Annotated in this window: 56 protein-coding genes, 1 tRNA gene and 2 pseudogenes (2 of these 59 only partly in view); 31 read left to right on the plus strand and 28 right to left on the minus strand. The window is 71.7% G+C overall.

Annotation, left to right across the window (positions count from 1 at the left end; all coding sequences use genetic code 11):
* Positions 1-396: the 5' portion of a histidine phosphatase family protein gene (locus tag ACZ7LE_RS24490; RefSeq protein WP_470405825.1), read on the minus strand. The gene continues 135 nt to the left of window position 1, outside the view; 396 of the gene's 531 nt are visible here — the first part of the coding sequence; the start codon lies at positions 394-396; the stop codon falls past the left edge of the window.
* A 52-nt stretch (positions 397-448) separates the two neighbouring features.
* A complete protein-coding gene (locus ACZ7LE_RS24495; protein ID WP_470405826.1) occupies positions 449-874 on the minus strand; it encodes a DUF4259 domain-containing protein in 426 nt (141 codons plus the stop codon).
* Positions 875-1,006: 132 nt separating this feature from the next.
* On the opposite strand from ACZ7LE_RS24495, the gene ACZ7LE_RS24500 reads away from it, so the two are divergent.
* Positions 1,007-1,639 (plus strand): hypothetical protein, encoded by a 633-nt coding sequence (locus ACZ7LE_RS24500; RefSeq protein ID WP_470405827.1) that lies wholly within the window; start codon positions 1,007-1,009, stop codon positions 1,637-1,639.
* A gap of 149 nt (positions 1,640-1,788) precedes the next feature.
* Positions 1,789-2,895 (plus strand): DUF998 domain-containing protein, encoded by a 1,107-nt coding sequence (locus ACZ7LE_RS24505; RefSeq protein WP_470405828.1) that lies wholly within the window; start codon positions 1,789-1,791, stop codon positions 2,893-2,895.
* On the opposite strand, the gene ACZ7LE_RS24510 is transcribed toward ACZ7LE_RS24505, so the two are convergent.
* The gene (locus ACZ7LE_RS24510; protein ID WP_470405829.1) at positions 2,868-3,443 is read right to left on the minus strand and encodes a TetR/AcrR family transcriptional regulator; all 576 of its coding nucleotides are present in this window, start codon (positions 3,441-3,443) and stop codon (positions 2,868-2,870) included. The two genes, ACZ7LE_RS24505 and ACZ7LE_RS24510, sit on opposite strands and share 28 nt — an antisense overlap.
* 82 nt (positions 3,444-3,525) lie before the next feature.
* Between ACZ7LE_RS24510 and ACZ7LE_RS24515 the strand changes: the two genes are divergently transcribed.
* From ACZ7LE_RS24515 to ACZ7LE_RS24525, 3 genes are all read left to right on the plus strand, one after another.
* A complete protein-coding gene (locus ACZ7LE_RS24515) occupies positions 3,526-4,299 on the plus strand; it encodes an oxidoreductase (RefSeq protein WP_470405830.1) in 774 nt (257 codons plus the stop codon).
* Positions 4,300-4,347: 48 nt separating this feature from the next.
* Complete coding sequence (locus tag ACZ7LE_RS24520) at positions 4,348-4,713, plus strand: VOC family protein (protein WP_470405831.1); 366 nt, start codon at positions 4,348-4,350, stop codon at positions 4,711-4,713.
* A gap of 111 nt (positions 4,714-4,824) precedes the next feature.
* The gene (locus ACZ7LE_RS24525; RefSeq protein WP_470405832.1) at positions 4,825-5,274 is read left to right on the plus strand and encodes an SRPBCC family protein; all 450 of its coding nucleotides are present in this window, start codon (positions 4,825-4,827) and stop codon (positions 5,272-5,274) included.
* Positions 5,275-5,296: 22 nt separating this feature from the next.
* Here ACZ7LE_RS24525 and ACZ7LE_RS24530 read toward each other — a convergent pair whose 3' ends face one another.
* From ACZ7LE_RS24530 to ACZ7LE_RS24550, 5 genes are read right to left on the minus strand one after another with little or no spacing between them, the layout of a single operon-like run.
* Positions 5,297-6,367 (minus strand): protein kinase family protein, encoded by a 1,071-nt coding sequence (locus ACZ7LE_RS24530; protein ID WP_470405833.1) that lies wholly within the window; start codon positions 6,365-6,367, stop codon positions 5,297-5,299.
* Entirely contained in the window at positions 6,354-6,866 is a 513-nt protein-coding gene (locus ACZ7LE_RS24535; RefSeq protein WP_470405834.1) for an SRPBCC family protein, read from the minus strand. Before ACZ7LE_RS24535 ends, ACZ7LE_RS24530 begins: the two co-directional genes overlap by 14 nt.
* Positions 6,863-7,246: an ArsR/SmtB family transcription factor gene (locus ACZ7LE_RS24540; protein WP_470405835.1), complete on the minus strand. Its 384-nt coding sequence runs from the start codon at positions 7,244-7,246 to the stop codon at positions 6,863-6,865. Before ACZ7LE_RS24540 ends, ACZ7LE_RS24535 begins: the two co-directional genes overlap by 4 nt.
* A 41-nt stretch (positions 7,247-7,287) precedes the next feature.
* Positions 7,288-8,826: a glycoside hydrolase family 32 protein gene (locus ACZ7LE_RS24545; protein ID WP_470405836.1), complete on the minus strand. Its 1,539-nt coding sequence runs from the start codon at positions 8,824-8,826 to the stop codon at positions 7,288-7,290.
* Positions 8,827-8,874: 48 nt separating this feature from the next.
* Positions 8,875-9,954 (minus strand): LacI family DNA-binding transcriptional regulator, encoded by a 1,080-nt coding sequence (locus tag ACZ7LE_RS24550; RefSeq protein WP_470405837.1) that lies wholly within the window; start codon positions 9,952-9,954, stop codon positions 8,875-8,877.
* 122 nt (positions 9,955-10,076) lie between these two features.
* On the opposite strand from ACZ7LE_RS24550, the gene ACZ7LE_RS24555 reads away from it, so the two are divergent.
* Genes ACZ7LE_RS24555 through ACZ7LE_RS24565 form a run of 3 tightly spaced genes read left to right on the plus strand, consistent with a single transcriptional unit; the run spans position 10,077 to position 13,281 of the window.
* Complete coding sequence (locus ACZ7LE_RS24555) at positions 10,077-11,462, plus strand: ABC transporter substrate-binding protein (protein ID WP_470405838.1); 1,386 nt, start codon at positions 10,077-10,079, stop codon at positions 11,460-11,462.
* Positions 11,459-12,415, plus strand: a complete 957-nt coding sequence (locus tag ACZ7LE_RS24560) for a carbohydrate ABC transporter permease (RefSeq protein WP_470405839.1) — start codon at positions 11,459-11,461, stop codon at positions 12,413-12,415. Before ACZ7LE_RS24555 ends, ACZ7LE_RS24560 begins: the two co-directional genes overlap by 4 nt.
* On the plus strand, positions 12,412-13,281 hold the full coding sequence (locus tag ACZ7LE_RS24565; protein WP_470405840.1) for a carbohydrate ABC transporter permease: 870 nt from the start codon (positions 12,412-12,414) through the stop codon (positions 13,279-13,281). The genes ACZ7LE_RS24560 and ACZ7LE_RS24565 overlap by 4 nt, the downstream gene beginning before the upstream one ends.
* Before the next feature lie 85 nt (positions 13,282-13,366).
* Here ACZ7LE_RS24565 and ACZ7LE_RS24570 read toward each other — a convergent pair whose 3' ends face one another.
* The gene (locus ACZ7LE_RS24570) at positions 13,367-14,392 is read right to left on the minus strand and encodes a LacI family DNA-binding transcriptional regulator (RefSeq protein WP_470405841.1); all 1,026 of its coding nucleotides are present in this window, start codon (positions 14,390-14,392) and stop codon (positions 13,367-13,369) included.
* Positions 14,393-14,532: 140 nt separating this feature from the next.
* Here ACZ7LE_RS24570 and ACZ7LE_RS24575 point away from each other — a divergent pair, with 140 nt between their 5' ends.
* Entirely contained in the window at positions 14,533-17,454 is a 2,922-nt protein-coding gene (locus tag ACZ7LE_RS24575; RefSeq protein WP_470405842.1) for a CBM35 domain-containing protein, read from the plus strand.
* A 27-nt stretch (positions 17,455-17,481) separates the two neighbouring features.
* On the opposite strand, the gene ACZ7LE_RS24580 is transcribed toward ACZ7LE_RS24575, so the two are convergent.
* Positions 17,482-19,110 carry a sulfatase-like hydrolase/transferase gene (locus tag ACZ7LE_RS24580; protein WP_470405843.1) on the minus strand — a complete coding sequence of 543 codons (1,629 nt, stop codon included), beginning with the start codon at positions 19,108-19,110 and terminating at the stop codon, positions 17,482-17,484.
* A gap of 225 nt (positions 19,111-19,335) precedes the next feature.
* Between ACZ7LE_RS24580 and ACZ7LE_RS24585 the strand changes: the two genes are divergently transcribed.
* Positions 19,336-20,340: a LacI family DNA-binding transcriptional regulator gene (locus ACZ7LE_RS24585; protein ID WP_470405844.1), complete on the plus strand. Its 1,005-nt coding sequence runs from the start codon at positions 19,336-19,338 to the stop codon at positions 20,338-20,340.
* Here ACZ7LE_RS24585 and ACZ7LE_RS24590 read toward each other — a convergent pair whose 3' ends face one another.
* On the minus strand, positions 20,341-22,263 hold the full coding sequence (locus ACZ7LE_RS24590) for an ABC transporter ATP-binding protein (RefSeq protein ID WP_470405845.1): 1,923 nt from the start codon (positions 22,261-22,263) through the stop codon (positions 20,341-20,343).
* Between the two features lie 129 nt (positions 22,264-22,392).
* Between ACZ7LE_RS24590 and ACZ7LE_RS24595 the strand changes: the two genes are divergently transcribed.
* On the plus strand, positions 22,393-22,956 hold the full coding sequence (locus tag ACZ7LE_RS24595; protein WP_470405846.1) for a TetR/AcrR family transcriptional regulator: 564 nt from the start codon (positions 22,393-22,395) through the stop codon (positions 22,954-22,956).
* A 75-nt stretch (positions 22,957-23,031) separates the two neighbouring features.
* On the opposite strand, the gene ACZ7LE_RS24600 is transcribed toward ACZ7LE_RS24595, so the two are convergent.
* On the minus strand, positions 23,032-24,117 hold the full coding sequence (locus tag ACZ7LE_RS24600; RefSeq protein ID WP_470405847.1) for a Gfo/Idh/MocA family protein: 1,086 nt from the start codon (positions 24,115-24,117) through the stop codon (positions 23,032-23,034).
* On the minus strand, positions 24,102-24,812 hold the full coding sequence (locus ACZ7LE_RS24605) for a ThuA domain-containing protein (RefSeq protein WP_470405848.1): 711 nt from the start codon (positions 24,810-24,812) through the stop codon (positions 24,102-24,104). The genes ACZ7LE_RS24600 and ACZ7LE_RS24605 overlap by 16 nt, the downstream gene beginning before the upstream one ends.
* A gap of 133 nt (positions 24,813-24,945) precedes the next feature.
* Here ACZ7LE_RS24605 and ACZ7LE_RS24610 point away from each other — a divergent pair, with 133 nt between their 5' ends.
* Complete coding sequence (locus ACZ7LE_RS24610; protein WP_470405849.1) at positions 24,946-25,968, plus strand: LacI family DNA-binding transcriptional regulator; 1,023 nt, start codon at positions 24,946-24,948, stop codon at positions 25,966-25,968.
* Between the two features lie 21 nt (positions 25,969-25,989).
* On the plus strand, positions 25,990-26,895 hold the full coding sequence (locus ACZ7LE_RS24615) for an alpha/beta fold hydrolase (protein ID WP_470405850.1): 906 nt from the start codon (positions 25,990-25,992) through the stop codon (positions 26,893-26,895).
* A gap of 38 nt (positions 26,896-26,933) precedes the next feature.
* On the opposite strand, the gene ACZ7LE_RS24620 is transcribed toward ACZ7LE_RS24615, so the two are convergent.
* The gene (locus ACZ7LE_RS24620) at positions 26,934-27,353 is read right to left on the minus strand and encodes a hypothetical protein (protein ID WP_470405851.1); all 420 of its coding nucleotides are present in this window, start codon (positions 27,351-27,353) and stop codon (positions 26,934-26,936) included.
* A 129-nt stretch (positions 27,354-27,482) separates the two neighbouring features.
* On the opposite strand from ACZ7LE_RS24620, the gene ACZ7LE_RS24625 reads away from it, so the two are divergent.
* Positions 27,483-28,355, plus strand: a complete 873-nt coding sequence (locus ACZ7LE_RS24625) for a hypothetical protein (protein WP_470405852.1) — start codon at positions 27,483-27,485, stop codon at positions 28,353-28,355.
* A gap of 103 nt (positions 28,356-28,458) precedes the next feature.
* Positions 28,459-28,532 (plus strand) — tRNA-Pro (locus ACZ7LE_RS24630).
* Positions 28,533-28,593: 61 nt separating this feature from the next.
* Here the strand turns inward: ACZ7LE_RS24630 and ACZ7LE_RS24635 are convergent.
* Positions 28,594-29,052 (minus strand): annotated as a pseudogene (locus tag ACZ7LE_RS24635) (integrase core domain-containing protein); the annotation flags it as partial.
* A gap of 69 nt (positions 29,053-29,121) precedes the next feature.
* Here ACZ7LE_RS24635 and ACZ7LE_RS24640 point away from each other — a divergent pair.
* The 6 genes from ACZ7LE_RS24640 to ACZ7LE_RS24665 all read left to right on the plus strand — a co-directional run bounded on the left by ACZ7LE_RS24640 (position 29,122) and on the right by ACZ7LE_RS24665 (position 32,544).
* Positions 29,122-29,391, plus strand: coding sequence for a DUF7218 family protein (locus ACZ7LE_RS24640; RefSeq protein ID WP_470405853.1), 270 nt, complete (start codon positions 29,122-29,124; stop codon positions 29,389-29,391).
* Positions 29,392-29,419: 28 nt separating this feature from the next.
* Entirely contained in the window at positions 29,420-30,025 is a 606-nt protein-coding gene (locus ACZ7LE_RS24645) for a flavodoxin family protein (protein ID WP_470405854.1), read from the plus strand.
* A gap of 124 nt (positions 30,026-30,149) precedes the next feature.
* Entirely contained in the window at positions 30,150-30,311 is a 162-nt protein-coding gene (locus ACZ7LE_RS24650) for a hypothetical protein (protein WP_470405855.1), read from the plus strand.
* A gap of 608 nt (positions 30,312-30,919) precedes the next feature.
* Entirely contained in the window at positions 30,920-31,618 is a 699-nt protein-coding gene (locus ACZ7LE_RS24655; RefSeq protein ID WP_470405856.1) for an iron transporter, read from the plus strand.
* Positions 31,619-31,654: 36 nt separating this feature from the next.
* Positions 31,655-32,029, plus strand: a complete 375-nt coding sequence (locus tag ACZ7LE_RS24660) for a hypothetical protein (RefSeq protein ID WP_470405857.1) — start codon at positions 31,655-31,657, stop codon at positions 32,027-32,029.
* Between the two features lie 269 nt (positions 32,030-32,298).
* Entirely contained in the window at positions 32,299-32,544 is a 246-nt protein-coding gene (locus ACZ7LE_RS24665; protein WP_470405858.1) for an HAD family hydrolase, read from the plus strand.
* 223 nt (positions 32,545-32,767) lie between these two features.
* Here the strand turns inward: ACZ7LE_RS24665 and ACZ7LE_RS24670 are convergent, their stop codons facing one another.
* Together ACZ7LE_RS24670 and ACZ7LE_RS24675 are read right to left on the minus strand one after the other, a co-directional pair.
* The gene (locus tag ACZ7LE_RS24670) at positions 32,768-32,977 is read right to left on the minus strand and encodes a DUF3140 domain-containing protein (protein ID WP_470405859.1); all 210 of its coding nucleotides are present in this window, start codon (positions 32,975-32,977) and stop codon (positions 32,768-32,770) included.
* A complete protein-coding gene (locus ACZ7LE_RS24675; RefSeq protein ID WP_470405860.1) occupies positions 32,974-33,189 on the minus strand; it encodes a hypervirulence associated TUDOR domain-containing protein in 216 nt (71 codons plus the stop codon). Before ACZ7LE_RS24675 ends, ACZ7LE_RS24670 begins: the two co-directional genes overlap by 4 nt.
* A 230-nt stretch (positions 33,190-33,419) precedes the next feature.
* Between ACZ7LE_RS24675 and ACZ7LE_RS24680 the strand changes: the two genes are divergently transcribed.
* From ACZ7LE_RS24680 to ACZ7LE_RS24690, 3 genes are all read left to right on the plus strand, one after another.
* Positions 33,420-35,204, plus strand: coding sequence for a thiamine pyrophosphate-requiring protein (locus ACZ7LE_RS24680; protein WP_470405861.1), 1,785 nt, complete (start codon positions 33,420-33,422; stop codon positions 35,202-35,204).
* Positions 35,201-36,061: an SDR family oxidoreductase gene (locus ACZ7LE_RS24685; protein ID WP_470405862.1), complete on the plus strand. Its 861-nt coding sequence runs from the start codon at positions 35,201-35,203 to the stop codon at positions 36,059-36,061. Before ACZ7LE_RS24680 ends, ACZ7LE_RS24685 begins: the two co-directional genes overlap by 4 nt.
* Positions 36,062-36,208: 147 nt before the next feature.
* Positions 36,209-36,919 carry an ANTAR domain-containing protein gene (locus ACZ7LE_RS24690; RefSeq protein ID WP_470405863.1) on the plus strand — a complete coding sequence of 237 codons (711 nt, stop codon included), beginning with the start codon at positions 36,209-36,211 and terminating at the stop codon, positions 36,917-36,919.
* 91 nt (positions 36,920-37,010) lie between these two features.
* On the opposite strand, the gene ACZ7LE_RS24695 is transcribed toward ACZ7LE_RS24690, so the two are convergent.
* Positions 37,011-37,484: an Imm21 family immunity protein gene (locus ACZ7LE_RS24695; protein WP_470405864.1), complete on the minus strand. Its 474-nt coding sequence runs from the start codon at positions 37,482-37,484 to the stop codon at positions 37,011-37,013.
* A 319-nt stretch (positions 37,485-37,803) separates the two neighbouring features.
* Positions 37,804-38,460 (minus strand): TetR/AcrR family transcriptional regulator, encoded by a 657-nt coding sequence (locus tag ACZ7LE_RS24700; RefSeq protein WP_470405865.1) that lies wholly within the window; start codon positions 38,458-38,460, stop codon positions 37,804-37,806.
* A 53-nt stretch (positions 38,461-38,513) separates the two neighbouring features.
* Here ACZ7LE_RS24700 and ACZ7LE_RS24705 point away from each other — a divergent pair, with 53 nt between their 5' ends.
* On the plus strand, positions 38,514-39,971 hold the full coding sequence (locus ACZ7LE_RS24705; protein ID WP_470405866.1) for a DHA2 family efflux MFS transporter permease subunit: 1,458 nt from the start codon (positions 38,514-38,516) through the stop codon (positions 39,969-39,971).
* Positions 39,972-40,766: 795 nt separating this feature from the next.
* Here the strand turns inward: ACZ7LE_RS24705 and ACZ7LE_RS24710 are convergent.
* From ACZ7LE_RS24710 to ACZ7LE_RS24730, 5 genes are all read right to left on the minus strand, one after another.
* Positions 40,767-41,429, minus strand: coding sequence for a response regulator (locus ACZ7LE_RS24710; protein ID WP_470405867.1), 663 nt, complete (start codon positions 41,427-41,429; stop codon positions 40,767-40,769).
* Positions 41,426-42,700 (minus strand): sensor histidine kinase, encoded by a 1,275-nt coding sequence (locus ACZ7LE_RS24715; RefSeq protein WP_470405868.1) that lies wholly within the window; start codon positions 42,698-42,700, stop codon positions 41,426-41,428. Before ACZ7LE_RS24715 ends, ACZ7LE_RS24710 begins: the two co-directional genes overlap by 4 nt.
* Positions 42,701-42,710: 10 nt before the next feature.
* Positions 42,711-43,454 carry a hypothetical protein gene (locus tag ACZ7LE_RS24720; RefSeq protein ID WP_470405869.1) on the minus strand — a complete coding sequence of 248 codons (744 nt, stop codon included), beginning with the start codon at positions 43,452-43,454 and terminating at the stop codon, positions 42,711-42,713.
* The gene (locus ACZ7LE_RS24725; RefSeq protein ID WP_470405870.1) at positions 43,444-44,253 is read right to left on the minus strand and encodes an ATP-binding cassette domain-containing protein; all 810 of its coding nucleotides are present in this window, start codon (positions 44,251-44,253) and stop codon (positions 43,444-43,446) included. The genes ACZ7LE_RS24720 and ACZ7LE_RS24725 overlap by 11 nt, the downstream gene beginning before the upstream one ends.
* 236 nt (positions 44,254-44,489) lie before the next feature.
* Entirely contained in the window at positions 44,490-44,942 is a 453-nt protein-coding gene (locus ACZ7LE_RS24730; RefSeq protein ID WP_470405871.1) for a MarR family winged helix-turn-helix transcriptional regulator, read from the minus strand.
* Between the two features lie 45 nt (positions 44,943-44,987).
* Between ACZ7LE_RS24730 and ACZ7LE_RS24735 the strand changes: the two genes are divergently transcribed.
* Entirely contained in the window at positions 44,988-45,533 is a 546-nt protein-coding gene (locus ACZ7LE_RS24735) for a hypothetical protein (RefSeq protein WP_470405872.1), read from the plus strand.
* 61 nt (positions 45,534-45,594) lie between these two features.
* Here ACZ7LE_RS24735 and ACZ7LE_RS24740 read toward each other — a convergent pair whose 3' ends face one another.
* A complete protein-coding gene (locus tag ACZ7LE_RS24740; protein WP_470405873.1) occupies positions 45,595-46,545 on the minus strand; it encodes a GlxA family transcriptional regulator in 951 nt (316 codons plus the stop codon).
* 47 nt (positions 46,546-46,592) lie between these two features.
* Here ACZ7LE_RS24740 and ACZ7LE_RS24745 point away from each other — a divergent pair, with 47 nt between their 5' ends.
* From ACZ7LE_RS24745 to ACZ7LE_RS24755, 3 genes are all read left to right on the plus strand, one after another.
* Complete coding sequence (locus ACZ7LE_RS24745) at positions 46,593-47,456, plus strand: alpha/beta fold hydrolase (protein WP_470405874.1); 864 nt, start codon at positions 46,593-46,595, stop codon at positions 47,454-47,456.
* An 82-nt stretch (positions 47,457-47,538) separates the two neighbouring features.
* Positions 47,539-48,033 (plus strand): GNAT family N-acetyltransferase, encoded by a 495-nt coding sequence (locus ACZ7LE_RS24750; protein WP_470405875.1) that lies wholly within the window; start codon positions 47,539-47,541, stop codon positions 48,031-48,033.
* A 175-nt stretch (positions 48,034-48,208) separates the two neighbouring features.
* Entirely contained in the window at positions 48,209-48,943 is a 735-nt protein-coding gene (locus tag ACZ7LE_RS24755) for a hypothetical protein (RefSeq protein WP_470405876.1), read from the plus strand.
* Positions 48,944-49,081: 138 nt separating this feature from the next.
* Here the strand turns inward: ACZ7LE_RS24755 and ppgK are convergent, their stop codons facing one another.
* The 3 genes and pseudogenes from ppgK to ACZ7LE_RS24770 form a co-directional block, all read right to left on the minus strand.
* Entirely contained in the window at positions 49,082-49,840 is a 759-nt protein-coding gene (gene ppgK / locus ACZ7LE_RS24760; protein WP_470405877.1) for a polyphosphate--glucose phosphotransferase, read from the minus strand.
* Positions 49,841-49,966: 126 nt separating this feature from the next.
* Positions 49,967-51,627 (minus strand): annotated as a pseudogene (gene ctaD, locus ACZ7LE_RS24765) (aa3-type cytochrome oxidase subunit I); the annotation flags it as partial.
* 53 nt (positions 51,628-51,680) lie between these two features.
* The gene (locus tag ACZ7LE_RS24770; protein ID WP_470405878.1) at positions 51,681-52,130 is read right to left on the minus strand and encodes a DUF5709 domain-containing protein; all 450 of its coding nucleotides are present in this window, start codon (positions 52,128-52,130) and stop codon (positions 51,681-51,683) included.
* A gap of 222 nt (positions 52,131-52,352) precedes the next feature.
* Between ACZ7LE_RS24770 and ACZ7LE_RS24775 the strand changes: the two genes are divergently transcribed.
* Positions 52,353-52,949 (plus strand): molybdopterin-dependent oxidoreductase, encoded by a 597-nt coding sequence (locus tag ACZ7LE_RS24775; RefSeq protein WP_470405879.1) that lies wholly within the window; start codon positions 52,353-52,355, stop codon positions 52,947-52,949.
* A protein-coding gene (locus tag ACZ7LE_RS24780; RefSeq protein WP_470405880.1) for an FAD-binding oxidoreductase crosses the window boundary here: on the plus strand, positions 52,942-53,007 show its start. Its footprint extends 690 nt past the window's final position; the window shows 66 of its 756 coding nt (coding positions 1-66); the start codon lies at positions 52,942-52,944; the stop codon falls past the right edge of the window. Before ACZ7LE_RS24775 ends, ACZ7LE_RS24780 begins: the two co-directional genes overlap by 8 nt.

Below are 53,007 nucleotides of genomic sequence, written 5' to 3' on the forward strand. Positions count from 1 at the left end.
GACGTCGCGCCCAGGGTACTCCTCGACGACCTGCCGCACTGCGTCGACCACCCGCGACCGTGTCCGGCTGATCGGCTCCCAGCCCGGGCGGACCTCGGTGTGCGGGGTTGCGAACGCCTCGCGGATGACGTCCGCGAAGTCCGGCACCCACCCGGTGCCCGAGCGGTCTTGCTCCCGCAGGTCCTCCACCACTGGCACGTCCCGTCCGGTCAGCAGGAACGCCGTGCGCACGGCCTTCGGCTCAGGCGAGGTGTACCAGACGGCGTCGTCCGGCCATGGCGCCTGCGCCGCCAGGTCCCCCACCTGGTGCTCGTGCCCCGGGTCCAGGACCCATGTCGATGCCGGGACGGTCGGGTCAATGATCGGGCGGCCGTGCCGGACCAGGTAGAGCACCACCGCGCAAAGCTATGCGGCTTTCGCGGTTGAGCGGCCGACACCGTCCAGCGGTTCAGAACAGCTGCGGGTGCTGATCCCCCGGACCCAAGACACGTCTCAGGTCGGCGACGGCAGCGTTCGCATGGCCCAGCCACGCGGTGAACTTCTCCTGACCGGCTTCCGACCAGAGCTCACTCTCCTCGGAGCTGCTACCGAGCACACGTGGTACCTGCTCCAACAGCCACACGGCCTGATCGTCAGAGACTGTCCGCCGGGCAAGCTCGACCGTCACGCCCTCATCGACGGGCGGATCGCGCAGGCCGCGCCCGACGAGCACCAGCTCGGCCAGGACGAGGAGCGCAACGCCGGTCCCGTGATCAAGGTAGGCAGCCTCGGTGTCGACGACGAGTTTTTCGAAGGAGAACTGTCCTTCGACGATCTCGTACAGCAGGTCGCCCGCGCTGTCGTTGTCGAACGCTCCTGGTCCCCAAGCTCCCATGCTGACGGACGGTACCTGCCGCCTCCGACATTCCTCCGGTGACGAGAACGGTGAGTGCACGCTGTTGGCTCAGCCCTGCCGCAGCCGCATATCTCGTTGACCGTGGCGCCGCACCGCTGCCACGGTTCGTCCATGTCAGCCCTGCGGATTGAACCGGTGATCGAGGTCTTGGGCGACGACACGTTCGACCTGTGGCCCGCCGTCGGCCAAGGTGGTCACTGGTACCTCGCTCTGCACAGCGGGCTGCGCGACACCGAGGTCGGTACAGCTGTGCACCAGATCTTGCGCTGGTTCCACACCGACGAGAACGGCGATGAGGCACCGAGTCTCGACGTCTACCTCGGTTGGGCCCTGGGACCACACGTTCCGTACGACACGCAGCCGATAGCCATGGGCGGCTTGCGATTCACCGACACCTGCACCGGCGCTGCCATCCTGCCCGGCTGCTGCTATTCGCTCGACGAGCGCTTCGAGGTCCACGAGGTGCTCGACGGCGACCGCACTGGGTGCTGGCTCGGGCACAGCCCCACGGTCACGCTCACCCTGCGCGACGGCCTCGTCGAGATCGTCCAGGACGCCGAGGACCCAGCGAGCCCCGTTCTGCGGTTCTCTCCGCGTGAGGTGTATGGCGCTCTCGCCCGAGCCGAGGCCGACCTCGACGGCTTCCGCGAGAGGGTCGCCGCCTGGGCACGCATGCATGCGCCAAGGCACTCCGGCGCGCTAGCCGACGCCGTCGCTCGCGCGCTCGTCGCTGGCCCTCGCTGAACTGCGTCCGCGGGCGCCGCTGGTCCGGCAGCACTTCGACCGCGCCGTGCCAATCATCCTGTTCGGGTGACGTCGGCACCGCGTACTTCGGCGATGTTGGTTCCGAACCCGGCGGCGGGAAGCGCGGCGGGTAAGCAAGGAGAAGCGACATGAGCCAACCGACATCCCTCCCCCGGATCTTCCGTCGCCCCGTCGACAATGCCGAGTCGCGCGAGTCGTCGGCCCTGCTGGTCGGCGCGGGCGCCTTCGTGGTCGGGACCCTGGTGGGGCTCTTCGTGTTCCGCGACGGCGGCGTGCCGATCGCCGGCCGTGGCTCGATCGGCGACTTCGCCGCCCTCGGCGGAGCGCTCGTGGCCATCGTCGCGTTCCTCCTCGGCTGCGCCCTGCGGCGCACCCAGACCCGGCGCGAGTCCACGGACGACGACGCCCGCCCGCGCCTGCGCTGGTTCGACATCGCGGCGCTGTCGCTGGCGCACGCCGTCATCGCGCTGCTGGGCTGGATCGCCGCCGCGTCGGTCGTGAGCCGGAGCTTCGTCGGCGCGACGGCGTACTCGACGTCGGCCGCCTTGCTCGGCGGCGTCGCCCTCGCCGTGACGGCCTACCTGGTGTTCCTCTCCGCCGTGAACCTCACGCCGATGATGCTGTCCCTGGTCCTGGCGGTGTTCCTGACCGTGGGCGTCTTCGCCAGCATGCTCAGCGCCAGCGACCCGCTCTGGTGGCAGGAGAACCTCAGCGCCCTCGGGATGAACGACGACGTCTCCTCGCTCGCATTCAACCTGACGCTCGTCATCGCCGGCGCGATGGTCACGATCATCGCGAACTACGCGACCGCGTACCTCCCGCACGCCACGCCCCCGGAGGCGCGCGGACGACGCCGGGTGCGGCTGGCACTCGTGCTCATCGGCGTGCTGCTGGCATGCGTGGGGATCTTCCCCGTCGACGACTTCCTGGTCGCACACAACATCTCCGCCATGGGGATGGTGGTCATCTACGTCACGACGGTCGTGACCATGCGCCGGCTGCTCCCCTCGATGCCGCAGGTCTTCGTGCTGCTCGGCTACATCTACGTGGGCTGCATCGTGGTCCTGGCGGTCTTCTTCATCACCGGGTACTACAACCTGACGGCGGTCGAGCTGGTCGTCGCGGTGCTCATCTTCAGCTGGATCATCGTGTTCCTGCGCAACACCGGCGCGGTCGAGGCCACACCCGGAGGCGAGGACAGAACCGTCTACGGCCGGTCCGGCGTCGCGCCGTAGCGCAACCCGTCGTACAGGAGCCCGACGACCTGTGCGGCGTCGTCCTGCCAGCCCTCTGCCCGCATCCCGCAGATGCCGCCCAGGGCGCGCAGGACGATGCGCCCGCTGACCCCCGGACGCACGAGACCCGCCGCGACGCCTGCGGCGAGGAGCTCGTCCAGGGCTCGGATCATCTCGTGACGCGTCTCCTCGGACGCCGGCGAGTCGGTCGCCATGACGCTCTCCAGCACCTCGCCCATCCCCCTCCCCACTGCTGCGTGTTCCACGAGCAGCAGCAGGAACATCCGCAGCGCTTCGTCCGGTGCGTGCTGCGTGAGGAGCCGCGCGGGAGCGGCGCAGAGCTCGGCGACCTCCTGGCGGTACACCTCCGCGACGAGCACCTCGCGCGTCGCAAAGTGGCGGTACAACGTGCCGACGGCCACGCCCGCTCGGCGGGCGATGTCCTCGACATGGGCGTCGGCGTCGGCGAGGAACGCCTCCCGCGCCGCGGTCAGGAGCGCTTCGCGGTTGCGGCGGGCATCAGCGCGCAGCGGACGTGATGACGGCAAGGATCCTCCATAAGGTGAGTCAGGCTCAGGTTACGGTGTACTGTTTCCGGAGCCGGGTTCACCTTATCGAAGGAGCACAGCTGTGACGACCGACCCCTCAGAGACCTCCGGGCTGCGCGTGCTCGTGACCGGCGGCAGCCGCGGGCTGGGCGAGGCGACGGCCCGCCGCTTCGCCGCGGACGGCGCCACGGTGCTGGTGGCATCACGAACCGCACCCCCGGATGACCTGCCCGCCACTTTCATCCCGACCGACCTGCGGTCCGAGCGCGGAGTGGCGGACCTGGGCCGGCGGATCCTGGACAGCGTCGGAGGAGTGGACGTCCTGGTCAACAACGCCGGGGCGGCCTCCGCGCCGGCGCCGACCATCGAGCGGAGCGACGCGTCCTGGCTGGCCGACCTCGAGATGAATCTGCTCAGCGCGGTCCGTCTCGACCGCGCGCTGGTGCCCGGGATGATCGAGCGCGGCTCCGGCGTCGTGGTCCACGTGTCCGCCATCGCCAGCCACCTCCCCCAGCCCGCGGAAGCCTCGTACGCGGCAGCCAAGGCGGCGCTGAACACCTACAGCCGCGAGCTGGCGACAGCAGTGGGCGAGCACGGCGTCCGGGTGGTGTGCGTCGTGCCGGGCTTCGTCCTGACCGCGGGAGCGACCGACCATCTCCAGGGCATGGCCGACAGCCAGGGCGTCAGCTTCGACGACGTCGAGCGGCAGATCGTGGACCGCCTGAACCTGCCCATGGGGCGCCCCGGAGAACCGGAGGACGTCGCCGAGATGATCGCGTTCCTCGCCTCCCCGCGGGCCAAGTGGCTCACCGGCGCGCAGTTCCGGGTCGACGGCGGACTCATCCCCACGGTCTGAACCCCACACCGACACGCGATACCGAATCTGGATTCGAGGAGAGACAGCATGACCTTCAGCCTGACGTCGCTGGTACTGGACGCCGCAGACCTGGACGGCGAGAGCTCGTTCTGGCACGAGCTGCTCGGCGGTTCGATCAGCAGGACGCCGACCCATCACTTTCTGCGGGTCGACGACTTTCCCGTGGTCGTGATCCAGCACGCCCCGGGCCACGTTCCGCCGCAGTGGCCCGACGGCACCTCACAGCAGATGCACGTCGACCTCGCCACGGACGACCTGGCCGCCGCGGACGAGCGCGTGCTGGACGCCGGTGGCCGACGGCTGCGACCGACCGACGGCGTCGCCCCCGCCGAGCAGGGCTCCCGGGTGTACGCCAGTCCGGCCGGACACCCCTTCTGCCTCCGATCGAGCTGAGGCGACGGGCCCGGCAAACCGGGCAGCTCGCCGTGCGGCCCGCCGATTCCCGGGCACCATAAGGTTGTCGGCACGCTACCCCAGCACCCGCACGCACCACGGAGGACAGCGATGAGCATCGAGACCCCGCGTCACACCGCCACGGCGACCACCCACATCGCCGAGCCACCCGAGCGGGTCTGGGCCGAGCTCACGCACCCCGGGGCGCGGTGGATGCTGGGCGCCAACGTCGAGACGGACTACCGGCCGGGCAGCCCGATCACCTTCGAGGGCCACTTCTTCGGCCGGGTCTTCGCCGACAAGGGCACCGTCATCGCCGTCGACCGCCCGCGCCTGCTGCACTTCACGCACTTCGCGCCGCTCAGCGGGCTCGCGGACGTCGCCGAGAACTACCACGAGATCCGGATCGAGCTCACGCCCGACGACGGCGGCACCCGCGTCACCGTGATCCAGGAGAACATCGACACCGCGCAGCACGCGACCGCCTCCGAGGGGCACTGGAAGGACGCGCTCGCCACGCTGGCCCACCGCGACGACGGGTCCGGCCCGACCCATTGGTGAGCCCGACCCGCCCGCTCGGCACCTAGCCCGGCTGACCGATCCGGCGGACCGCCTCCAGCGGGTACGGCGTCTCCCGGCTCTCCCGCTGGAACGCACGGTAGAAGTCCCCGACCACCGCGGCGACCGGCGCATGCCGGAGCAGGGCCGCCGCGAGCGCTGTCGGGACTCCCTCCGGGGGTAGCCCCGCAGCGCACGCGCGGACAAACGCCCGGCGCTCCTCCGGCCGGAACCCGTACAGCGCGACGGCCAGCCAGTTCACCAGGTGCGTGGCGGCGTAGAACCGGTCGTAGTCCTGGTGCTCGTCGAAGAAGGCGGACTCGTCCGGGGTGAGCGCGAAGCGGTCGGAGATCGCGAGGCCGTAGTCGGCGAAGTAGAGCCGGTCGCCGTCGGTCAGGATGTTCTGGAAGTGGGCGTCGAAGTGCAGCAGCCCGCGAGCGTTCATGAACGCGATGCCGGCCCTCAGCTCGTCCTCCACCAGGGCGCAGGCCCGCTCGGCGGCCTCGTTTCCGGCCTTGATCTGGACGTCGAGCCAGTCGTGCAGGTTCTGCGGGATGTACTCCAGGAACAGCACGAGGCTCGCCGACGACTGCTGCAGGGCTTCGATCCGGTGGCGGATCTCGGGTCCGCCGCCCCAGTAGCCGACGGCGTGGTCCACGTCGGCGAGCTCGTCGGGGAGCGGGTGGCCGGCGTCCGGCAGCTCCCGCCAGTGGTACATCAGCGGGAACCCCCCGAACTCGCCGGCGAGCACCCAGTCCGTCGTCATGATCTGCGCGGCCAGCTCCCGCCAGGCGCCGAACCCCGGGCCACCGATGGCGCCGACGCCGTAGTGGCAGAAGGTCGGCAGCCCGAACAGGTTGGCCGTCGAGCCGACGTTCTCCGGACGCCGCTCGAGGTCGGTGAGCCGCACCTGCTTGACGAAGACCGGTGTGCCCTCGACGTCCAGCAGCACGGTGGCGCCGCCGATGCCGGAACCGATCGGCGTGCCGGCGTCGACGAGCTCGCGCAGCCTGCCGTCGCTGCACCCCGACAACGCCGTGGACACGGCGCCGTGGGCGGCCAGGCGGGCACCGTGAGACGGGTCAGGAGTCGTCAACTGCGCCGCCCTGCACGAGCACGGCGTATCCCGGGCCCATCGGCAGGTAGTCGGTGTCGAAGCCGGCGAGCGTCGGCGGCTCGCCGCCCTCGACGGCGGCGACGAGACGGTCCAGGTACCACTCCCAGCCCGGTCCCGTCTCGGGCAGCATCTTCGGGTCGAGCTCTCTCTGCCGCAGGGTCAGCGTGGTGCCGCCGTCGACCTCCGCGAGCTCGGCGCTGAGCCGCCAGTTCCCGAACTGGTCCTCGGCGCTCACCGCCAGCAGCCGCGGCGGCTCGCACGCGTCGACGCGGAACGGCGCCGGCGCACCGGGTTCGGCCTCCGCGTTCATGGTCACCAGCACGGTGCCGCTGGCCGGGTCGCCGGTCCAGGTGCCGAACCACCGGGCCAGGCGCTCCGACTCGGTGACGCTCGCCCACACGTCGTCGATCGGCACACCGAACCGGCGCACCAGCACCAGGGTCCGTCCGTCGTCCTCCAGGGTTCCGGTCAGGTTCATGCGCTCCGCTCCTTCGCGTTCGTTCCCGGGGTGGTGCCTGCGGCGGACGTTCCCCGACGGCGGTCCCGCGCGGCCCGGCGCACCTCGGTGCCGAGCGCGTCGAGGTTCGCGACGGAGACCGGCGCCCGGCGCGTGGTGAGCGCGGCCAGGAGCTCGCGCACCTCGGCGAGCGGTGCGGGATCGAGCGCGTAGCGCCGCTCGCGACCCTCGTCGGTCCCCCGCACCAACCCGGCGTCACTGAGCACCCGCAGGTGCCTGCTGATTGCCGGGCGCGACACCGCGTGCTCGGCCGCGAGGTCCACCACGCGCGCCGGACCGTCCGCGAGCCGCAGCAGCAGCTCGCGGCGGATCGGGTCGGCGATGGCCCCGAAGACGTCCATGCTCGAATGGTAACCGATTGGTTACCATTTCGCGCGAGGGATCAGTCGGTTGGGACCTCAGGAACGACGTCGGCCACCCGCACGTCGACGACAGCAGCCCCGCCCTCCGCGAACGCCTCGACGCCCACCGCACCCGGCTCCGGGAAGACCACCTCGCTCACCGCGACCTCGCCGTCGTTCGCCAGGACCTCCACGCTCATCGAGTCGGTCAGGACATCCAGCGTGATCGCGCCGTCGACCAGCCGGACGGGCACACGCCGGGGCGTCGCGAAGCCGTCGTGCGCCACGACGCCCGAGGCGGAGCGGTCGAGGACGAGCTCGCCCGCCGCCCGGTCGTAGCCGATGCGCGAGCCGCACGACTCCCCCACCAGCACCCGGATCCCCGCCAGCGACGCGGAACCCGGCACGATCCGGGCCCGCACCCGCTGCTGGAGGCCGGCACCCCGGCCGACGGCGACCACACCGGCGCCGTCACCGACGCTCGCCCCGTCACCACCCACGGCAACCCCCTCGGCCGCCACCACCTCGCGTTCGGCCCGCTCGATCTCCCGCGAGAACCGGCTCACCAGGCGCGGCACGCCGTCCACGGCACGGAGCGCGAGGTCGCGCGGCGCCGACATGATGCCCTGCCACGGCGAGGTCGGCGCCCGGAACGCCTGGCCCATCCAGCCGATCAGCACCCGGCGCCCGAGCGACGCACGGGCGTCCAGCCCCACGCCGCCCGGCTCGCCCGCCAACCCGTTGAACGACGCCGCCGCGTAGAGATCGGCGCCGTGGTCGACGCGCCCCGTGGGCACCGCGGCGTCCGCCACGAACCGCTCCCCGTCGAAGTCCCCGACCAGGTAGTGCTGCCCCGGCCCTCCGGTCGAGAGCACCAGCACCCAGCGCACGTCACCACCGGCGACACCGCCGTCGGCCCCCGAACCTTCCACCACCAGCGGGAACAGGTCCGGGCACTCCCACATCCCCGGCAGCCGCGGGTCGGTGAAGGTGCTCGTGGTGCGCCACCGCAGCAGGTCGTCCGAGACGTTCACGACCAGCCGGGAGGCGTCGGCGTCGACCGCGACCATGACCCAGTGCCCGCCCGCGGGCGGGCCGAACCAGAAGACCTTGGGGTCGCGGTAGTCGGTGCGGCCCCGGTCGTGCACCGGGTTGCCCGCGTACTTCTCCCAGGTGCGCCCGCCGTCGGTGCTGAACGCGACCGACTGTGCCTGGTTGCCCCCGTGCACCGGGTGGTCGCGGTACGCGCTGGTGTAGAGCGCGACGAGCGGCGCGGAACCAGCAGCACCCAGCCCCGACGTGTTCGCGGCGTCGACCACGGCGGAGCCCGAGAAGATCATCTCGTGCTCGGTCGCGGGGATGGCCACGGGATGCTCGGTCCAGGTCAGCAGGTCCGGCGACGTCGCGTGCCCCCAGGCGATGTCGCCCCACTCCGGGCCGCCCGGGTTGTGCTGGAAGAACAGGTGGTAGGTGCCGTCGTGGAAGAGCAGGCCGTTGGGGTCGTTCATCCAGTTCCGGGCCGGCGAGAAGTGCAGGCGCGGGCGGTAGGGCTCGGTGACGACGGGTTCGCTCGTGGGCATGGACGCTGAGGCTAATCAGCGTCCATGCGGGTCGTCAATAGGTATTTATCAGGGCCGCGCGGTCGACTCCCGGACCACCAGCGGGCAGTCGACCATCTCCGCGTGCGGCGTCCCGGCGGGATCCTTCATGAGCAGCTCGGCCGCCCGCAGACCCATCTCGCGGTGCGGCAGGCGCACCGTCGTCAGGGCCGGGTGGATCGCGTCGGCCAACGCCTCCTGGTCGTCGTAGCCGACGATGCTCACGTCGTCCGGCACCCGCAGGCCGCGCTCGTGCAGCGCGAGGAGGGCGCCGAGCGCCATCTGGTCGTTGCCGCAGATCAGGGCGGTCGGCCGCCCGGCGTCGAACAGCTCGTTGGTGATCCGGTAGCCCGAGCGGGAGCCGTAGTCACCGTGCCGGCGCACCACGCGGGCCAGGTCGACCGACGCCGCGCGCAGGGCGTCGTCCAGCCCCGCCTCCCGCTCGCCGGCCGCGAAGTCGTGCACCGGGCCGCCCAGGAACGCGATGTCGCGGTGCCCCAGGTCGAGCAGGTGGGCCGCGGCCCGCCGTCCACCCTCGCGGTCGTCCGGCAGCACGGTCCCCTCCCCCGTGCCGCCCGACTCCGGCCAGCACCCGACGAACAGCTCCCGCGTCTCGCCCAACGCGCGGTGCACGGTCACCGGGCCGGTGCCCGCGGAGGCGTGGACGATGCCGGTCACGCCGCGGTCCAGCAGGTCGGCCACGGCCTCGTCGCCGTCGTGCCCCTCGACGTCGATCACCATGCAGACGTGCCCGGCGGCCCGCGCCGCGCTCTGCATCCCGGCGAGCAGCGCACCGGCGAACGGGTGGGACGCGACGCCGTAGGACACCACGCCGAGCGTGGTCGAACGGTTCAGCCGCAGCTCCTGCGCGCGCCGGTTCAGCCGGTAGCCGAGCGACCGGGCCGCCTCCAGGATGCGCTCGCGCGTCTCGGCCGCCACCGGGATGTCGCGCCGGTCGTTCAGCACGAACGAGACGGTCGACTGCGAGACGCCCGCAGCACGGGCCACGTCGTTCATCGTCGGCCGCCCGGCCTTCGCCCTGGCCCCGCCGGCCTGGGCCGTCACCTCGGCCGCGCCCGCCCTCGGCCCTGCACCTGCCGCTTCCGTCATCGGTACCTCCCGCGTGCAGACTACCGCCGCACGATTCGGTCAATACCTATTGACGACGCCGCGACGCCTCTGCTTCACTCATCGCCCAATAGGAATTGACCACCTCAGAGAGGAGGGGACGGATGCCACTGCCGCCACTGTCCCGACGGTCGCTGCTGCGGGCCGGGGGTGTCGGACTCGCGCTCGCCGCGACGACAGCCCTGGCCTCGTGCGCACCGCCGTCGGACCCGAAAGCCCTGAAGATCGCGTTCTTCGGGGACCAGCGCGGGGCCGACGAGCTGCGCGCCCGGCTGGAGGAGCCGGTCCGCGCGCTCGACCCGACCATCCGGCTGGAGATCAACGCGACACCGGGCACCGACTGGAACGAGTTCTTCGCCAAGCTGCTCACGCAGATCGCCGCGGGCAGCCGCCCCGACATCGTGAGCGTCGCCACCGAGGGCGTCCAGCTCATGGCCGGGCGCGGCCTGGCCGCACCGCTGGACGAGTACGTCACGCGCGACCTCGACGAGCTGCGCGACTACTTCGACGACGTCTCCCCCGCGCTGGTCGAGGCGATGATGTACGACGGCAGCCTGTTCCTGCTGCCGCTCGACTACAACGCCGGGAACATGTACTACAGCCCGCTCCTGTTCGAGCAGGCGGGCCTCGACCTGCCCGACCCGAACTGGACCGTCGACGACTTCTACGACGCCGGCCGGGCCCTGGCCCGCATCCCCGACATCAACGCCTACGACTGGGTCGTGCGGCTGTGGGGCAGCTGGACCTCGTTCCTCTACGCGAACGACGGCAATCTGCTCGCCGAGGGCCGCTCCCCCGGCGGCGCGTGGCTGTGGGACGCCGCGTACGCGGGCAACCCGGCGGCCGCCGGCCGCGGCGGCGGCTGGGCCTGGGGCGATCCCGTGGCCAACTCCCCCGCCGCGGTCGAGGCGCTCGAGCTCATGATCGAGCTGCGCAAGGAGGGCATCTCGCCCTCGCCCGACGTCGGCGGCGGCCAGACCTCGCAGGCCCTGTTCGCCGCGGGCCGGGTCGGGATGAGCGTGGGCGGCGGCTTCTGGGCCGGCGGCCTGCACAACGCGGGTATGGCGCCCGGCTCGTTCGACGTGCAGTACTTCCCGCGCTGGAAGTCGCAGCGGCACCTGTTCGGCACGGCCGGCTACGCGATCCTGGAGACGTCCGACAAGAAGGACCTGGCCTGGGAGGTCGTCAAGCGGCTGACCTTCCCGGACGCGTTCGACGTGCTGTTCCCGGGCAACGTGACCACGCCCGCGCGGCAGTCCCTGTCGACCGCGAAGCGGTACGAGAGCACCGGCCCCGAGCACTGGGACGTCTTCAGCACCACGCTGACCGAGTTCCCGGAGACGGCACCGATCCCGGCCCCGATCTACTTCAACGCCCTGTCCACCGCGCTCAACCAGCGCACCACCGAGGCCATCGCCACCGGCGACGCCCGGGCCGCCCTCGACGGGCTCCAGATCGACCTGGAGACGGCCGCGGGAGCCGTCGGATGAGCGCCGTCACGCCCACGCGGCGTCCCGCACCCGCCCGGCCCGCCGACCTCGTCCGGCGGACGCCCGCCGCGCGCCGCAGCCGCCGGGCCGAGGCCGCGTTCGGCTTCGGCATGATCGGCCTGGCCGGGGCGGCGATCCTGTTGTTCACGATCGGCCCGATCCTGGCCTCGTTCGGCCTGTCGTTCTTCGCCTGGGATGTCATCACGCCCCCACGGTTCGTGGGCCTGGACAACTACGCCGCGATCGGCAGCGACCAGCGCGTGGTGCACTCCTTCGGCGTCACGCTCGTGCTCGCGTTCTCGATCGTCGTGCTCCAGGTCGCGATCGGCCTGTTTCTCGCGCTGCTCGTGGACCAGCGCCGCCGGGCCTCGACCAAGGCCGTGTTCCGCACCGTGTTCTACCTGCCGCTGCTGGCGTCCACGGCTGCCGTCTCGATCTTCATGACGTACATGTTCAACGAGCGGTTCGGCGTCGTGAACTACTACCTGCGCCTGCTCGGCGGCAGCGGCGTGCCGTGGCTGACCAGCGACGCCGGCGCCGTGGTGACGATCGTCTTCGTCGCGGTCTGGCAGTCGGTCGGGTTCACGTTCGTGCTGTTCGTGGCCGCACTGGCCGGGCTCCCCCGCGACGTCATGGAGGCCGCCGAGATCGACGGCGCCGGGCCGGTGCGCTCGCTGCTGCGGATCAAGCTGCCGCTGATCAGCCCCACGGTCTTCTTCGCGTGCGTGATCGGCCTGATCAACGCGATGCAGCTGTTCGACCAGGCCTTCATCATGACCAAGGGCGGGCCGGGCACGGCCACCACGACCATCACGATGGTCATCTACCAGACGGCGTTCCAGAACCTGCAGTTCGGGTACGGCTCAGCCATCTCCATGGTGCTCTTCGCGGCGCTCATCGCGCTCACCGGACTGCAGTTCACTCTCTCCCGGAGGCTGGTGTTCTACTCGTGACCGCTCCCTCGTACACCCGGTCGTCCCTGCTCGAACGATCCTCCCTCACCCGCCGCATCGGCCGGGGAGCGGGCCTCGTCGTCCTGATCCTCGCCGCGATGGTCGCCTTCGGTCCGTTGCTGTGGACGCTGACGACGTCGCTGCGCGAACCCGCCGAGTCGTTCACCAACCCGCCGGTCTGGCTCCCGCTGGAGCCCGACTTCTCCAACTACGCGGCCGTGTTCGGCGAGGTGTCGCTCGGCCGGTTCTTCCTGAACAGCGTGATCGTCACCGGCCTCATCGTCGGCGCGCAGATCATCACCTGCACCCTGAGCGGGTACGCGTTCGCCATGGTGCGCTTCCCCGGGCGCGGCGCGATCTTCGCGCTGTTCCTGGCCACCATGATGGTGCCCGTCCAGACCACGATCATCCCGGTGTTCGTGCTGATCAGCCGCATGGGACTGTCCGACAGCCTGGCGTCGCTGATCCTCCCGGCCGTCGGGAGCGCATTCGGCACGTTCCTGATGCGGCAGTACTTCCTGCAGATGCCCGTGGAGCTCGGGGAGGCGGCTCGGGTGGACGGCGCGTCCCGCTTCCAGGCGTTCCGCCTGATCTACGCCCCGATGGCGACGCCGGCCATGGCCACGCTCGCAATCCTCGCGTTCACCGGGTTCTGGGCGGAGTTCTACCGGCCGCTGATCTTCCTGCAGTCGCAGGAGAACTTCACGCTGCCGCTCGGGCTCGTCACCCTCCAGGGCACCTTCGGCACGGGCAGCATCTCGGTCGTGCTGGCGGGCGTGATCCTGTCCATGATCCCGAGCGTCATCCTCTTCGTCGTCGCGCAACGGCGGTTCGTCGAGGGCATCACCGCGGGCTCGTTCCGCTGACGGTCGGCCCGGCGTCGTCCGACGACGACGCCGGGCTGCGCCCGGCCGGAGCTCCCCCGCGGGACGTTGTCAGACGACGACGGCGTCACCCGCGGGGCGGCCCGACCGAACCGCGCTCGACCAGGTGCACGTCGAGCGCGACGGGCTCGCGCCCGCCGTCGCCGACCCCGGCCCCGCGCTCGATCTCGTCCAGGATGATGCGCGACGCCTCGGCGACCTTCGCGGGCATGTTCTGCGCGATCGTGGTCAGGCCCGGCGTGGTGTACCGGGCGAAGTCGAGGTCGTCGAACCCGATCACGGACACGTCGCCGGGCACGGACCCGCCGGCCTCCGCGATGCCCGCCATGATGCCGACGGCGAGGTGGTCGGCCGTGGCGAACACCGCGGTCACACCGGGGTGGTCGTGGCGCAGCCGCAGGCCCAGGCGCCGCCCGTCCTCGAACGAGGTGAGCACCTCGACGGCGCCGACGTCGTCCGGGTCGAGCCCCGCCGCCAGGCAGGCCTCGCGGAACCCGGCCCAGCGCTGCCCGACGACACCCATGCCCTGGTAGGGCGGGCCGGCGAACAGCACGCGACGGTGCCCGGCGACGGCCAGACGCTCCCCGGCCAGGCGGCCGCCGCCGTGGTCGTCGCTGCGCACGCCGATGGCGCGCGGGTTGGCGGAGTAGCTGTCGATGGCGACGACCGGCACGGCGTCGACCCGGAGCCGGTCGATCTGCTCGTCCGGGAACTCGACGAGCGCCACGCCGTCGAGCGACCAGCCGCGGACGGTCTGCGCCACCTGGTCCTCGTGCTCGATGCCGCGCAGCAGCACGTGGTAACCGTGATGGCGCAGGTGGGTCTCCATGCCACCGACGACGGCGACGGTGTGCGGGCTGACCAGCAGGCTGTTGTTCTCCCCCACCGGCACGAGCGCCGCCACGATGTGCGAGCTGTTCGCCGCGAGGCTGCGCGCCGGGATGTTCGGTACGTAGCCCAGCCGGGCCGCGATGCCCAGGACCTTCTCGATCGTGGCGGGCGAGACGCGGGCGCGCTTGCCGTTCATCACGTTCGAGACGGTCATGACGCTGACGCCGGCCTCGTCCGCGATGTCGCTCAGTCGCGTGGTCACGCGCACCTCCCCCGTCGGCATCCGGCTCCAGCCGCATCCTAGGTGGCCCTTGACCGGGAACTTGGCGTGGCCGTACCGTCTCAGCGGAAGTTTACCGCTAAACCTCCCCTCAGGTGCGCATCCGGTTCGAAGGAGATCCCATGCCGCGCAGTACCCAGCACCGTCCATTCCCCGCCTGGCGCAGACGCCTGGCCCTGCTGGCGGCCCTCGCGGTCGCCGGCTCCGCCCTCGTGGCCGGCGCGGCCCCGGCGGGCGCCGCGACCACCCGTTACCAGGCCGAGCAGGCCGCCCTGACCGGCGGCGCGGTCGTCGCCACCGAGCACACCGGCTACACCGGCTCCGGCTTCGTCGGCGGTTACACCGACGGCAACAAGGGCACCGCGACCAGCACGTTCGCCGTGACGGCGGCGGCGTCCGGCCCGCACACGCTGGCCCTGCGCTACGCCAACGGCACCGGCTCGGCCAAGACCCTGACTCTCCTGGTGGACGGCGCCGCCCAGCAGGTCACCCTGCCCGCGACGGCGGGCTGGACCACCTGGGCGACGCAGAGCACGGTCGTCACGCTGTCCGCGGGCAGCCACTCGGTCGCCTACCGGTTCGGCTCCGCCGACTCCGGCAACGTGAACCTCGACGCCCTCGACGTCAGCGACTCGGGCGGCAGCAGCGGGGCGGACTACGGCCCCGGGCCGACGTTCGAGGCGGAGGCCGCCACCCTCGCGGGCGGGGCCGTGACCGCAGCCGACCACACCGGCTTCTCCGGCAGCGGGTTCGTCGGCGGGTTCACGGACGGCAACGCGGGCTCGGCGTCGGTCACCTTCAAGGTGCAGGTAGCCGGCGCCGGGGCCAAGGACCTCACGGTCCGGTACGCCAACGGCACCGGCTCGGCCCGCACCCTCTCGCTGTACGACGGCGGCACGCGCCTGACGCAGCTGACCCTGCCCGCGACCGCGAGCTGGGACACCTGGGGCACCGTGACGCACACCGCGACGCTGAGCGCGGGCAACCACGACCTGCGGCTGGCCTATGCGTCGGGCGACAACGGCAACGCGAACATCGACAAGCTCGACGTCGGCACGAACGTGCCGCCGCAGCCCGCCGGGCCCGGCGAGGCCGAGAACGCCTACCGCTCCGGCAACGCGGCCGTGGCGAGCGCCACCGGCGGTTTCACCGGCGCCGGGTACGTCGGCGGCTTCACGACGGCGGGCGCGCGTGTGCTGCGCACGGTCCAGGCCGGTTCCGCGGGCACGGCGACGGCAACGATCCGGTTCGCGACACCCGCAGGCGCGCGCACGCTCGACCTGCTGGTCAACGGCCGGGTCACGGGCCAGGTGAGCTTCGCCGCGGGCAGCGGCTGGCGCACCGTCACGGCGAGCGTGCCGGTGCGGGCGGGCGTCAACACGGTGGGCCTCCGGGCGGCGGGCTCGGGTGCCGACGTGCTGGTCGACAGCATCGTCGTCTCGGGTGAGACGGACCTCGCGGCGCGCGGCGCGTCGACGTCGTACACGCAGTACGAGGCCGAGGCCGGGTCGACGACCGGGACCAAGCTGGCGCCGTCGCGCACCTACGGCACGGTGCAGGCGGAGTCGAGCGGCCGCAGCGCGGTGCGGCTGGACGCCGTCGGCGAGCGGGTGGACCTGACCCTGACCGCCCCGGCGAGCGGGCTCGTGGTGCGCTACTCGATCCCGGACAACGCGGCCGGCACGGGCCAGACGTCGCCGCTGGCGGTGTACGCGAACGGCACCAAGCTCAAAGACGTCACGCTGACCTCGGCGCACGCCTGGCAGTACGGCGAGTACCCGTTCCACAACGACCCGTCGCTCGGCGGGGCGCACCGGTTCTACGACGAGCTGCGGTTCGAGATCCCGGAGCAGCCGGCTGGCACGGTGCTGCGGCTGCAGAAGGACTCGGGCGCCGTGGCGCACATCGACGTCGACCTGGTCGAGGCGGAGCGCGTGGCGCCCGCGCTCACCGCGCCGTCGGGCGCCGTGTCGATCACGGCGCACGGCGCGACGTCGGGCGGGGGCGACGACACCGCGGCGATCACGGCGGCGGTCGCCGCCGCGAAGGCGGCGGGCGTGCCGGTCTGGATTCCCGCGGGCACCTTCCACGTGAACGACGCCGTGCGGGTCGCGGGTGTGGCCGTGCTGGGTGCGGGCCCGTGGCACTCGGTGATCGTGGGCACCGGCCGGGCGGGCGGGTTCTACGCGACCGGCGGCGGCGTCACCATCGCGGACGTCGCGATCTTCGGCTCCGCGACCGTGCGCGAGGACGCCGAGGGGCAGGCCGCGATCGAGGGCGACTTCACCAGCGAGTCGCTGCTGCAGAACATCTGGGTGCAGCACACCAAGGTGGGGCTGTGGGTGCGGCCGGGCTCGCGCGACGTGCTCGCCGTCGGGCTGCGCGTGCGCGACACGTACGCCGACGGCGTGAACCTGCGCTCGGGCGTGACCAACGCGCAGGTGACCCAGTCGACGTTCCGCAACACGGGCGACGACGCGCTGGCGATGTGGTCGGACGGCGCGGCCGTGAGCGGCAGCGTCTTCTCGTTCAACACCGTCCAGGCGCCGGCCCTGGCCAACGGCCTGGCCGTCTACGGCGGCGGGGGTGGCAACCGGGTCGAGGACAACCTCGTGGCCGACACCGTCAACGCGGCCGCGGGCATCGCGATCAGCACCCGGTTCGGCGTGCCGTTCACGGGCACCACCACGGTGGCGCGCAACACGCTGACCCGCACCGGCAGCCGCGAGCCCAACTGGCCGGCCGAGCTCGGCGCGCTGTGGGTCTACGCCGACGTGCACGCCATCGACGCGCCGATCGTGATCCGTGACCTGACCATTCAGGACAGCACCTACGCGGGCGTGCTGATGTCGTGGCAGAAGTCGATCCAGCAGGTCAGCCTCGACCGGGTGAGCATCACCGGCTCGGGCACCTACGGCATCGAGCTGCACGCGGCGGGCAGCGCCACGTTCGCGAACACGACCGTGTCCGGCTCCGGGACGGCGGGGCTGCTGAACGACATGGGGTTCGTGCTCGACCGGCTCGGGGGCAACTCGGGGTTCTGACCCGCTGACCGCTGGCACGGCCCGGGCTCACCGCGTGTGGGCCCGGGTCTCGCCGGTGTCCGGGCCGGTCGTGGTGGCGTCGGGGTCGGTCGTGGTGGCGTCGAACACCCAGTTGTGTGGCGCGCGCTTGGCCGTGTAGGCGCCCGTGGGCAGCTCGTCCTGGGCGCGGAGCATCCACTGGGTCAGGCGCCAGAGCAGGTCCGCGCGGTCGGCGGCGTGGTCCGGGTCGTCGAAGAGGTCGTGCACCTCGGTCGGGTCGGCGGCCAGGTCGTACAGCTCGCCGCTGCCGTCGCTGTGCACCACGAGCTTGAGGTCGCCCCGGCGCAGCATCCGCGAGCGCCCGCTCTGGGTGACGGTGTTGAGCTCGTCGAACGTGCGGCCCTCGTACGGGAAGTGCAGCGGCGGGCGCTCGTGGGCGCCGTAGGTGAGGCCGCCGAAGCCGCGCTCGGCGTAGACGTCGTCGAACTCGCGGGAGGTGCGTTCGGCGTCGAGCAGGAGCGGGGCGAGGCTGCGACCGGTGACGCCGTCGGGGATCGGGGCGCCCACCAGCTCGGCGAGGGTGGGCAGGAGGTCCACGATCGAGACGAGCTCGGGCCGGGTGCGGGCGGCGACCGGGCCGCCGCTGAGGAAGAACGGGATGCGCATCAGCACCTCCGGCAGGCCGGCGCCCTTGCGCTGCAGGCCGTACTCGGCCACGTAGTCGCCGTGGTCGCTGACCATCACGACCAGCACGTCGTCGCCGAGCGTGGCCCAGACGTGCTCCATGAGGCGGCGCACCTGGTCGTCCAGGAGGCGGAGCTGGCCGCAGTAGGTGGCGCGGTAGCGGGCGCGCTCGTCGTCGTACCCGGGGCGTTTCTCCTCGACGAGGTCCCGGAGCCAGGCCCAGTGCCCGCCCTTGGCGGCGGCGACGTCGGGGCCGTGCAGGCGCTCCGGGATCTCGTCGGTGTCCCACAGGCTGAAGTACGGCTCGGGGACCTGGTAGGGATTGTGCGGCTCGGGGAAGGAGACCCAGAGGAAGGTGGGCTTGTCGGGGGCGTCGGACCTGCCGCGCGGGCGGGCCGGCGCGCTGCCGGACGCCTGTGTGCCGGACGCGGCGCTGCCGGCCGCCTCGGTGACGGCCTCGATCGCGTCCGACACGATGCGGTACGGGAGGGAGTCCTCCAGCGGGAACGGCGTCGGCTCAGGAGCGACGCCGTGGTCGAGCTCGTCGAGCCAGCGGTCGAACGCCGCGTGCCCCTCTGTGTGCTGCGGCCCGCCGGTGTGCCAGTACGGCCCGCGGTAGGCGTCGAAGTCGTCGGGGCCGCGGTGCATGTGCGGCTTGCCCGCGAAGATGCGGTGGTAGCCCGCCTCGCCGAGGACGTCCAGCAGGTCGCGCTCGTAGCGTGCCGAGCCGGGCGTGCTGTTCTGGGTCACGCCGTGCGCCGACGGGTAGCGCCCGGTCAGCAGGCTCACCCGGGCCGGCACGCACAGGGGTGAGCTGGTGTAGCCGCGCTGGAAGTCGGTGCCCCGGCGCGCGAGCTCGTCGAGGAACGGCGTGGTGTCCACCGGGAACCCGGAGCGGGCTGACAGGTCCGCCCGGTGCTGGTCGGTCATGATCAGGACGATGTGCGGCGGGGTCGCCGGCCCTGCCGTGTCCTTCGCCGTGTCGGCTGCCATGTGTTCCCCTCGCATGCTTCCCCTCGCGGTGGTTCTGCTCGCGGTGGTCTCCTCGCGGGACGGCACGACGTCGTGGGGCGCGGCACCAGGCCTTGCCACGATGCAAGCCGATCGGCCCGCACACTATCCAGTAGGCTTGCCGCGATGCAACAGCAGCGCCGCTGAGCAGGTCGGACACGGCTTTCGCGAGCGCGGCGGTTCGGTGCGGACGCTAAGGAGGCCACCGTGGGTCGACGCGAGGACGTCGCCCGTCTCGCGGGTGTCTCGCCGCGCACCGTGTCGAACGTCGTGAGCGGCGCGGTCAACGTCGCCGCCGGCACCCGCGAGCGCGTGCTCGCCGCCATCGAGGAGCTCGACTACCGACCGAGCGAGATCGGCCGGATGCTGCGCTCCGGCCGCACGGGCATGGCCGCGCTCGTGGTGCCCGACCTCGACAACCCCTACTTCGCGGAGCTGGCCCGCAAGCTCATCGAGGCCGCCCGGCACCACGGGTACACCCTCATGATCGAGCAGACCGACGGCGACCGGGACCGCGAGCGCGAACTGATCGCGCGCGCCGACACCAAGGCCGTGTTCGACGGCCTGATCGTGAGCCCGCTCGGCCTCACCGACGACGACCTGACCCGGTCGTCACGCACCCAGCGGCCCGTGGTGCTGCTCGGCGAGGAGCCGCACCCGGGCTTCGACCACGTACACATCGACAACTTCGCGGCCGCACGCGACGCCGTCGAGCACCTGCTGGCCACCGGCCGGCAGCGAGTGGTTGCTGTCGGTGCGCAGAAGGCGGAGGGGTCGTCCAGCGGGCTGCGGCTCGCCGGCTTCGAGGCCGCGATGGGCGCGGCACCGCATGCCTCGGCCGACGTCGCGTATGTCGACGCGTTCACCCGGCGCGGCGGAGCCGACGCGACCCGCGCCCTCCTGCGCGGACGCACCCTGCCCGACGCCCTCTTCTGCTTCTCCGACCTGCTCGCCCTCGGCGCGCTGCGAGCGCTGCACGAGGTGGGGATCTCCGTGCCCGAGCAGGTCGCCGTGGTCGGCTTCGACGACATCGAGGACGGCCGCTACGGCAACCCCAGTCTCACGACGATCTCGCCCGACAAGGAGGCGATCGCGCAGGCCGCCCTGGACGCCCTCGTGCGCCGGGTCGGCGGCGACGGCAGCAACGCGGTGCGCGTCATCGCACCGCACCGGCTGGTCGAGCGCGAGAGCACCAGGGTGGGCGGCGCCTAGTCACGCCCCGGTCGGCGTGGGCACCTCCTCGCCCGGCACCCCGTCGACCAAGGCCACGCTGTCCGGCGCCGCATCGTCCGGCGCCGCGTCGTCCGGTGCCACGACACTCGCGTCCAGCCGCAGCGCCGCGACGAGCTCGCGGTAGAGCTCGTCCGACGCCAGCAGCTCCGTGTGCCGGCCCGTCGCCCGGACCCGGCCGCGCTCCAGCAGCACGATCTGGTCGGCGTCCATGACGGTCGAGATCCGGTGGGCGATGGTCACCACGGCACCGGTGCTCGCGACGTCCCGGATCGCCTCGGCCAGCGCCGCCTCGGTCAGGCCGTCGAGCTGCGCCGTCGCCTCGTCGAGGAGCAGGATCTCCGGCCGGGCCACCAGCGCCCGCGCCACGGCGACCCGCTGCCGCTCGCCACCCGAGAGCTGCGACGCGCTCACCTCCGTGTCCAGCCCGTCGGGCAGCACCGCGACCCGCTCGGTCAGCCGGAGGGCGTCGACCGCGGCCCAGATCTCGGCGTCGGTCGCGCCCGGCGCGGCGTAGGCCAGGTTCTCGCGCAGCGTGCCCGGCACGATCGGGGTGTCCTGCTCCACGTAGGCGATCCGGGACCGGATCTGGTCCGTGGTCAGCCCCGGGTAGGGTCGCCCGTCGAGCTCGACGTGCCCGCCGTCCGGGCGGAGGAACCGGAGCAGGAGCGACATGATCGTCGTCTTGCCCGCTCCCGAGGGACCGACGATCGCCGTGTGCCCGCGCCGCGGCACATCGATGCTCACGCCGTCGAGCGCCGGCGGCCTGGCGGCGTCCGCGGTGTCGTACCGGTAGGTGACGTCGTGCAGCCGCACCAGGGGTGACTCGGCGTCCGCGCCCGGCACGGTGCCGGAGCCCCGCGCCGCGCCGTCCTCGCCGGTCACCGCGACCGCCGCGGCGTCGTCCTCGGCCTCCAGCGCCATCTCCTCGACCTCGCCGATCCGCGCGGCGGCCGCGAGCCCGGACTGCAGCGACGTCAGCGACATCGTCAGGAGCATGACCGGCATCATGAGCTGGAACACGTACAGCAGGAACGCCACGAGAGTGCTCACGGTGATGGCCTCGGTCGAGACGCGCCACGCCCCGACGCCGAGCAGCAGCATGACCGCCAGGTTCACCGCGACACCGGTGATGGTCCAGGACACGTTCTCCAGCTTGACCGCACGGATACCGCTGCGCGCCGACGCCTCGGCGTGCGCGGAGACCCGGCCGGTCTCGCGCGACTCCGCCCGGGCCGACTTCACGGTCCGCAGCGCACGGATGACGCCCTCGAGGCGCCCACCGAGCGCACCCACGTGCTCCTGCGCCTCCTGCTGCGCCCGGGACAGCCGCGGCATGAGGGCGACCACGCTGATGCCGGCCAGGACCAGGACGGCGACCGTCACGCCGAGCAGCACGACGTCGAGGTAGGCCATGAGCGCGATCGCGCCCACGAGGCCGATCACGCCGTTGACGAAGTTGACCACGCTGGACGTCGTCGCCTCGCGGATGAGCAGGGTGTCGGAGGTGACGCGGGTGACGAGCTCGCCGGGCTGGCGGGCGGTCACCTCGGGGACGCGGGCGTGCAGCAGGTGGCGGACCAGCCCGGTGCGGGCCGCGAGGATGATCCGCTCGGCCAGCGTGCCGAGCATGATGCCCTGGACCAGGCCGACGACCGTCCCGGCGACGAGCAGCACGGCGAGGACCGTGATCGGCGTGGCCAGGGACGCGGACGTCTCCAGCCCGTCGAGCACCGCCTTGGTCACCAGCGGCGTCGCGAGCTCGGTCGCGGTGCCGACCGCGCCGAGGAGCAGCGCCACCACCAGCACCGCCTTGTGCGGGCGGGCATAGGCCCACAGTGCGCGGACCTTGTCCCGGGTGCTCCGCCCGGCCGGCGCACCGGCCTGTGGCCTCTCGTCTGACACGTCACCGCTCCGTCCGCTCGTGGTTCGCTCGCTCCGACCCGGCTCTACAGCCGCGCTCCATTCTGCGACACCACTGTCGCATTTCGCAACCGTATTGTGTCAACCGGTGCAGCGGCCTACCCTCGGCCTGTGACGACGACCGAGCAGAACGAGCGCGGGGCACGCGCCCGCACGAGGTCCGCGGTGCTGGACGCGGCGGCGGCCCTGTGGGCGCACGACTTCTCGGCGTCGCTCAGCGCCATCGCCGAGCGCGCCGACGTCAGCCGCTCGACGCTGCACCGCTACTTCACCGACCGCCAGGCGCTCATCGACGCGCTGCTGCTGGACTCGCTGGCCCGCCTGGAGACGTCCGAGGACGGCTCCACGACGGCGCTCCCGGCGATCGAGGTGCTCGAGCACTTCCTGCGCGCCGGGGTCGGGATGGGCGACCGGGTGATCTTCCTGTTCGCGGACCCGAACAGGTTCGAGGGCAACCCCCACTGGTCCGCCGACGACGGCGACGAGGAGATGCGCGCGCTCGTGGACCGGGCGCGCGCCGAGGGGGCGATCGGGGTCGGCATCCCGACGTCGTGGGCCCTCAACCTGTTCTACGCGCTGCTCTACACCGCGGCCGAGGTGAGCAACCAGGACCTGCCGCGGCACGTCGCGGCCGACCTTGCCGTGCAGTCGTTCCGGCGCAGCGTGGCGCCCTGACCCGGGCGAGTGTCGCCGCCCAGGTCAGGGGCCGGTTCACAGGCCCGGTTCGCGGGCCCGGTTCAAGCATCTCGTTCAGCGCGGCGCGTCCGACAACGGCACGGCCGCCGGCCGCTCGCACCGGCTCTCGACGGCGACCGCCGTTCCGGTGTCCGCCGCCGCGAGCAGCGCGGTCATGATCTCCAGCACGTGGTAGGCGAGCTCGCCGCCGGCCCGCGCGGGCACGCCGTCCGGCGTCGTCGCCAGGTCCGCGACGCCGTAGCCGCGGCCCGCGTCCCGGTAGCCGGCGCTGGGCGGCAGGGTCTGCCAGGAACCGCCGAGCTCGTGCAGCTCGACGTCGCCGTCGAACTGGTTCGGGTCGGGGACCACGAGCGAGCCGGCCTGGCCGTGGACCTCGATGTTCGAGGCGCGCGTGGCGACCGAGTCGAAGCTCATCACCAGGGTCGACAGCGCGCCCGAGACGTGCCGGAGCACCCCGGTCACGTGCGTGTCGACGTCCACGGGAACGGTCTCGCCCGCCCGCGGGCCGGAACCGATGGTGCGCGTCGCGCGCGTGTGGCTCGCGGCGCCGACCACCGACTCGACCGGGCCGAGCAGCGTGACCAGCGCGGTCACGTAGTACGGGCCCATGTCCAGCAGCGGGCCGCCGCCGGGCTGGTAGTAGAAGTCGGGGTTCGGGTGCCAGCGCTCGTGGCCCGGCGTCGTCATCGTGGCGGTCGCGGCGACCGGGAGGCCGATCGCGCCGTCGTCGATGGCCTTGCGCGCGGTCTGGATGCCCGTGCCGAGCACCGTGTCCGGCGCGCAGGCCACCCGCACGCCGGCGGCCCGCGCGGCGTCGAGGACCTCGCGGGCCTCCGCCGGCGTGACGGCGAGCGGCTTCTCGCCGTACACGTGCTTGCCGCCCGCGATGGCCCGCAGGGCGATCTCGGCGTGGGCCGCGGGAATCGTGAGGTTGAGGACCAGGTCCACCTCCGGGTCCGTCGTCAGCTCTGCAACGGTCAGGGCGCGGACGCCCTGCTCGGCCGCGACGGTCTTCGCGCGGTCGGCATCGAGGTCGGCCACGGCGACGAGGCGGACGGCGTCCAGCCGCTCGAACGTGGTCAGGTACTGGCCGGCGATCGCCCCGACCCCGACGATCCCGACCCTCAGCGGCTGGCCCACAGGATTCCCCTCTCGATGACGGTGCGGACGTTCGGGTCGTCGACGACGGCGAGCTCGTGGCCCGGCGTCGAGACGAAGATGCGGCCCGCACCCCACTGGCGGGTCCAGATCGCGGGGCACGTGACCGGCCGGTGCCACGGGTCGAAGTCGCGCGCGGCGAGCGTCGTGGTCGCCAGCACGTCGTTGTACTCGTCGGACAGCACCCAGTACTGCTCGGTCGTCAGCTCGAAGTCGGAGAGCCCGGCGACGATCGGGTGGTCGGCGCGCTCCGGCACGATGTCGATGGTGTGCCGCAGGAAGTTGTCGGCGGCCTCCCCCGCCAGCTCCGCGCGCGGCGCCTTGGGCGGGTGGGTGGCGAACTGGCCGCCGATGAGCTGCAGGTAGTCGGAGCTGTTGCGGTAGGAGTCGGCGATGCCGCCGTGCCACCCCGCCAGCCCCGTGCCCGCCGCCACCGCCGCGATCAGGCCGCTCAGCTCGGCGCCCTCGATGGTGCTCATCGTCACCGTCTGGACGATGACGTCGACGCCGGCCAGGTAGTCGGCGTCGGCGTACACCGCCGTCGAGTCCTCGACCCGGACCTCGTACCCGTGCTCGGCCAGGAACGGGAGGAACGAGTTCGTGGTCTCGACGGGCTGGTGCCCGGTCCACCCTCCGCGCACGACCAGTGCGCGTTTCGTGCTCGACGTCGTCGTCATAGATGCTCCGCTCCAGAAAGTTGCGCAACTCGTGGCCCAATGAGTGCCAGCGCCCCTTTGATACACGAGGACTTTTGCCGGATCAACCCCCAATAAGTTGCGCAACTTTTGCCGCGGTCGCTACGGTCGCGACATGCCGAACCCTCGCCGGACCACGCTCGCCGACGTCGCGCAGGCGGCCGGGACGACGGTGCCCACGGTCTCCAAGGTGCTCAGCGGCCGGTCGGACGTCTCCACGGGCACCCGCGACCGGGTCATGCGCATCGTCGCGGAGCTCGGGTACCGCGGCAGGTCCGGGAGGGACGCCGCGCCGCGGGCCGAGAGCTCGCTCGTCGACCTCGTGCTGAGCGGGATCGAGGGAACGTGGGCGAACCGGGCGCTGAGCGGCGTGGAGCAGGCCGCCGAGGAGGCGGGTCTCGACGTCGTCGTCTCCGTGGCCCGGCCGCCCGACGACGCCTGGCTCACCCGCCTGCTCGCGCGACGTCCGCGCGGCGCCGTGCTCGCCCTGGTCGACACCAGCGTCGAACAGCTCGCGGCGCTCGCCGCCGCGCGGGTGCCGATCGTGCTGCTGGACCCGGTGCGGCAGCCGCCGTCGTCCGTCGCGAGCGTGGGCGCGGCCAACTGGGCCGGCGGGCGGGCCGCCGCCGAGCACCTGCTGGCCCTGGGGCACCGGCGGTTCGGGATCCTGGCCGGGCAGCGCACCCACCTCTACAGCCAGGCCCGCATCGACGGGTTCCGTTCCGCCGTCACGCAGGCAGGTCTCGACCTGCCCGACGACCGCGTGGTGCACACCGACTGGCGGCGCGAGCGCGCCACGGAGCAGGCCCTCGACCTCCTCCGGGGTGGGACGCCGCCGACGGCAGTCTTCGCGTGCTCGGACACCATCGCGCTCGGCGCGTACGACGCCGCCGCCGCGCTCGGGCTGCGCATCCCGGAGGACGTCAGCGTGGTCGGCTTCGACGACCTGCCCGAGGCGCGCTGGCTCAGCCCCGCCCTGACCACGGTGCACCAGCCCATCGCCGAGATGGGCGGGGCCGCGCTGCGCATGCTGCTGCGGATCAGCGGCGGCGTGGTGCAGGAGGCGCCGCGGGAGGAGCTCGCGACGCGGCTCGTGGTCCGGGGGTCGACGGCGACCGTCTCGGTGTCACAGCACTGAGCGGTACCCGGTCATGGGGGCGTGACCTCGAACATCACCGTCCCCCTCGACACCCACACCATCGCCGTCCAGCACGAGAACGCCGTCGTGAACCAGCGCTACCACGTCGCCGGGAGCGGCCCCGTGTGCGTCGTCCACCCGGGCGGGCCCGGGATCGGCTGGGACTACCTGCGCATGCCCGAGCTGGAACGGACCATGACCATGGTGTACGTCGAGCCCGTCGGCACCGGGGCCTCGGGCCGGCTCGCCGACGTGCGCGGATACAACCTGGCCACGTACACCCACTTCCTGCACGCGGTGGTGGAGGACCTGGGACTGCCGCAGGTCATGGTGCTCGGCCACTCCCACGGCGGGTTCGTGGCCCAGCGCTACGCGCTCGACCACCCCGACCGCGTGGCCGCGCTGGTCCTGTTCGACACCTCCCCCGTGACCGGCGACGACTTCTGGTCGACGGCGGTCGCGAACATGGAACGGTTCGCGGAGCGCCACCTCGCCGAGCACCCCGAGGTGGCTGGTTACGTCGCGGGCCTGACGGGCCGGCCCGAGCCGTCCGACGACGAGGGCGCGACGGAGGTGCTGCGCAGGATCTCGCCGACCTACTTCCACGACTACTGGGGCCACGAGTCCGACTTCGCCGCGGGGCGCAACGCCCTGCGCATGTACGCGGCCCCTGCGTGGGGCGAGGGCCCGGCCTTCGACGTGCGGGAGGAGCTGCCCGCACTCACGATGCCCACGCTGGTGCTGGTCGGCGACGACGACTTCATCTGCGGTCCGCGCTGGGCCCGGATGATCCATGAGGCCGTGCCGCACTCGCGACTGGCGATCCTCGACCGGACGGGGCACCTCGGCCACATCGAGAGCCCCGGCCAGGTGACGGCGGCGGTCGCCGAGTTCGTCGCCACGGTGGGCGACGGGACCGCCTCGTGAACTGATCCGGCACGGACAGCGACCTGCCCGAGCGGGTATCAGCCGCCCGGGCAGTCGCTGTCGCCGCCCGAGAACTCGGCGCAACCGGACCACGGGGTGTACGAGGGCTCGACGTCGGGGCTCGACACCTCGAACGACGGCACCGCGCACAGGATCACGACGGCGAGCGCGACGAAGGCCGCCGGACCGTGCCAGAGGTAGATCCAGCTGGCCTCGCGCCGCCAGGCGCTGACCATGGTCCAGACGACCGCCGGCACAACGATCAGGGCGACGACGGCATAGGTGACGCGGTTCGCGGAGACCGGCGTGCTGCAGCTGTCCCAGAAGCAGCCCTGGGCGGTGAACCAGTTGCCGACGAGGACCGGGACGCCGAGGGCGATCACGACGGCAGCAACCGCTTCGAGCGCCGGCATCCCTGAGGCCTTGGCGTCCTGGCGGAAGGTGCTGGCGGCCGGCATGGGCTGACTGTACTGGTCAACGCCGTTCTGAGCCGCAAGGATGGGGCCGCACGGGTTGTCGGGGACCAATGAGGGTCAGGGCAGCATCGACCGGTTGTCGCCGGGCGACGTGCCGAGCCGGAGGCACTCATGACGGACGCTGTGGCACCACGAGACGCGGCCTCGACAGAGGCGTGGGAACACCGGCCGATGCTCTCCGCGAGCGACAAGGGGTCGCGGATCACCTGGCTGGCCCCGGGCCGGTCCCCCGGACCCGTCACGCCTCGGGTGCAGGTCGGGGTCCTGCTGTGCCTCATCGCCTGGACCGCCGCGACGGTCGCCGGCTCGTCGGTGCTGTGCGGCGCGACCTCGACCGAGTGCACGCCGGGCATCGGCCAGGGCTGGCTGATCGGTGGGGCGCTGGTGCTCGGCTACCTGGCGGTTCTCGCGACGGTCGACCTGGGCGAGCGGGCGCAGGACCACTTCGGGCAGCGGCGGGCCGCGTCGATGTTCTACCTGGCGCCGCTGCTGACCGGCATCACTGTGGGCGCGGCGGCCGGGGCGGACCTCGCGCTGGGCGCCGACCAGCGTGTGCACCAGGTGCTCGACGGCGTGCCCGGCACCGAGGCGGTCCTCGTGTCGGCCGTCGTCGCGATGCTCGCGGCTCTCTGGGGTGCTGTCGTCGTGGTGCGCCTCCCGGGCGCCCTGCGCCTGGCCCGACGGCGTCAGGAGACGATCGCGCGGCTCCGGCGCGACGGACAGCGCTACACCGGCCGGCTCACGCTCGGCGGGGTCCGCTTCTGGCTGCACAGCGACCCCGAGCTCGATGTCACCGTCACCTACGACTCGCCGGCAGGACGGCACACGGTGGCTGCCCGGATGCGGACCTCGCCCGACCGGGTCCCCCGGACCGGAAGCAGCATCGTCGTGCTCACCGACCTGCGGGGCGCCGTCCACCTGGAGCTCGACCTCGACGCCGGTCCTGTCTACGAGCCGGAGCAGCGGTACGCGCCGAGCGAGTGACGGCATGCTCGCTCTGGTCGGGCACAGCCCCCGAGGTGGGGTAGTATTTCCGTCGGCCCCAAGGGGCCAAACCCGGTAGCCTTGGGCATGCTCAAGAACACCGCGGGCTGTGGCGCAGCTTGGTAGCGCACTTGACTGGGGGTCAAGGGGTCGCAGGTTCAAATCCTGTCAGCCCGACAGTGTGATGTCGCAGGACATCGGAATGGCCGGACCTACGAAATCGTAGGTCCGGCCATTGTCATTTCCGGGCTGGTCCGGGTGGCCGGCCGGTGGGTTGGTAGTCCTTGGTCGGGTCCAGGACCGTCGCGGAGGTTCTCGCCGGTCGCGGCGTCGATGATCTGGATGTCGAGGTCTTCGGCCAGGATCAGGACGTAGGTTCCTGCGTAGGTTCGTCCGATGCCGATGTGGTGCAGGCGCCCGGCGTGGCACAGGGTGACGGTCCCGGCCTTGTTGACGCGGTCTTCGCGGACCCGGTCGTGGGTCTGTTGCGGTCGTTCGGTGTCCGGGACGGCTTTGAGCCAGGCGGTGTAGGCCGTCGCGGGATTGGCCCGATGGCGCAGCAACTGCAGCTGGGCGAGCCTGGTCGGCTGGGCGGGTTGCGAGCGCGGAGCCATTTCTTCATCGTCTGCTGGAAGCGTTCGACCTTGCCGCAGGTCGTGGGGTGGCCGGGCCGGGAGTTCTTCTGTGTGATGCCGACGCGGAGTGCGGGTCGTCGGCAGCTGATCCATGGTGGAGGCAAGACATCGTGCCGACCGGAGGAGCGACCATGCCGAAGCGAGACCCCGGACCGAGTGTCAAGGACAAGAAGCTGTACGAGAAGCTCCGCGACGAGGGCAGCTCCAAGGAGAAGTCCGCGCGGATCGCGAACGCCGCCGCGAACACCTCCCGCAAGAGCGTGGGCCGCAAGGGCGGCAAGTCCGGCGACTACGACGACTGGACCGTGGAGAAACTGCGCAAGCGCGCTGCCGAGATCGGCATCGAGGGCCGCTCCACGATGCGCAAGAGCGACCTGATCAAGGCACTTCGTTCCCACTGACCCGACAGACCGACCCGACAGGAGATTCATGAAAGCGCTGTTCCTGAGCTGCACCCTGAAGCCCTCCCCCGCACCGTCCAACACCGAGTCCCTGGCCGACGTTGTGGCGTCCGCCCTGCAGGAACGGGGCGTGGCGGTCGACCGGCTCCGGCTCACGGACCTGTCCGTGCCGCCGGGCGTCGAGACCGACCTCGGCGACGGCGACGACTGGCCCGCGGTCCACGAACGCCTCCTGGACGCAGAGATCCTCGTCGTCGTCACCCCGACCTGGCTCGGCCGGCCCTCGTCGGTGGCCCAGCGGATGCTGGAACGCATGGACGCGATGCTCTCCGAGACGTCCGCCGACGGCACACCGGTCGCCTACAACCGCGTCGCCGGCGTGGTGGTCACCGGCAACGAGGACGGCGCACATCACGTGATCTCCGAGATCAGCGGGGCGCTCGGCGACATCGGATACACCGTGCCCGGCCAGGCCTGGACCTACTGGAACCAGGGCCCCGGCCCAGGACCCGAGTACCCGGACACCGACCACGGCCACGAGTGGTCCCACAGCACCGGGCGGCTGATGGCGCACAACCTGCACGCCGTCGCCTCGGCACTCGCCGCGCACCCCGTGCCGCCCCACGAGGACTGAACCCGGCCCGGTCCCCGGGCCCGCCGACGAACGCGCCGGCGACCGGGAGAGATCGTGGGCACGCTGAGAACTACCGACCGAACTGTCAACCCGGTGGTCATCGGCGCCGGGCCGAACGGGGCTGGTGGCCGCCAACGCAATGGTCGACGCAGGCTGGGACGTGCTGGCGCTCGAGGAGCAGGACACTCCCGGCGGCGCCGTGCGCACCGCGGCGGGCCTAGAGACCTTCGACGCGAACGACGGCACGGGCGACGGCGCGGCGTGGTTGGCGCTGTTCGCGCAGTAGAGCAGGGGTGCGCGACCCAGGGCCCGGCGGACCTGGAGGCAGCCGACCGCAACCTCGTCGGCGGCGCGGTCGACGGCGGGACGTCGTCCCTGCACCAAGAGCTGTTCTTCCGGCCTACGCCCGGTCTCGGCCGGCCCGAGACGCCAATCGACGGGCTGTACCTGGCGCTCTTGACGGACAGCGGGCTGCCGCAGGTGGAGAAGAACGCGTGCTCGGCCCCGACGGCGTCTGCCATCAGCTTTTGCGCCTCGGCCAGGACGCCCTGGGACTGGCGTCGGTCGTCAAGGCCGTTGAGCATCAGCACGTCCGAGGCGAACACGCCTGCGCCGACGACGTCGACGACGCGGGGTCCGCTCCTCGGCCCTGGCCGTGAGCCGGTGGACCGAGGACGACGTCGTCGCGGCGACGGAACTCCTGCAGTGCCTCGAGCACCGGTGCGCGTGAGTGGTCCATGTCGCCTCTTGTGTCAGGTCGTCGGCTACGAGTACTGCCGTCGTGGTGCGGCGTCGTCCATGAGGAACGAGCGCGACGCCGCGCCTTGACGTTAGGACGGCGAGTCCCCGCTCGCACGTACAGGTCGCGGTGCCCTGGTCCGGTGCCGTCAAGCCATGGGAATCGTCGCCCTGGCCCTGGGCATCGACCCCGAGGGGGCGCCGATGGCCCGCGGGTGCGAGCGGGAGACCGGCGATGCAGCATCAAAGTGCGCCCACCTTCCACCCGAGGAGGCACGGATGACGACGACCCCCACCACCCCGCCCATGGACCCCGGCTCGTCGGAGGCGACCGAGCGCCAGCTGCAGCTGGCCGTCGCCCAGGGAGATGCCTACCGGCGCGCCCTCGACCACATGGCGCAGGACGTCGCCAAGACGGCGGGGACGAAACAGGTCGGCGACTACCTGGTCGGCTACGCCATCGAGGACGCCGAGGGCATGTACCAGGTGCAGGACGGCGAACTGGTCTGGCAAAACCCCGGTGACGCGAACACGCACGTGGAGGTGATCGTCTGCGACGCGGCCGACGGGCGCTTCGTCCCCGGCTTGGACGTGAGCGCGACCCTCGTGACACCCGGCGGGAAGGAGCTCGGGCCCTTTCCCCACGAGCTGGTCTGGCACCCGATGCTCTACCACTACGCCCGCAACTGGGAGCTCCCGGAGGACGGCGACTACACCCTGCGCGTGCACGTCGACCCGCCGCCCTTCATGCGGCACGACGAGATCAACGGACGGCGGTTCGTCTCACCGGTCGATGTCGAGTTCTCCGGGGTCGGTATCGAACGTGGTGCCGAACCGGTCGACCCACCGAGCTGACCGACCCTACGGCGACGATGCAGGAGAGGAACGAGCATGTCAGAGTTCACCGGCCCGAAGGGGCCTATCCGTGACGTGACGACCGGGATGACGGTCCTCGACGCCGACGGTCACGAGCTGGGTACCGTCGACGAGGTGCACCTGGCCGACGCCGGCGCCGTCACCGGCGCCGGCCAGACGCCCGAGACGGCCGAGACGGCCGACAGCGTGCTGACGTGGATCGCCCGGGCGTTCGGCACCGACAGTGGAATGGACCAACAGGCCCAGGAACGCCTCGTGCGTCTCGGGTTCGTCCGGGTCGACAGCAAGGGGCTGTTCTCAGGACATCGCTACGTCGAGGCCGGCCAGATCGGTTCCGTCACCGGCGAGCAGGTGCGGCTCACAGTGTCGGCAGACGAGCTGCTCAGGTGAGCTGGTCGACGCACGCCGTGATCGGCGCCGAACGGCCCGTACTCGGGCTCCGCCCGGCCGCGGTGTCGAATCGTGCCGGACGGTCGTGACAAGTGTGCTCGCCCCGTTCGCGGCCGTCAGCTACCGAGCCGGCGGGGCGTGGCGGTGGCGCCAGGTCCTGGGCCTGGGGCGCGTGGCGCGTCCTGAAAGGACTCCGGGCGGACGGCCTGTTCGTGGGCGTGATGTCGAACCGGTCCGACGTCAGGCGGGGTCACCTGACCGTCGCCCAGGTGGACACCGTGGACCGGCAGGCGCGCCGCGCGTTGGGCCGGGTCGACACCTGGCAGCTCTGCCCGCACGCACCAGGAGAGGGCTGCACGTGCCGCGAGGCGGAGGCCGGGCTGGCACTTCGGGCCGCGGCGGAGCTGGGGGTGCTGCCCGCCGAGTGCCTCGTGGTGGGAGACGCCCGCGGCGGCATCGGTGCGGCGGTCACCTCCGGCGCGCGGAGCTTCGTCATGCCGAGAGGCAGGGTCTAGGGCGCAGGCGGGCGCCGTCCCGCACGACGCCTGTGGGGATGCGGGTGACCGGACGCCGGGTGAGCCTGGCGGTCATGCCGACCCCGCCGCGCTTCCTCGTCGCCCTGCATCGCCGCTGGTCACGCCACCCGCGCTGGGCGCTGGCGATCAAGGGCTCGCTCGCGGCGTCGCTGGCGTGGGTCGTCGCGGTGCTCGCACCGGCGCCGTTCTCCGAGCAGCCGTACTACGCGCCGCTCGGGGCGATCATCGCGATGTCGAGCACGGCGGTCAGTTCGGTGCGGCAGTCCGCCCAGGCGACCGGCGCAGTGCTCGTCGGGTGCCCGACAGACTCACCGCCGTCGGACTGGCCGACCGACCTCGACTCGTCCGTGTCCAACCATCGTTCGAGCTCGGCCGGGGTCATGTTCACGGCGTCGTCGAACTCGTCGCTCATGAGTCGTCGTCCAGCGCGGACGGCTTGTGCACCGCGTCCTTGCCGGTCTTGTCGCTGCGCACGCGGTACCGCGGGTCGCCCTCCGAGGCCCGGACCGTCCGGCCTGCGGCCTCGGTGTCCTCGGTGATCTCTTCGACCACCCCGCCGTGCACCGTCTGCCCGTGGCTCGACCAGGTCACCTCGTCGCCCTTGCGGGGCTTCTTCTCACCCATGAGCCCACTGTGTGCCGCTCGCCTGCGACTCGCACGACAGTTGACTGCGCGGCGCAGCCCTCGTCCGACATGCGGGTGGAGCGGCCCCGGGTGAACGTGGAGGGGCCGTCGCGCCCCGCGACGGCCTGCACGTTCAGGACCACCGGCGCGACGTCGAGGAGGACTCTCATGCGATCACTCACACGGCAGGGCCAGGAGCAGGCCGGCGGCCGGGCCGGCAGGGAGACCGTATGAGCGCCGCCACGGTGGCGGACGACCTGGTCTCGCGGCTGGTCGACTGGGGCGTCGAGCGGGTGTTCGGGTACGCGGGCGACGGCGTCGACCCGTTGCTGGCCGCTCTGCACCGGCAGCAGGACCGCATCCAGCTGGTCACTGCGCGCCACGAGGAGATGGCCGCCTTCATGGCGACGGGCCACGCGAAGTACGGGGGCGGTACCGGCGTCTGCCTGGCCACCCAGGGGCCCGGCGCCATCCACCTGCTCGAAGGCCTCTACGACGCGAAGCTGGACCGCAAGCCGGTCGTGGCGATCGTCGGACAGGTGGTGCGCACCGCGCTGGGCTCCGGCTACCTGCAGGAGGTGGACCTGCAGACTCTCTTCAAGGACGTCTGCGCGCAGTACCTCCAGGTGGTGTCCGCACCCGACCAGCTCCCGCACGTGCTCGACAACGCCTTCCGCACGGCGCAGGCCACCTCCAGCCCGGTCTGCGTCGTGGTCCCGCACGACGTGCAGCAGGCCGATGCGCCTGCACGCGACCAGCAGGAGCACGGGATCGTGCAGTCGTCGACCGCCTACTCGGCCGGGCGGTTGCTCCCGGACGAGGACAGCCTGCGGGCGGCGGCCGACGTGCTCGGGTCGGGCGAGCGGGTGGCCGTCCTGATCGGCCAGGGCGCCGCCGGGGCGGAGCGCGAGGTGCGCGACGTCGTCGAGCGCCTCGGCGCAGGACTGACGACGTCGCTGCTCGGCAAACCCCTGCTCGACGAGTCGCTGCCCTACCACTGCGGGGTCATGGGGCACCTGGGCACCACGGCCTCCGCCGAGCTCATGGCGGGGTGCGACACCCTGCTCGTGGTGGGCAGCAACGACCCGTGGACCGAGTTCTACCCCGCGCCCGGGCAGGCCCGCGCCGTGCAGATCGACGTCACGCCCCGCAACATCGGCACCAAGTACCCCGTCGAGGTCGCCCTCACGGGCGACGCCGCCGCGACGCTCACCGCGCTCGCTCCCCTGCTGCCCGCACGCGCCGGCTGGCGGGCGGACGTCGAGCGCGCAGTGTCCGCCTGGCGTGACGTCGCCGACCGCCGGGCCGCCCAGCGGCCCGCGCGGCTCAACCCGCAGCACGTCGTCCGCGAGCTGTCGCCGCACCTGACCCGCGACGCGCAGGTGGCCGTGGACGTGGGCTCCGTGACGTACTGGTACGCCAGGTTCCTGCGGCTGCCGCCGGGCGTGCCCGCGCACCTGTCGAGCACCCTGGCCTCCATGGGCTCCGCGATGCCGTACGGGATCGCGGCCAAGCTGCTCCACCCGGACCGCCCGGTGGTGGCACTGGCCGGGGACGGCGCGATGCAGATGAACGGGCTGTCGGAGCTGATCACGGTCGCGGACCGGTGGCGCGACTGGGCCGACCCACGGTTCGTGGTCCTCGTGCTGCACAACGGGGACCTCGCGGAGGTCACCTGGGAGCAGCGCGAGATGGAGGGCGATCCCCGGTTCCCGGCCTCGCAGCGGGTACCGCCCTTCCCGTACGCCCGCTACGCGGACCTGCTCGGCCTGCGCGGGCTCCGCGTGGAGGAGGCCGGCCAGGTCGGCGAAGCCTGGCAGCAGGCGCTGGCCGCCGACCGGCCGGTCCTGATCGAGGCGGTGGTTGACCCTGACGTCCCGCTGCTACCGCCTCGCCGGCCCGAGTCCACGGTGGAACGCACCCTGGCGGGCCTGGAGCAGGAGCCGGACCCGGATCAGGCACGCGCCCTGCTGTCGGAGCAACGAGACGACGAGAAGCGAAAGGGGTCCCGATGAACCAGGACAACGCCTTCCCCGCCCAGCAGCAGGAGCCGCCTGGCACGACGGGCCGGATGGACCCGGAGCCCGACCACGGCGAGGCCAGCTATGTCGGCAGCGAGAAGCTGGTGGGCTACAAGACGCTGGTGACCGGTGGCGACTCCGGCATCGGGCGCGCGGTCGCCATCGCGTTCGCACGCGAGGGTGCCGACGTCGCGATCTCGTACCTGCCCGAGGAGGAGCAGGACGCGCGCGCCACCCAGGAGCTGGTGCAGGCCGCCGGACGGCGCTGCGTGCTGCTCCCCGGGGACCTGCGCGACGAGGCCACGGCCCGCGAGGTCGCGCACCGGGCCGCCGGTGACCTGGGCGGACTCGACGTGCTGGTCAACAACGCGGGTTACCAGATGGCACGGCGCGAGACCGTGGCCGAGGTGACCACCGACGACCTCGACCGGGTGCTGAAGACGAACCTGTACGCCCTGTTCTGGGTGACGCAGGCCGCGCTCGACCACCTGCGCGAGGGGGCGGCGATCATCAACAACTCGTCGATCCAGGCCTACCAGCCGTCCACGTCGCTGCTCGACTACGCGGCCACCAAGGCCGCGATCAACAACATCACGGTGAACCTCGCGGCCGAGCTGGGCCCGCGCGGCATCCGGGTGAACGCCGTGGCACCGGGGCCGATCTGGACCCCGCTGCAGCCCGCGACCCAGCCCGAGGAGAAGATCACCGCGTTCGGCGCTGACACCCCGCTGGGCCGGGCCGGGCAACCCGCCGAGGTGGCACCGGCGTTCGTCTACCTCGCCTCGCCCGTGACGGCGTCGTACGTCTCCGGGACGGTGCTCGGCGTCACGGGCGGCAAGCCGGTCTTCTGACACCGCTACGACCTCGCGACACCGGGGCACGCCTCCGGAGGTGTGGGATTCAGCGTCCCCGGAAGCTTTGTTCGTCGCGGGAGCGAGCCTACGATCGGAGTAGCTGGTCCTGGAGGTTTGGATCATGGCAACCGGAGGAACCGGATCATGACCATCTCGGCGTTCCCGCGCGAGCTGGCCTTGCAGGCGGCTTCGGTGCTGGACGCCAGGACCGAGGTCAGCATCACCATGCGCCAGCTCGGGGTCGCAGTGCGTGCCGGGAGCAGCTCCGACGGCGCCGCTCGGTGCGACCAGGCCGAGTCCCTCGCGAACGATGGCCCCTGCATCGACGCCATGGACGAGCAGGTCGCGCGCGTTGTGACGTCGATAGGGGACGGTCAGGGCTGGACGGCGTGGCGCCGGCAGGCCATCCGTGAGGGTTTCGTCTCCGCGGTGGCGGTCCCCGCAGACCTGGACGACACGATCGCCGTGGCCGTGAACGTCTATTCCCGCACCTCTCTGGACTGGACGCCCACGCTGCTCACCACGGCCGGCGGATACGCACAGCTCGGCGTGGACATGGTGCGGGTCTGTCTGGCTCGCGCCCAGCTCGACGACGACGTGTCAGAGCACTACGGACGGATGTCCGACCTGGTCGTGACAGAGCACGCCGTCAGCGCCATCATGGAGGCGAACGACTGCCCCGAGCACACGGCGAGACACGTCCTCGAGTCCGCCTCCCTGCGCCGGAACGTCTCCCGCCGCAAGGTCGCCGAGATCATCCTGCGCGCCCTCGTCGTGAGCGAGCCATCCGCGACGCAGGACACGGCAGACGCCGTCGACCCGATCAGGTCGCCCGGCAGGGAAGGGCCCACCTAGGTGCCGTCGGCTCCCGGTGCGAAGGCCTCACGGTAGAGCACCACTGCCTCGTCGACGGCGGACGGGGCGAGGAACGCGAGCGGCGTGATCTCTAGGTACCGACCTTGACCAGCCGACACGCAACCGAACCTTCTTCGATTTCCGTCACCATGATCGACACGCCCTGGTCAGCGATCGACCATTCCATCAACTCGTCGGCAACCAGTTGACTACCAGGAGTCGCGGCATCGAACATTACGGCCACTCCCTGCCATTCCACCGATCCGACGACATCCCACTTGAGACCGTTCCAGGACGACCTAATTGTTTGGAAAAGGTCGTCCTCATCGTCGGCCCAACCCCACTGGATCACGCAGCCCAGGTGATCTGACCATGTAGTGGACATCGGCTCTCCCGAGAGGGACAGTGCAGAGAATGAGCGCCCTTCCCCGCCTACCTCGACCATCCCAATGTCGTGGACAGAGCAAGCAAGATCATAGTCAGGGCCACGATATCCGGACCACTCAGCCACCGAAGTCGCCTGCATCACGACCGTGGGACCGCCGGTCGATTCGAGCCACCTCATCTATCCACCAAATCCTCTGTAGTCGCCGCGCGCTGCGAACCCGCGGGATCGCGTTAACCAGTCCGGAGAATAGCGACCACGCCGCCCACCAGCTGCGTAAGGGTTCGGCCGGCGGACGTCCGCGCGTGTTCGACACGGAGGTATACAAGGGCTGCAACGTTGTCGAGCGGCGTCCGTGGTCGTCAGGCACGAGTTCCGCGGTCTCCGCGATCCCAGGTCGAGGACGCCGTGGACCAGGCCGCGGAGACTGTTGTCGCCCGCTTCGGCACCGTATGAGGCCGGGGTGCCCACCCCTCAGGCGACGATCCGACCTGGCTTCTCAGGCGCGTGGTCCGAACGCCGCCAGGAACGTGTCGACGCCGGCATTGACCGGCCCGACGGCCTCGGCCGGATCGATCAGTCGGGCGCCGTAGGCGCTGCGCGTGAGCACCTCGTCCTGGACCAGCGCCATGAAATGCCGGGCTGCCCGCGCCGGGTTGTCGGTCTGCAGCCGCCCCGTCGCGGCGAACTGGCCGAACTTGCCCGCCAGGCGGTCCAGAGTGCGGTCCCGCCCGGCGTCGCGGATGGAGTCGACGGCGTCGCCGAACCGTGGCGACTCCGCGAACTGCAGCCGGATCACGGCGGCCCCCTCGGCGTCCGTGACGCACGCGATGATCGACGCGCCGAGCCGCTCCAGCTCGGCCCGCAGGTCATCGGTGTCGACGTCGATCGAGTCGACGATCTGCGACACCCGCTCCCCCGCCCGCGCGGCGTACTCGGTGATCACCTCGAGGAAGAGCGTGCGCTTGTCGCCGAAGTGGTTGTAGACCGTCGGCTTGGCCACACCCGCGTCGCGGGCGATCTCGTCGACGGACGCGTCGGCGAAGCCGTCCCGGGCGAAGACCAGCAGCGCCGCGTCGAGGATCGCGCGCCGCTTGTCCGGCCGCGCCCCGCCACGCCGCCGGGCGGCCGTCCCCTCGTCCAGGTGCGTGCTCATCACCGCAGATCCTACCTTGACCGCTGTACCGGCGCGGCGCATATAGTGAACTCATGAGTTCAATTCAGCGAACCACCGGGTCAACACGCGTCTCCGCGCCCCGACTGGGCACCCTCGCGACGGTCCTCGTGGCGGGCGGCGTCCTCGCCCTGCTGTCCACCACGGTCGTGGGCGTCGCCGTGCCCGACCTCGCGGACGACCTGCGGGTCTCCGAGTCAGATGCGTCCTGGGTCGCCACGGTCGCGCTGCTCGCCGCGGGCGTGGCGATCCCCCTGTCCGGTTGGGCCACCACCCGGTTCGGAACCCGCGCCACCTGGCTGGTCGCGCTCGGCCTGTTCACCGTCGGCCTGGCCGCCTCCGCCGTCGCCCCGACGCTCCCGGTGCTCGTGGTCGCCCGCGTCGTGCAGGGTCTGGGGGCCGGGGCCCTGGAGCCGATCATGCTGACGGCCCTGGCCCGCGCCGTCGACCCGGCCAGGATGGGCCGCGTCATGGGCTCAGCGGCAGCGGCCATGTCGATCGGGCCGCTGCTCGGCCCCGTGACCGGCGGCTTCCTGGTCGGCGCCGTCGGCTGGCGCGCGGTGTTCGGCGTGCTCGCCGTGGCCGCGACAGTCCTGTGGGTCGTGTCGCTGCTCGTGGTCCGGGACGACGAACGCGCCCCGGCCGCCCTCGACCTCGTAGGGCTCCTGCTGCTCTCGGCCGCCACCACGGCGCTGCTCGCCGGGTTCTCCCGCACAGCTACGCCGGACGGTGTCGACCCGCTCGCGGTCGCGCTCGTCGTGGGCGGCGCGCTCGCCCTGCTCGCCTTCGTACGGTGGGCCCGACGCCGCGGCACGACGGCGGTCGTCGACCTCGGCACGTTCTCCGCGCGGGGCTACGGCGCCGCCGTCGGCGTGATGGCGCTGCTCGGCGCGGCCGTGTACCCCGCGTTCTTCGGGCTGCCCCAGCTCTTCCAGTCGGTCAGCGACCTCTCGCCCGCGGCGGCGGGCCTGCTGGTGGCGCCCTACGGCCTCGGCACCCTGATCGCGATGCCGCTCACGGGCCGGCTCTCGGACTCGGTCAGCACCGGCCTGCTCGTGCGGATCGGGGCCGGCGTGGCCGCGCTCGGCTTCGCGGGCTACCCGCTGGCCGTGGTGCTCGACGACGACGCCCGGATCGCCCTGTACGCCGTGCTCGGCCTGGTCGTGGGGCTGGGCATCGGCTCGGTCGGCAGTCCGACCGTCTCGTCGATCTACCGCGCGCTGCCGCCCGAGCGCATCGCACCGGGCACCACGATCCTGTTCGTCACCAACCAGCTCGGCGGGGCGCTCGGCGTGGCGGTCCTGGCCGGGATCGTGGGGATCCTGGGCGACGGACGCTGGGACGCCGACGTCGCGGGCTGGCCCCTGGCCGTCCCCGTCGTGGCGTGCCTCGCCGTCGCGGCGCTCTCCGCCCGGCTGGCCAACGCGGACGGCGCTACGGCAGGAGTGTCTCGCTCCGGGTCTGAGGATGGCCCTCGTCCTTCCGTTGATTGAGAGCCACCATCCGGGCGACGGGGCGGGCAAGTACGCACGCAATCACGCGACGGCTGGAATTGTTGCGGCGCGTAGGATCGCCGCCGAAGCCGGCGATCGGCCCGAGAGAATGGGACCTCGTACCTCTGCTCAGGAATCGCTTCGACGAGTTCGAAGATGCGGGCGGTCAGCTGTCATCGAGCATCCGCAACCGCCTCGACTCTTTGATCAGCAGGAGCGGCACTGATCCCCGGAGGGCGTACCTCTTCGCTCACTACCGAGCGCTCAACGACGCAGATTACGGACGCAGGACGGCTGATCGTGGATTCGAAGACATATCGAGTGCGATTGCAGATGCGACGGCCCAGGGTCCTTCGGGCATATACCCCACGACTGGCACGCACTAGCGTCACCACGTTCCGCACCTCAGAGCGCTCGCTCTGGCCGAGCCGGCCCTGCCATGCTCAGGAGTCACGACCCGCGAGCCTGCTCTCCGAGGTTCCACGACCATCATCAGGCGCTGCAGGCGGGCGATCTCGGCTCCCACACAGAGGAGGAGGCCCCGCTTCGTTCGTTGTGACCGCACGACGCTTGGGTGGCCGCCAGGTCCACACATCGCGGAATCCAGGGGTAGGCAGGCGACGGCGTACCGGAGGTCGTGCGGCGCTGTCCGCGTCCCGTCTGGTGTCGTCCAAGAGCACGGGCTGCTCCTCCCTCGGGTTCGGTGCCAGCTCGCCTGCATGATCCGCCGTTGTCCTGCAGCGGTAACGCGACTGCGGCAAGCAGGAACCAGCGTTGCCCAGCGCATGTCTGACCTCACTGTCTTCTGGCGCTCCAGACCTGCCAGGCGAGCTCCACCCGGTTGCGCACGCCGAGCTGTTCCATCGCCGAGCTGACGTACGCCTTGACCGTGCTCTCGCTGAGGTGCAGGTCCGTCCCGATCTCCGCATTGGTGCGCCCGCGGGCGAGGAGGCCGGCCACCTCCTGCTCCCGGGCACTGAGCGTAGCCAGCTTGGCGTCCGCCTGGCGGGCCTCCTCCCGCCCGGCCTGCCCTTGACGCAGGTCGTGCGCCACCTGATGGGCCACGGCAGGCGAGAGCCAGGTCTCCCCCGTGGCCGTACCCCGCACCGCGCGCAGCAGGTCGCGAGGGTCGCCGGACTTGAGCAGGAAGCCGTCGGCCCCGAGCGTGATCGCGCGGCGAACGTACTCGCTCTCGCCGAAGCTGGTGAGCACCACGACGCGGACCGGCATCCGTTCACGGCGAATCACCTCCAGCGCACCGAGGCCGTCCAGCACGGGCATGCGGACGTCCAGCACGACGACGTCAAGTCGTCGCGCCCGCACCACGGCGAGCGCCTCGCGCCCGTCGGCCGCCTCGGCGACGACGTCGATGCCCTGGTCGGTGGCGAACGTCCCGGTGAGGGCCTCGCGGACGCGGGCATCGTCGTCGACCACGAGCACCCGGACCGGCGCGGTCACCACAGGGGCTCCGCGGCGAGGTCGGTGACGCGGGTGACGGCCTGGTCGTCGGCGCACACCTCGACCGAGGCGGCTGCGAGCGGGAAGTTCCCGTCGGTGTAGACACGGCACGTGGAGCCGGGCGGCGGGGCCGGTGCCCGGTCGTCGAGGCGTACGGGTGCCTGCCGTGGGGGCACCAGGGCGTCCAGCTCCGCCGTCGGCAGGCCGACGGCGATCCGGGCGAGCACGTCGGGCTCGGCGGTGGTGTCGTGGGACGCCCATGTCCAGAACCCGAGCACCGCGGCGCACGCGAGCGCGACCGGTGCGGCGACCTGCCGTACCAGGACGCGCAGGGGCGGTGCGACCGTGGCTGTGTCGGGATCCGTGCCCTCGGGCGGGTGGTCCGCGAGCCGGGTGGGGATGCGTGCCGTCAGGACGTGCGCGCCGTCCTCGTACCGGGTCTCCAGACTCCCGCCGAGCGCGGCGACGCGCCGGTGCAGCGCGGGGATCCCGTGTCCCTCGCGCGGGGACGCCCGCCCGGCGCGGTCGCGGGACGCCCGCTCGCCGGCCCCGGCCGCGCCGTCCGCCGGGTGGACGACGCCCGAGGTGGCCACGCGCGCCTCGACCACCTCGCCGGCGGCCTCGGTCGTGGTCGCGAGCACGACGGCGACCGGGCTGTCGGGCGCGTGCCGGGCGGCGTTGGTGAGCCCCTCGCGGACGACCGCGCGCACGGCGAGGCGGACGGGGACGCTGATCCGGCCCGGCTCCGCCGCGGGCACGACGTCGGTCGCCCGGTCGACGTCACCGTGCAGGGTGACCCGTGCACCCGCGTCGCGGGCCCGGGCGACGAGCGTCTCGATGTCGCCGGTGACCGGCTCCTGCGGCACGCCGCCGTGCAGCAGGGCCACGGCGTCGTGCAGGCCGGCCACGGCACGGTCGGCCTGCCGGCGCAGGCGTCCAGCCAGCTCGGCGTCCTGGCCGGTGGACCGCAGCTCGAGCAGGCCCGCCTGCATCGCGATGAGGCTGAGCTCGTGGCCGACGAGGTCGTGCACCTCGTCGGCCACGCGCCGGCGCTCCGCCGTGCGGCGGGCGCTCTCGCGTTCCCTCGTGTACCGGCGTCGCAGCAGGAGGTACTGCGCCAGGAGCAGGAGACCGCCGAACCCGGTGAGCATCACCAGCTCCGTGAGCGCCAGCAGCAGCCCCGAGCCCGTCCACCACCCGAGGCCCAGCACCGCGGCCTGGGCCACCACGAACGCGGGGGCCGCCCAGCGCAGCACGGGGTGGGTTCTCATCGGGCCGAGGCTAGACATCGCGGCGCGTCACCGTCCACACGGCCGCGCCCAAGGTCGCGGCGGACCAGGCGGCGAGCACCGCGATCCCGAACGGGCGGGACAGGTCCGTGGTGTCGGCGACGAGCGCCGCGCCGGCAGGGCCGGGCAGCCACCGCCCCGCCCCGCCCGGCATCGCGAGCGTGACCACCAGCAGGACGAACGCGGCGGACAGTGCCCCGACGGCGCTGCGGCACAGGAAACCCAGCCCGACGGAGACGAGGGCGGCGGCGAGGAAGACCCCGGCGGTCCCGGCGGCGGCCTGAGCCAAGGGGACGGGCTCGCCGGCGTGGTCACCGAGCACGGTGGCGGCCAGCAGGGCGCAGGACGGGCCGAGCAGGGCGCCGAGCGACGCGGCGACCCCGCCGGCCACCACCGCCTTGGCGGCCACGACCACCCGCCGGCGCGGTGTGGCGAGGAAGGTCGGGCCGATCGAGCCGGCCGCGTACTCCGGCGTCACCAGGTGCAGGGCGAAACCCGCCACGGCCACCTGGGCGAAGCTCACGACCGGACCGAGCACGTCGGCGACGGCAACTCGTGCCCCGGGTGGGAGCTCGCCGGACGAAGCGGCGTGCACCACGTCGTTGGCCAGCGTCAGAGCGGTGGCCAACGCGATCAGCACCGCGGCTCCCAGCCAGAGCGCCGGCGCGGGGACCGACCAGGTCTTGCCCCACTCGGCCCGGGCCGTATCCGCCACCTCACGGAGCTCAACGGACATGACGCACGTCCGTCCGCAGGTCCGCGGCATCGCCAGCCGGAGGCCCGGTCAGGTCGTCGTCGGCCAGGTACTGCGCCGAATCGCCCACCAGGTCGAGATAACCCGACTCCAGGGCCGACATACCCTCGGCAAGGTGCTCAGACCGGGCGCGCGCGGCAAGGTCCGCGGTGGGCACGTCAGCCAGGAGGCGACCCCGCCCCAGTACCAGCACATGGTCTGCCACGAGCTGCACCTCCGACATCAGGTGGCTGGAGACCAGTACCGTGCGCCCGTCGTCAGCGAGGCGACGCAGCAGCCGCCGGATCCAGCGCACGCCGTCGGTGTCCAGGCCGTTCACCGGCTCGTCCAGGACCACGACGCGCGGGTTGCCAAGCAGCGCGGCAGCCAGCCCCAGCCGCTGCCCCATCCCGAGCGAGAACCCGCCGGCCCGGCGGCGGGCCACGTCGCGCAACCCCGTGAGCTCGAGCGCCTCGCCGACCCGGGGTTCCGGGATACCGTTGCTGCGTGCCAGGGCCAGCAGGTGCTGGCGGGCCGTGCGCTGCGGGTGCCAGGGGTGCCCGCCCAGGTGGGCGCCGACGACGTGCAGGGGCCGGCGCACGGACGCGTACGGGCGGCCCGCCACCAGTGCCGTGCCGGACGTCGCGTGATCGAGGCCCAGCACGAGCCGCATCAGCGTGGACTTGCCCGCGCCGTTGGGGCCGAGCAGGCCCGTCACGCGGCCGGCCGCCACCTCGCACGTCACGTCTTCCAGCGCCGTGGTGGCGCCGTACCTCTTGGTCAGGTGCTCGATCTGGATCATGCGGCCAGCCTCGCTGCCGCAGGCAGGATGCCGGTACCAACGAAAGTACGGACCTTCAGGCCTGACACGGCCAGGCGAGCTGGCGGTCTCCAGCCGGCGCTGAGAGACCGGACGGGCACTGTCCGGACCCGCCGAGCTCGTCGTCGAGGCCGGCAGGCGGAGGCGTGGGCATCCGTGCGCCGACCGGGCTCGCCGCCCCGCGCGAAACGTCGCGACCGTGCCGAGGTGCTCACCGCTCACGGCTGTCCGAGCGACCCGAGGATCTTCCGGATGGTCTGTCGTGCGGTGCGCAGCTCCTCGTGGGTGACGCCGGCCACCCGGAGGCGAGCGTGCCGGTCGGTGTCGGAGCGGCCGACGAGCGTGGCCAGCGCGATGTCGCCCTGCGCCGTCGTCGCGATCAGCGGCGCCGACCGGTGGCCCGGGTTGGGTGCTGAGGCGAGCAGCCCCTCCGCCAGCAGATCGTTCACGACGCGCTGGACGCTCTGCCGGGCGAGGCCCAGCCGCCGCGCGCCGTCCGCGACCGTCATCGAGCCGGCCGAGAAGACGCTCAACGCATGCCACCGCGCCACCGTCTGCCCCGCCTGCGCGGCCAGGGCCTCGCTCGTGCGGCGCGACGCACCGGCGAGCTCGTACACGTCGGCGATCAACAGGCGGTACTCCTCGGCCGTGCTTCTGTCGGTGCGACTCATGACTGACATGGTGACATATCGACAGCAGCCTGTCAGACTGACAGCATGCTGACGAATAACGAGGAACGTCGTGGCGGAGGCCTCGCGGCGGCCCTGCACGCGGACGGACCCGTGCGAGAGCACGCAACCGAGCTGGAGACCTTCGGGCAGTTCGTGGGCTCGTGGGACATCCGCTGGTACGGGACCGACGAGACCGGCCTGCAGCAGACCGCCGTCGGGGAGCTGCACTTCGGCTGGGTGCTCGGTGGGCGGGCCGTCCAGGACGTCTGGATAGTGCCGGGCCCCGACCAGCCGGGCGCGGGTATCGCGCCGCGGTCGTTCCACGGGTCGACCCTGCGGTTCTACGATCCCGCCCTCGGCGCCTGGCGGTCCACGTGGATCGAGCCGGTCAACGGGCGCGTCCGGACGTTCGTCGGGCGCCAGGAAGGTGACGAGGTCGTGCTCGTCAGCCTCGACGGGCATCCGTTGCTGCGCTGGCGGTTCACCGACATCACCCCGGACTCGTTCACCTGGGTCGGCGAACGATCCACGGACGAGGCGCGGACCTGGGCCGTCGAGGAGCGGATGCAGGCCACGCGCACGCGAGGCTGACGGCCGCGCGTCATTTCTACCGACTGCTTCCAGCGAAGGTCGGTCGCGTGCCGATGTGCTGTCAGGTTTCGCTGAAGGTGCGTCTGTAGGCGCTGGGTGTGGTGCCCAGCCGGTCGCGGAATCGGCGACGTAGGTTGACCGCCGAGGCCAGGCCGACCCTCGCTGCGATGGCTTCGACCGGCAGACTGGTCTGCTCCAGCAGTGCGCGCGCCGCGTCGAGGCGCTGCGCCAGCAGCCATTGCCCCGGGCTGGTGCCCAACTGGTGATGGAACCGGCGCGCGAGGCTTCTGCTGGACACTCCGGCGCGCTCGGCGAGGCGGTCGAGGGTCAGCCGGGAGTCGAGTCTCCCCATGGCCCATTCCAGCAACGGCCCCAACGACTCATCTGCGGTGGACGGTGCGGGCTGTGCCGCGTACTGGAGCTGGCTTCCTTCCCGGCGCGGCGGCAGAACCATGTTCCGGGCCACCTGAGCGGCGTAGGCGGCGCCGTGGTCGGACCGCACCAGATGCAGGCACAGGTCGATGCCCGCGCCAGTTCCCGCGCTGGTCGCCACGTCACCGTGGTCGATGTAGAGCACGTCCGATTCCACTTGCACTCCGGGAAATGCCTCGGCCAGCCGACCGGTGTGCCGCCAGTGCGTGGTGGCACGGCGGCCGTCGAGCAGCCCGGCCGCGGCGAGGACGAAGGCGCCGGTGCAGATCGCGACGAGCCGCACCCCGCGCCGGTGGGCGACGCGCAGCTGTTCGATGACGGCCGTCGGGACCGGAGTGCCATGCGGAAGCCATCCGGGCACGACGATGGTGTCCGCGTCCTGCAGAGCCTCCAGTCCGGCGTCGACGAGCATCTCGAAGCCGACGCTGGTCGGCACGGGGCCGGGACGTTCGGCGCAGATCTGGAAGTGGTAGCGCGGCGGCACGCCCGTCTGGACCGTGCCGAAGACCTCAGCCGCGCAGCCGAGCTCGAAGGGCGACTGGGGTGGGTTGACCAGCGCCACCACGCGATGAAGGCTCATGGCCAGAATGTACCTGTAGACGTCTTTCCAGACTCTGGATGTGCGCGGTGATCCTGGCGATGGTGGTCGGCATGAGCGAGAGCGACGAGACAAGAGTGCTGAGAAGTGATGTGCAGGTGGACGGCCAGGGTGCCAGCTACCTGACGGTGGATCAGGATGGCCCGGTCGTGCTGCTGCTGCACGGCACCTACTGGAGCCGGGTCTGGCTGCCCGTGCTCGACGGTTTGGCCGATGCCGGGCTGCGACCCATCGCGGTCGACCTGCCAGGGCTAGGTCGCTCAGCCGGCCAGCTCGACCTGACGACAGGGACAGTTCCGGCTCTCGCGGACTGGGTAGCGAGGTTCACGGGCGCACTGCAGCTCTCCGGGCCGATATGTGTTGCAGGCCATGACATCGGCGGCGCGGTCGCCCAGCACCTCCATGCCGGGGTCCGCCTGGAGGTGCCGCGACTGGCGTTGGTCAACTCGGTCACCTATGACTCGTGGCCGGTATCTGGCGTGGCCCAGTTCAGGGACCAGGAAGCCGCCGCGGCGATCACTGCGGAGGAACTGCTCGCCGCCCGGCGGCAAGCGGTGACCCGGGCACTGGCCGGCGCCGCTACCGAGCAGCGGATCAGCGAGTACCTCGAGCCGTGGACCCAGGAGGGTGTCCGTCGTTCCTGGATGAACCTGGCGGGTGCGGCCGACAGCCGCTACACCATGGAGCTGCTTCCCGCGCTGCGGCGCTCTGCCGCACCCAAGCTGTTGGTCTGGGGCGAGGACGACGTGTTCCAGAACGTGGCGTACGCCGAACGGTTCGCCGCGGAGATCCCGCACACCACGCTCGTACGCGTTCCGGATGCGGGTCACATTCCCATGGAGAATGCACCCGACCTCGTCGCTCGCGCGCTCGCCGACTTCTTCACCGACTAGGCGCTCGACGTCGCCCACCCTCACTTCGTCGGATCACGGCAGCGCGTTGCTGCGGTGGTCGCACCTGCGGAAGGACCTGACCATGACAGAGAGTGCCCGACCCGCCAAGACACTTCTGATCCGCCCTTACGAGGCCGGTGATGCCGGCGCCACCTGGCGGGTCTTCCATGCGGCAGTCCACGGCACGGCGAGTCGCGACTACACCGCCGAGCAACTCGCCGCGTGGGCGCCTCCCACGATCGACGAGTCCCGGTGGGACCAACGCCGCTCAGCCGCCCACACGTACCTGGCCTGCTTCGATGGAGCGGTCGTGGGTTTCAGCGACTTCACCGACGTCGGCGTGCTCGACATGTTGTTCGTCCACCCCGACGCCGGCCGCCAGGGCGTCGCCCGTGCGCTTGTCGCCCATGTCCTGCGAGAGGCCGCCGTCGCAGGGCACCACCGCCTGCACGTGCACGCCAGCCTCACCGCTCGGCCCGCCTTCGAGCGCTTCGGCTTCGTGGTCGACGCGGCCCGCCGGGGCACGATCCGGGGGCAGACGCTGGAGAACTTCGACATGAGCATCGATCTCGGATGACCCGTCAGGAACGACCTCGACCCGATGTCGGGCTTCGGTGCCAGGGCGACAGGCAACGGCGTGGACGTGCCCGCACCGTCAGGACCCATAGGGTCCGTCACGATTCCCGGCCGCGCCACGTCCCGGCGTCCGATGCGAGCCTTCCGCGTGAGACTGCACCTATTGGGGTCTCGGAGTGACGCTGCTGCTGAAGCTCCTGCTGGCGCCCGCACTCGTGGTCGGCTCGTCGCTGGCCGGTCGCCGGTGGGGATCCCAGATGACAGGCGTGCTGGTGGCGCTGCCGATCGTCGCGGGGCCGATCTTGTTGATCACCTGCCTTGAGCACGGCACCGGGTTCGGAGCCGCAGCGGCCTCGTCCTCGCTGCTCGGGCTGATGACCCTCGCACAACTGACGTTGCCACCTTGGTTGGGCTTCCTTCTCGTGCTCGCTGCGGTCTGGGGCGTGTCCCGGGCACTACCGTCCGGCATCAGCTCGTCGGACTCGCGGCCGGCAATGGCCTGGCCATGGTGGGATCTGCCCGGCCGCGCTGCCGCGACCGCGGCGCTCGTGGTGGTGGTGACCGCCGCATCGGGCGCACTGGGGCCGGGCGTGACCGGAGTGCTCGCGCCGTTCCCGATCGCCACCGGCGTGGTCGCGGCATTCTCGCTGGCCCAACGCGGGTCGGCTGAGACGGTACACACGCTGCGGGGCGTACTGGCCGGGCTGCCCGGCTTCGCGGTCTTCTGCTTCCTGGTCGCGATGCTGGTGGACAGGCTCGGCACACCGCTCGGCTTCGGCGTCGCGCTGACCGGAACCGTCGCGACCCAGCTGGCCCTGCAGCAGGTCCGCGGACGAGGGCGCTACCAGAGCACAGAACCCACCCTCAGCGGCGAAACGACATCACCCACGGTCGGGCCCGACCTGCGGTAGCACGAGGCGGTGGCGTCACCGCCTGAGCACCGTGAGCGATCAGAGCTCCCCGCCGACCTGCGGGGTAACTGACGAACGGGCCCGTGACACCCACCACCGGGTCCGCACCGACCGCGTCAGCAAAGCACGAGCCAGTCTCTAGGTACCAGAAGCCGCTACCCACGCGGCGTGCGCGGCTCCGACCACCCCTGCGCGATTCCTGAGGACTGCTGGAACGATCGGTGTCCGCAGGTCCAGCAAGGGGAGAAAGTGGGCCGCCTGCTCCGAGATGGCCCCGCCGACGACGAACAGGTCCGGCGAGAACAGTTTCTCGACGTGGGAGTAGTAGCGCTGCAGCCGTGCGGCCCACTGCTCCCAGGACAGGTTCTCCGCGTTTTTCTGGCGCGCCGACGCGCGCGTCTCGGCGTCGTACGAGTCGATCTCCAGATGCCCCAGCTCCACGTTGGGGACGAGTCTGCCGTCCACGACGACACCAGAACCGATTCCCGTTCCCAAGGTCGTGACGATCACTGTCCCCGCCACACCCTTGGCGGCGCCGAAGCGCACCTCCCCGAGCGCCGCGGCGTCCGCGTCGTTCACGGCGACCACGGACTGTGCGAGGCGGTCCCCCACCAGGGTCGGTACGTCGACGCCGGTCCACTTCTGGTCGAGGTTGGCCATGAAGGGGATGACGCCGTGCACGACAGGGGCGGGGATCGACAGGCCCACGGGCATCGCACCGGTCACTCCGTGGAGGTCGAGCAGCCGGTCGACGGCCGCGACGACGGCGTCCGGCGTGGACGGCACGGGCGTCGTGACGTGCGACAGCCTGTTCAGCACGTTGCCCGATCCGAGGTCGACCCGACCAGCCTTGATCGCCGATCCACCGATGTCGATTCCGAATGCCAGGTCAGGCACGATGTCGTCCTCTCTGCTGTTCCTCGCCCGGACGGTGCACGGTCATGGGGCGTCCCGCTCGTACCGACCTCAACGCATCCGTGTCGGCCTTGATGCCCGGAGCACCTCGCCGACGCGCTAGGAGCGTTCCATCGCGACGACCTCCGGGTGGTGCAGGTCGAACGCCGGCGACTCCGAGCGGATGCGCGGGAGCGACGCGAAGTTGTGCCGCGGCGGCGGGCACGACGTGGCCCACTCCAGGGAGCGGCCATACCCCCACGGGTCGTCGACCCTCACCTGCGGCGCCCTGCGGGCAGTCACGTACACGTTCCAGAAGAACGGCAGCATCGAGACCGCGAGGATGAACGCGCCGATCGTGGAGACCTGGTTCTGCCAGGTAAAGCCTTCGTCGGGCATGTAGTCCGCGTACCGGCGGGGCATTCCTGCCGCGCCCAGCCAGTGCTGGACGAGAAAGGTCGTGTGGAAGCCGACGAACAGCACCCAGAAATGCACCTTGCCCCAGCGCTCCGACAGCATGCGACCGGTCATCTTGGCCACCAGAAGTAGAACCCGGCGAACATCGCGAACACCACGGTGCCGAACAGGACGTAGTGGAAGTGGGCCACGACGAAGTAGGAGTCGGAGAGCTGGAAGTCCAGGGCCGGACTGGCGAGGATCACGCCCGTGAGCCCGCCGAAGAGGAACGTGACGAGGAACCCGATGGCAAAGAGCATCGGCGTCTCGAACGTGAGCTTGCCTCGCCAGAGCGTGCCAATCCAGTTGAAGAACTTCACGCCGGTCGGCACCGCGATGAGCATGGTGGTGAAGGCGAAGAACGGCAGGACGACGGCGCCCGTGACGTACATGTGGTGGGCCCACACGGTCATCGAGAGGGCACCGATGGCGATGGTCGCGTAGACCAGGCCCGTGTAGCCGAAGAGTGGCTTGCGGCTGAACACCGGCAGCACCTCGGACACGATGCCGAAGAAGGGGACGGCCATGATGTAGACCTCGGGGTGCCCGAAGAACCAGAAGAGGTGCTGCCAGAGGATGGCGCCACCGTTCTCCGGGTTGAAGATCTGCGCGTCGAGACGGCGGTCGGCGCCCAGCGCGAACAGGGCTGCGGCCAGCGGCGGGAACGCCATGATGATCAGCAGGCTGGTGATCAGCGTGTTCCAGGTGAAGATCGGCATGCGGAACATGGTCATGCCCGGGGCACGCATGGTGATGATCGTGGTGATGAAGTTGACCGCGCCCAGAATTGTGCCGAAACCACCGAGTGCCAGGCCGAACACCCACAGATCGCCTCCCACGCCTGGACTGTAGGTGGTGGTCGACAGCGGGGCGTACGCGAACCAGCCGAACGAAGCCGCCCCTTGCGGGGTGAGAAAGCCCGCGCCGGCAATGAGGCCGCCGAACAGGAACATCCAGAAGGAGAACATGTTCAGCCGCGGGAACGCGACGTCGGGCGCGCCGATCTGGAGCGGCATGATCACGTTCGCGAAGCCCGCGAACAGCGGGGTGGCGAACAGCAGGGCCATGATCGTGCCGTGCATCGTGAAGAGCTGGTTGTACTGCTCCTTGCTCTGGACGATCTGGATGCCCGGCTCGAACAGCTCCGCGCGCATGGTCAGCGCCATCAGACCGCCGACGCAGAACCAGAGGAACGAGGTGATCAGGTAGAGATACCCGATCGTCTTGTGGTCGGTGGACGTGATCCACCGGACGACGGTGCGCCCCAGCGACTGGCGGGTGGGCGCGAGTCCTGGCACGACCTCGTGCTGGGTCCTCGCGGCGGTGGTGGTCATCTGCATGCTGCTTCCTTGCGTGTCGGGGCCGGCGGGCCGGTCGGTGCGAGGGCTCAGACGCGCCAGTCGTCGCTGTCGAGGACGACGTGAATCGCGGCCTCCTCCGCGGAGGCTCCCGCGCCGTCAATACCGACGTCGGTCGCCCGCAGGTCCGAGGACAGATCACTGCCGTCCTGCTCGGCCCAGATCAGCCGGCCGGCCCTCAGCGAACCGACCTGGTCGTCGATGAGCTCACCGTCCGTGTCCGACGTGTCCCCCAGGCCGTCGCCCTGAAAGCGGTCAGCCTGCTCGGGAACCTCTCGGGCGAGCCGCATCGCGAGCGGCTCGTGCTCACCGACCTCCTGGGGCGTGAAGCCCCAGCCGTAGGCAAGCGGCTTGTCGAGCGGGGAGTACCCGGCTCCGTCGTCGTCCCCGCCGAGCTCGTCGTCATCGAGGCTCTCGTCCTGCGGAAGGAGCCCGAACACGTCCTGCTCGGTGCCGTAGTCGTCGAACGCACCACTCATGTGGACCTACCTCCTGGGGGTTGCGCACCTGGGCCTGAGGCGGGCCTCACCGTGCGGTGTCAGTCGCGGCCTGGTCCGCGCTACATCGTTCGTGGACACCCGGTGGCTGGTTCTTTCGTGCGGAACCAGTGCGCCGCAGGCCGGCCGCGAAAGATGCGCCCAGCCGGGGCACACCAACAGTGGCCTCACCGGGTACCCGATCCCATGACGAGAGGACACTGCATGACCATCACCAGAGGCTTCCGGGGACGCCACGATCCGCGTGCCGTCGACCTTCCGCCTGGACAGCACCTCACCACCGGCTTTCCGGTCCTGAGCACAGGACCGGCGCACAACGAACCGACCAGCTCGTGGGCTTTCTCCATCACCTCCGAGAACGGAGGGACCCGCACCTGGACCTGGGCCCAGATGATGGAGCTGCCCGCGGACATGGTCACCGCGGACATCCACTGCGTGACCCGCTGGTCCAAGCTGGGCACGACGTGGAAGGGCGTCAGCCTCGACCTCCTGTTCGAGTGCGTCGATGTCCAGCACCCGTACGCCATGGCGCACTCCTACGGCGGGTACACGACCAACCTGCCCGTGGCCGACCTGGTGGGCGGCAAGGCGTGGATCGCCTATGAGTTCGACGGCCGTCCGCTGACCGCCGAGCACGGCGGGCCGGCGCGCCTTCTCGTTCCCCACCTGTACTTCTGGAAGTCGGCGAAGTGGGTCAAGGGGCTCTCACTGATGGCCACCGACGAACCGGGATTCTGGGAGTGCCACGGCTACCACAACTACGGCGACCCCTGGCGCGAAGAGCGGCACACCGATGACTGACCCGCGCCGCCCGGACGCCGCCGGTGCCCCGTGGCGCACCGCGCGCCTGATCACCACA

This window comes from Promicromonospora sp. NPDC110617 (assembly GCF_055598465.1).

What these genes read in the sequence shown, in the direction of transcription:
- ACZ7LE_RS24660 (WP_470405857.1), top strand. Translation starts at nt 31,655, where the DNA reads ATGTCAGAGTTCACCGGCCCGAAGGGGCCTATCCGTGACGTGACGACC.
- ACZ7LE_RS24560 (WP_470405839.1), top strand. Translation starts at nt 11,459, where the DNA reads ATGAGCGCCGTCACGCCCACGCGGCGTCCCGCACCCGCCCGGCCCGCC.
- ACZ7LE_RS24770 (WP_470405878.1), bottom strand. Translation starts at nt 52,130, where the DNA reads ATGAGTGGTGCGTTCGACGACTACGGCACCGAGCAGGACGTGTTCGGG.
- ACZ7LE_RS24705 (WP_470405866.1), top strand. Translation starts at nt 38,514, where the DNA reads ATGAGTTCAATTCAGCGAACCACCGGGTCAACACGCGTCTCCGCGCCC.
- ACZ7LE_RS24620 (WP_470405851.1), bottom strand. Translation starts at nt 27,353, where the DNA reads ATGCCGGCCGCCAGCACCTTCCGCCAGGACGCCAAGGCCTCAGGGATG.
- ACZ7LE_RS24725 (WP_470405870.1), bottom strand. Translation starts at nt 44,253, where the DNA reads ATGATCCAGATCGAGCACCTGACCAAGAGGTACGGCGCCACCACGGCG.
- ACZ7LE_RS24540 (WP_470405835.1), bottom strand. Translation starts at nt 7,246, where the DNA reads ATGGACGTCTTCGGGGCCATCGCCGACCCGATCCGCCGCGAGCTGCTG.
- ACZ7LE_RS24730 (WP_470405871.1), bottom strand. Translation starts at nt 44,942, where the DNA reads ATGAGTCGCACCGACAGAAGCACGGCCGAGGAGTACCGCCTGTTGATC.
- ACZ7LE_RS24735 (WP_470405872.1), top strand. Translation starts at nt 44,988, where the DNA reads ATGCTGACGAATAACGAGGAACGTCGTGGCGGAGGCCTCGCGGCGGCC.
- ACZ7LE_RS24580 (WP_470405843.1), bottom strand. Translation starts at nt 19,110, where the DNA reads ATGGCAGCCGACACGGCGAAGGACACGGCAGGGCCGGCGACCCCGCCG.
- ACZ7LE_RS24640 (WP_470405853.1), top strand. Translation starts at nt 29,122, where the DNA reads ATGCCGAAGCGAGACCCCGGACCGAGTGTCAAGGACAAGAAGCTGTAC.
- ACZ7LE_RS24525 (WP_470405832.1), top strand. Translation starts at nt 4,825, where the DNA reads ATGAGCATCGAGACCCCGCGTCACACCGCCACGGCGACCACCCACATC.
- ACZ7LE_RS24535 (WP_470405834.1), bottom strand. Translation starts at nt 6,866, where the DNA reads ATGAACCTGACCGGAACCCTGGAGGACGACGGACGGACCCTGGTGCTG.
- ACZ7LE_RS24520 (WP_470405831.1), top strand. Translation starts at nt 4,348, where the DNA reads ATGACCTTCAGCCTGACGTCGCTGGTACTGGACGCCGCAGACCTGGAC.
- ACZ7LE_RS24575 (WP_470405842.1), top strand. Translation starts at nt 14,533, where the DNA reads ATGCCGCGCAGTACCCAGCACCGTCCATTCCCCGCCTGGCGCAGACGC.
- ACZ7LE_RS24680 (WP_470405861.1), top strand. Translation starts at nt 33,420, where the DNA reads ATGAGCGCCGCCACGGTGGCGGACGACCTGGTCTCGCGGCTGGTCGAC.
- ACZ7LE_RS24690 (WP_470405863.1), top strand. Translation starts at nt 36,209, where the DNA reads ATGACCATCTCGGCGTTCCCGCGCGAGCTGGCCTTGCAGGCGGCTTCG.
- ACZ7LE_RS24675 (WP_470405860.1), bottom strand. Translation starts at nt 33,189, where the DNA reads ATGGGTGAGAAGAAGCCCCGCAAGGGCGACGAGGTGACCTGGTCGAGC.
- ACZ7LE_RS24670 (WP_470405859.1), bottom strand. Translation starts at nt 32,977, where the DNA reads ATGAGCGACGAGTTCGACGACGCCGTGAACATGACCCCGGCCGAGCTC.
- ACZ7LE_RS24605 (WP_470405848.1), bottom strand. Translation starts at nt 24,812, where the DNA reads ATGACGACGACGTCGAGCACGAAACGCGCACTGGTCGTGCGCGGAGGG.
- ACZ7LE_RS24750 (WP_470405875.1), top strand. Translation starts at nt 47,539, where the DNA reads ATGACAGAGAGTGCCCGACCCGCCAAGACACTTCTGATCCGCCCTTAC.
- ACZ7LE_RS24545 (WP_470405836.1), bottom strand. Translation starts at nt 8,826, where the DNA reads ATGCCCACGAGCGAACCCGTCGTCACCGAGCCCTACCGCCCGCGCCTG.
- ACZ7LE_RS24505 (WP_470405828.1), top strand. Translation starts at nt 1,789, where the DNA reads ATGAGCCAACCGACATCCCTCCCCCGGATCTTCCGTCGCCCCGTCGAC.
- ACZ7LE_RS24495 (WP_470405826.1), bottom strand. Translation starts at nt 874, where the DNA reads ATGGGAGCTTGGGGACCAGGAGCGTTCGACAACGACAGCGCGGGCGAC.
- ACZ7LE_RS24655 (WP_470405856.1), top strand. Translation starts at nt 30,920, where the DNA reads ATGGGAATCGTCGCCCTGGCCCTGGGCATCGACCCCGAGGGGGCGCCG.
- ACZ7LE_RS24720 (WP_470405869.1), bottom strand. Translation starts at nt 43,454, where the DNA reads ATGTCCGTTGAGCTCCGTGAGGTGGCGGATACGGCCCGGGCCGAGTGG.
- ACZ7LE_RS24625 (WP_470405852.1), top strand. Translation starts at nt 27,483, where the DNA reads ATGACGGACGCTGTGGCACCACGAGACGCGGCCTCGACAGAGGCGTGG.
- ACZ7LE_RS24700 (WP_470405865.1), bottom strand. Translation starts at nt 38,460, where the DNA reads ATGAGCACGCACCTGGACGAGGGGACGGCCGCCCGGCGGCGTGGCGGG.
- ACZ7LE_RS24645 (WP_470405854.1), top strand. Translation starts at nt 29,420, where the DNA reads ATGAAAGCGCTGTTCCTGAGCTGCACCCTGAAGCCCTCCCCCGCACCG.
- ACZ7LE_RS24715 (WP_470405868.1), bottom strand. Translation starts at nt 42,700, where the DNA reads ATGAGAACCCACCCCGTGCTGCGCTGGGCGGCCCCCGCGTTCGTGGTG.
- ACZ7LE_RS24550 (WP_470405837.1), bottom strand. Translation starts at nt 9,954, where the DNA reads ATGACGGAAGCGGCAGGTGCAGGGCCGAGGGCGGGCGCGGCCGAGGTG.
- ACZ7LE_RS24695 (WP_470405864.1), bottom strand. Translation starts at nt 37,484, where the DNA reads ATGAGGTGGCTCGAATCGACCGGCGGTCCCACGGTCGTGATGCAGGCG.
- ACZ7LE_RS24500 (WP_470405827.1), top strand. Translation starts at nt 1,007, where the DNA reads ATGTCAGCCCTGCGGATTGAACCGGTGATCGAGGTCTTGGGCGACGAC.
- ACZ7LE_RS24610 (WP_470405849.1), top strand. Translation starts at nt 24,946, where the DNA reads ATGCCGAACCCTCGCCGGACCACGCTCGCCGACGTCGCGCAGGCGGCC.
- ACZ7LE_RS24740 (WP_470405873.1), bottom strand. Translation starts at nt 46,545, where the DNA reads ATGAGCCTTCATCGCGTGGTGGCGCTGGTCAACCCACCCCAGTCGCCC.
- ACZ7LE_RS24775 (WP_470405879.1), top strand. Translation starts at nt 52,353, where the DNA reads ATGACCATCACCAGAGGCTTCCGGGGACGCCACGATCCGCGTGCCGTC.
- ACZ7LE_RS24685 (WP_470405862.1), top strand. Translation starts at nt 35,201, where the DNA reads ATGAACCAGGACAACGCCTTCCCCGCCCAGCAGCAGGAGCCGCCTGGC.
- ACZ7LE_RS24555 (WP_470405838.1), top strand. Translation starts at nt 10,077, where the DNA reads ATGCCACTGCCGCCACTGTCCCGACGGTCGCTGCTGCGGGCCGGGGGT.